Here is a 57671-nt window from a genome sequence, read left to right on the forward strand (position 1 = left end):
GCAATAGCATCACGAATTTGGGCGGGGGAAAGAGAAGATAACATGGTTCGGGCGGTACTCGATCCAATACCGGAAACAGAGAGCAACAGCCTAAAAATTTCACGTTCCGACTTTTCGGAAAAACCAAAAAGCGTGTGGGAATCTTCCTTGACCTGCAAATGTGTGAACAGCTGGATATTTTCACTATCCGACAGTTTCGAAAATGTATGTAAGCTTATGTTCACGAAATACCCGACGCCTGCGCATTCGACAACCACATAAGTAGGGTTCTTTTCAACCAATTTGCCTTTTAAATGATGGATCATATTCTAAAGTTCAAAAATCAAATTCAAGGCTATGCCCCAATTTAAATAGTACAGCCGCCTATCGCACCTAAGCAATTACCGACTGCACCCTGTTTTCTACAAATCTACTTTCCGGTTTTGGCTTTCTTTCTTTTCTCCCTTTCCTGTGCATCGATGGCAGCGACGGCGGTCATATTCACCATCTCATCTACACTTGCACCTAATTGAATGACGTGCACGGCTTTTCGCAAGCCGACCATTATGGGTCCTATGGAGTCGGCCCCGTTCAACTCTTTCAATAATTTGTACGTAATGTTCGCCGATTCCAAATTCGGAAAAATAAGCGTATTTACCTTTTTACCGGCCAATTTAGAAAAAGGAAATTGGCTCTGCATTAACTCTTTGTTCAAGGCAAAGTCGGTCTGGATCTCACCATCGACCACCAAGTCAGGATTCTTTTCATGTAATATACGTACCGCCTCTTTTACCTTTTGGGCATTGGGATGTGTCGACGACCCATAGTTCGCATATGACAACAATGCCATTACCGGATTGAAACCAAAGGTAGATGCTACATTAGCCGTATTTTGGGCAATCTCGGCCAATTCTTCAGCGGTGGGGTCAATGTTTATAGAAGTATCCGCCAAAAACAGCGGCCCACTCTTGGTAATCATAATATGTACCGAACCTACACGAGTGACGTTCGTTGCTCTGCCGATTACCTCAAAAACGGGTTTCACTACTCTGGGAAAAGCTCTTGAATGCCCAGAAATCATGCCATCGGCATCCCCTTCCAGCACCATCATCGATCCAAAATAATTACGCTCTCGCATTTTTGATTTCGCATTGTACAAGGTCGATCCACTGCGTCTTCGGTTCTCCCAGTATCGGGTAGCGTACTGTACTCTTTTTTCGAGTGACTTGGAGGAAATGGGATCGATAATCAAAATTTCGGCATCAAATTCCAACTCCTGCTTCAATTCGGTGATAATCTCCGTATTGCCTAAAAGAATCGGAATGGCAATACCCTCTTCGTGTACGATTTGAGCGGCCTTGAGTACATCGATATCATCAGCTTCCGCAAACACGATTCTCTTCAAATCCATTTTAGCACGATTATGTAGCAAACGCACCACTTTATTGTCGTCACCTGAACGCTGCAATAATTCTTCACGATACCTGTCCCAGTCGTCAATCGGTTCTTTTGCGATACCACTTTCCATCGCCGCTTTGGCAACAGCCGGCGGAATTTCGGCAATCAGCCTTGGGTCAAAAGGTTTGGGAATGATGTAGTCTTTCCCAAACGTCAGTCGGGTTTCCCCGTAGGCGATATTTACCTGTTCCGGTACTGGTTCCCGTGTTAGTTTGGCAAGGGCTTCAACCGCAGCCATTTTCATCGCTTCATTGATACCGGTGGCCCGTACATCAAGCGCGCCTCTAAAAATAAAGGGGAAACCTAAAACATTATTCACTTGATTCGGATGGTCTGATCGGCCAGTCGCCATGATAATGTCCTCTCTTGTTTTGCAGGCCACATCATAGGCAATTTCCGGATTCGGATTGGCCATAGCGAATACAATTGGATCTTTGGCCATTGAACGCAACATCTCCGGTGACACGATATCGGCTATGGAAAGTCCGATAAAGACATCGGCATCTTTCATCGCCTCGTCGAGTGTATCTATTTTTCTGTCGGATGCAAATTCAAGTTTTTCCTTGGATAACTGTTCCCTATCCTTACGAATTACCCCTTTGCTATCGAGCATTACAATATTCTCATCCTTCGCACCAAAGGCTTTGTACAAGCGTGTACAAGAAACGGCTGCCGCACCCGCACCGCTGACCACGATACGAACATCCTCGATTTTCTTGTGGGTAAGTTCGAGCGCATTGAGTAGCGCCGCGGCAGAAATAATCGCGGTACCATGCTGATCATCATGCATTACCGGAATATCCAATTCTTCTTTGAGCCTCCGTTCAATCTCAAAGGCCTCTGGGGCCTTGATATCTTCCAAATTTATACCTCCGAAAGTCGGGGCGATCATCTTAACGGTTTCGATGAATTTATCCACATCTTCAGTGTCGACTTCGATATCCATACCATCGATATCGGCAAAAATCTTGAAGAGCAATCCTTTCCCCTCCATAACCGGTTTCGAGGCCTCCGGACCAATATTTCCCAAACCGAGCACCGCTGTTCCGTTTGAAATCACGGCCACTAAATTCCCTTTTGAAGTGTATCGATAGACCTCATCTTTGTTCTTCGCTATTTCAAGACAGGGCTCAGCGACTCCTGGAGAATAGGCCAAGGCTAAATCGCGCTGGGTCGAATAGGGTTTGGTAGGAACAATCTTGATTTTACCCGGTTGGGGCTTGGCGTGATAGATAAGTGCCTCACGCCTTGTCTTCTTTTTGCTCATTAAGTTCTCGTTTGGAACGCAAATTTAGGGGTATTCTATGTAAAAACGAGCTTGAGCGTTCAAAGATTCGAATTAGTCGGCCTCAGTTTTGGAAACATTCAATCGCATCGCCAGCAGGGCCGAGATAATAAAAAATACTCCGGCAAATAGAATACCATTAATCGCACTTCCTCCTAAAACGTATTTATAGATGGGACCAAAAGTGAGCGTCTCGATACCCATGGGGATAACGATCATCATGTTTAGAATACCCATATACACCCCTCTGCGTTCTTGAGGAACCACTTTTGAAACCATGGTGTAAGGTATACCCATCATGGCTGCCCAACCAATACCAAAAAGTACCATCGGCGCCAATACCAAAAACGGGTCATTTATGAAGGGGATGGCAAAAAGGGCCAATCCGGTGCCGACCAAACTAAGGGCGTACACCTTTTTTCCTCCAAACTTCAACGTAAGGGGAACCAAAGCCAGGGCAACCACCATGGTAACTATATTATAGGTCAAACTCATTTGGGCCGACTGCGAAGCCGCCTCAGAAGTCGAATACCCTAGAGTTAATTTGAACAAAGGTGTGATGTATTGCCAATACACAAAAAGCGCATACCATTGAAAGAGATAGACAGCACCAAGTTTCCACATGAAGGAAGGCATATCTTTGATCGCTTCCGATATTTCAGCGAAAGGTTTTGCAATTCGTTGCCCTATCGGTAAGGTTTTGGTATGATTGATTTCTTCTAGTTCTTCATCCGAAGGTGGAATTTCCGGAGTTTTAAAAACCGACCACAATATGGTGGTAATAGATAGAATACCACCGATATAAAAAGAGTAATACAACCATTTGGGTATCTCACCGGCGACCTCTACCGAATCACCCCCGAACAAGTACTGAAAAAGTACAATGGAACCATTGGCCAAAAGTATTCCGGCCCCAACGAATAGACTTTGCATTTGATAGCCTAAACTCAATTGTTTTTCGGGAAGCTTATCACCAACAAAGGCACGATAAGGCTCCATCGCCATGTTATTCCCGACGTCAAGAATCCATAAAAGTCCAACTGCAAACCATAATACGGGACTGGTTGGAAAAGCAAATAAACAAAGACTACCAATGATTGCCCCGATTAAGAAATAGGGTTTTCTTCTACCCCATTTTGGAGACCAAGTTTTGTCGGACATTGCCCCGATTATCGGCTGAACAATTAGCCCGGTAATGGGCCCGGCGATATTCAAAATGGGCAACATCTCTTCCGGGGCGCCCAAATATAGAAAAATGGGGTTTATTGCTGTTTGTTGCAGCCCAAAGCTATACTGAATACCTAGAAATCCAACATTCATATTGAAAATCTGCCAGAACGTAAGACTCGGTTTTTTAATCTGCATCATAATGATAGTTTGGAGGTGAACATCTGCCTAACAAGATAGCATTTTATATGGTTCAGCCATGAAAACTTAAGGGGATAGTAAAACTCAAACGTTTGAGTAAAGCAAGTGCTATTGCAAAAACTTGATATTTCGCTGTAAACCGGAAAACTTTGTCCGTTTCACTGCGGATTTTTGAAATACTTTTTTGAAAACTTCCTCTGTAATCTCTTCCCAATCCTTTTTGGTCATCGAAAGCAGCTCGGGATTTGGATTGAACAAGGGTTCGTCATGCGATTTTGAGAAGCGATTCCAAGGGCAGACGTCTTGACATACATCACAACCAAAAGCCCAATCATCGAACTGTCCCTTGAATTCTGTTGGAATCTCGTTTTTGAGTTCGATGGTAAAATAAGAAATGCACTTGCTGCCATCAACCACATAAGGCTCGACGATCGCTTCAGTAGGACAAGCATCGATACATGCCGTACAGGTTCCGCAGTGGTCGGTGACCGGAGTATCATATTCCAACACGATATCTACAATCAGTTCGGCAATGAAATAGAAAGAACCTACTTGTTGGGTCAATAGGTTGGAATGTTTGCCAATCCAACCAAGCCCACTTTTTGCCGCCCATGCCTTGTCCAATACCGGTGCGGAATCTACAAAAGCGCGACCGTCGACCTCACCGATCTCTTCTGAGATAAACTCTTGTAGCGACCTTAATTTTCTTTTGATAACATGGTGGTAATCCTGCCCGTAGGCGTATTTGGAAATTTTGTAGGTGTCTTCGTTTTGGGCTTCTTCTGGAAAATAATTCAACAATAATGAAATGACCGATTTAGAACCTTCTACCAGTTTACGGGGATCCAGTCGCTTATCAAAATGGTTCTCCATATATCCCATTTCGCCGTGCATGTTATTTTGCAACCATTTTTCCAGCCTTGGAGCTTCTTCCTCTAAAAAGTCAGCCTTGGAAATACCACATGACAAAAAACCGAGGCGTTTGGCTTCGGCCTTAATCTGTTCTGTATGGTTATCTTTTGACTTCATAGACCGATCGCTTTTGCTCAATATGATACTTGTGCTTGTATAAGCCCACTAATTTAAAGCCTTTTCCACAAATGCTCTTTCATCAATAAACTCAAGGACGTACGTCGAATCTGCTGCGCTTTTCCCGAACATATTTCTAACAATAGTGTAACATTTTGAAGTTTTGGGAACTAATGGTTGTGTTCTGATCAAAATAGAAAACATGATTCAACTAACAAATCTAACCAAATCGTTCTCCTCCAAAACCGGAAAGGGCTTTAAAAAAGAAACGGTGACCGTTAATGCGGTAAACGCAGTTTCCTTTGAATGTAAACCAGGTCGTATTTTTTCACTTTTAGGGCCGAACGGGGCGGGAAAGACCACAACCTTGCGCATGATCGCTGGTATCATCAATCCGACATCGGGCAGTGCAATCGTAGATGACGTCGATATTTCCAAGGGAAACAACGAAGTTAAAAAACGTATCGGTTTTCTGACCGGGTCTACCGGGCTCTATGAACGATTGAATCCGGATGAGACGCTCGATTTTTTTGGCAACATATACCAATTAGAAAAAGACAGTTACCAACAACGTAAGGCATACCTGTTTGAAAAATTGGGGATCAACGAATTCCGTAAAAAGCGGATAGGACAAATGAGCACGGGTATGAAACAAAAAGTATCCATCGCGCGCACCTTAATTCACGATCCAGAGGTTCTCATTTTCGATGAACCCACCTCAGGGCTCGATGTCATTACTGCCGATAGCATCATCGATTTGATACGCGAATCAAAAGCGGACCATAAGACCGTTATTTTCTCGTCGCACATCATGAGTGAAGTGGACCTGCTATGCGACGACTTGGCCATCATCAACAAAGGGTCCATCATTTATAACGATTCTTTTGCAAATTTCAAAAATGATATGAAAGCGGATAACCTTACCCAAGAATTCATTAACCGAGTAAAAGAGGCCTAAGATGAGAGAACTGATGATCGTCATTAAAAAGGAATTGACCGAGCTTCTGAGAGACAGAAAAACCATTATCAATTCCATTGTACTACCAACCTTACTAATTCCGCTACTCATGTTCGGTGGAATCAAGGTGACCCAGATGATTCAAAAAAGTAATGAAGAAAAAACCATTACCATAGGTATGGTCAATGCTCCCGAAGATTTTCTGAAGATGGTCAAACACGACACCTTGAATAGGGTAATCAATTATTCGGAATCTATAGATTGTAAAGCGTTGATCGATGAGGGAACCATTCAAACGGCCTTGGTCTTTCCTTCAGATTGGACATCCCGGATGGATAGTCTGGCTCCAAATGAGATACAAGTATATCGCAACGGAACCAAAGACAATGTTAATGGCCGAGTTTCAAACATATTGGAATCCTATAACACAACCCTTAAAGAACAACGTATTGCCCGGTTACGGATTCCGATTGAAAAAATGACGCCCTTTACAGAAAACTATGTTGAAGTCGGGGAGCAAAAAGAACTCATCGGTAAACGCGTGGGTGGTTTTATACCCTATATTTTCATATTGACGATGTGGGGAGGTTGCTTATTGGCGGCCATTGACCTTGTGACCGGTGAAAAAGAACGCAAAACTATTGAGACCACCCTTTCCTTGCCTATTTCAAAATTCTCCGTATTACTAGGAAAGGCTATTGTGGCTTCTTTGTTAGGTTTTATGCCTGCACTTTTAAACCTCACCGGACTCATTGTCGGACTTCAAATCATAGCTGATATTCCAGACACTTTCAAGACCGCATTGAACGAAATGCTCAACTTTCAGTCCATATCCATGATTCTACTACTTTTGATTCCATTTTCGATGTTTTTGGCGGGATTCATTATTTCATTGGTAGCTGGAGCCACTACTTTTAAAGAAGCACAAAGCAAAGCCTCTCCTTTGATCATTGCCATCATCATTCCGCTGGTTATGGCTTTGGTACCCGGAATAGAGTTCACATGGTCTACGGTTTTTATCCCTGTATTGAACATAGGTCTAGGGGTAAAGGAAATTATGGCCGGCACCATAAACATGGGCATGTATGTGGCCATGTTACTTTCATTAATAGCTTTTGCAGTAACCGCGATCTATTTCAGCTATAAAAAGTTCTCGGATGAAAATGCGATTTTGAAGTAGGCCCAACTGCGCCTAACAAGCTTTTGGCATATCACTTGGATTATTCGCTCCGGCGCACTTGATCAGCATTCGGATTTTCACCAAATGGTCGAAGGTAATTGGCAAACACATAGTTTCCGATTTGGGCACCAAGCCGATGCCCTTCCACCGAGTCATATCTAAAGTGTATGCCCAGGTAGACACGCGATAGGGATGCTTCCATACCGGCCTGGGAAAAACTGGCAAAAGATCTTGTGGGCGGGTTCATTTTCATTTTTCCCGAAAAGAAACCTGCACTATCTACTTCAGTCTGTACCATAGTAAAGGGATACGCATCTCCCTTCCCCAAAGCGCCTGCCAGAATGGTCATTGCAGCCGTACTTGCTGTGCCATGTGCCGATGGATACGAAGGAAACGGATACGTATGACGATGCAGGTTATTCCATTCCAAATCGGCCCGGGTATCAGGATTACCATCATTTTCTGCCCAACGAATGGCCGTATAAGGCCGCCAGTGGTTGTAGTGAAACTTATTATCGAACACATTGACGTAGCCATCATATATGGCCATGTTCATCAAGGCATATGCCCTATTCGCCATCCACAGGTTCAGTCCCTCCTTAGCCACTAAATCCCGTGCCAATTTGTTGTGAGAACTTTCGACGAATTCTTTCCACCACATTGCCAGATGTGTCTGATCCTCTGTTCTCCCCTCACTCCGATAACCACCTAGGGACTTGACTTCTTCAAAAGCCTCTGTATACGCCTCGCTATTAATTTCCGGAGGTGGAGGAGCCCTGAAATAGCTATGATCTGGAAGCGCAAAGGGTTTTGCGACGGCCCAACCTGCACCGAATACGAAGCCTTCCGGGGTTCCGCTATGCTCGTTGAATTCAGCATATACACCTGGGGCCATTGGGTGCATCGTATATTCCTCAATACCGTTCCAATTATCAAGAGCGCGATGTTTTAAAACAGCTTTTGCCGAAGCTTGCCCCAAGACTTGGGCAGCTACTTTACCCGGTTCTTCACTTATATCCTGCACATATTGATCGAAAAGTTGCTTGAAGTTCTCCTCCTCATCGGGATATTGGTCCAAAACTATGGTATAGGCAGCATAGGCCGCCGCTGTCTCCGGGTCTGCACCAGGTGTCAATTCGTGATACACATAGTGCCCATATACCGGAATAATGCTATTCAAAGCATCGTGTATGGCTAAATGGGCCATGGCAGCTGTCCGAACCCCTTTTAATGTCAATAGATTATCATCGGCAATTGCGATTTCCAAAATTTTCTCATTAAATCGCGAGACCATCGTAGCCTGATACTGATCAATTGTAGCCTCTGGTGCCGTACAAGCATGAAAACACGCAAATAGTATGAAAGCCGGTATTGCAGTGCATAATTTCATCGGGAACCTATTTTTTTTCTATCCGACAAATTAGGAAACATATATCCCTTTCCATTTGCTAAAACATTCAAAAAATGTGCTAGAAATCTCAAACGGACTGAAGTGCCATTTGCTGCCTCAGCATTTTCTTAAATTGAAGCGGGGGACTTTTATAATGCGCTTTAAACGATTTGATGAAATGGGAGGTGTTTTCGAAACCAATATCCAAAGCGATCTGATTGATATTTAAATCCGTGGTCTCCAATAAGTATTTGCCATACTCAATTCTTTTTCGTTTTAACCATTTTCCCGGGGTGGTTTGGTAAAGCTTAAAAAAATCACGGTTGAAAGTGGCCAAACTTCTGCCGCTTAATTTTGCAAATTCCTTCAATTTTAGATTAAAAAGAAAGTGTTCTTCCATAATAGGCTTCAATGCTTTCTTCGCATTCGTACTGACCTCCTTGAAGTAATCGGCCAATTCTGGATTATGCCCTCCAGTAGCTATATTGACGATTAGTTCTTTAAATTTAATTTTAAGCAGACTTTTGGAAGGCGGGGCATTCAATGTAAAATAGTTCATCATCGTATCGAAATAATCCTTCAGGGTCTTGTCGAGATGTAACGGAATAACACAGTCGGTAGGGGTTATTTTGGTTGTATTCATTTCCCACGCACAGTTTTCTTTAATTACCGAAGCAATAAAATCATCGGGTACGAAAATTAGTAGCGCACAGAAATCCCCATTGAGTATTTTATAGACACGATGAGGGCCTTTTTTTAAGAAAGCCGCGTCACCTGCTTGAAACACATATTCTTCTGTTGGCGTTTTCCAACGCCCACCTCCTGCAAAAACATAACAGAAGTAGTTCTTTTTGGCATAGTAGTCAACCGGTGAGCCAAGTAACGGACAATCATAATTGGTAAACAAAACATCATCCACATTGAATTGCCTGAACATAAAATTGTGTTCAACAAATTCATAGAATTGAATCATGTCTTTTCGTTTCATAACCACATCATTACTTACTAATAGTGCACCCTATTATCACTCGGGGAAGACAAGAAGAGTCGGCAATCGAATGTTTTGCCGGGAGGAACCTTTGGACAAGTTACTAAAAAAAGTGTCTGTCGGAAAGCGAAGTTTAAAGACCTTTCTCTCTTCCAAAAATGTAGCTACCCCCGATTGGTCTGTTACGAATCGTTAAGATACACTAGGTTCCCGAAGGGCGAAATGAATGTTTACCTCAGCAGGCTTCAAGCTTATCAAAGGATTGATTTCGATGTCCTTCATGGGCGTGGAAAGACGATACTTTCGCAATACATGGGCAATGGTCAATATCATCTCATACATCGCAAAATTATTGCCGACACACATTCTGGGCCCTGCACCGAAAGGGTAATAATAGTTTGAAAAATCCTTTTTATTTTTAGGGTCAAAACGTTCGGGCCGAAACGCATCCGGACTATCCCAAAAGCTCGGATCCCGATGCAACTCATATACGGCAAGTAAAAGCATGGTATTCTCAGGTATGGTATGCTCTTCGAATTCATCCGTTTCAATAGACACCCGATCAATATAGTAGGCCGGAGGATATAAACGCATGCCTTCCTCCACACATTGTTTAATATAGGAAAGTGCCTTCAACTGTTCCAAATAATCGTCTCCCTGCAAATCAACACGGGCTATATTTTCAAAGGCCTTCTGTTGTTTATCCTCATTTTTTGCCAATAGAAATAAAGTGAAGCCGAGCGCATTGGCAGTAGTTTCGTGTCCAGCTGTGAACAGAATAAGCACCTCATCGATCAATTGATTTCGTGACATTGGCGTTCCGTCTTCATAGCGTGCCTTTAATAGAATGTCTAGCAAATCATCTTTTTCCTCATCGGAAGCGATGCGCTCTTCAATAATCGTATTCAATAGCTGACGCGCTTCCCTTGAATACCCTAAATGTCGATCAATGGCCCCACTAAGGTTGAACCACCAATTTAGATAAGGCTGCCGCATTTCACGAATGAGCATCAACTGATTGGTATCGGTGATTTTTTTCAGCTCCGCTATTTCATCCTGAATATCATCCCTACTGAAAAGGGATTGTGCCACCACTTGAAATGCCAAATCGCCCATCAGCGGATATACATCTTTTGGGACACCGGACACTATGTGTTGCAGCTCTTTGCGAATCGCTTTGCTCATGATACCCAAAAGCCCCTCAAGTTTCTTTTTATGAAACGCAGGTTGTACCATTCTTCGGTGCGTGCGCCAATGTTCCCCATTAGACGTAAGCAACCCTTTACCAATATACTTGGCCAGGTCCTTTGTTTGAAGGGTAGACTTATGATACTTCTTATGTTTTTTTTGAAGAATTTGTTTAATGAATTCAGGGCTTCTTGTAAAAACAATGGTTCCGCTAGGACCGATTTTCACCTTAAACGTATCACCGAGCTTTTCAAAATTCGTATGGTGAAAGGGAAGTGGATTCTTGAGAATCGCTTTCCTATGCTTGAGTACGCGGAATGTGGAAACTGTAGGGATCGTATTCATCAGAACAATCCAGGTTGTGTACCTCCCTTTATTCTTCCCAAATGCTTATACGCCAATTCGGTTACTTCCCTTCCTCTGGGCGTTCTCATAATAAAACCCTGCTGGATCAAAAAAGGTTCGTACACCTCTTCTATCGTTTCGGCGCTTTCGGAAACCGCAGTCGCCAAAGTCGTTATTCCCACCGGTCCGCCTTTGAATTTATCGATAATGGTCATTAGAATCTTATTATCCATTTCATCAAGACCGTGGGCATCAACGTTCAAGGCCTTTAATCCAAATTTGGATATCTCCATATCGATTGTGCCATTGCCCTTGATTTGAGCAAAGTCGCGCACCCTTCGCAACAAGGCATTGCATATTCTGGGAGTACCCCTACTTCTTCCTGCAATTTCAATGGCCGCCTCATTTGAAATAGGAACCTTGAGTATTTCTGCACTTCGTTGCACAATAGTGGAAAGCAACTCCGTATTGTAATATTGTAACCTACTCTGTATTCCGAATCTAGCCCGCATAGGAGCGGTTAATAATCCTGAGCGCGTGGTAGCACCGATCAAAGTAAATGGGCTCAAATTGATTTGCACTGATCGTGCATTTGGCCCTGTTTCGATCATGATATCAATTCGATAGTCTTCCATTGCGGAATAAAGATATTCTTCCACAATCGGACTCAATCGATGAATTTCGTCAATGAACAGCACATCGCGCTCATCGAGATTGGTCAATAGACCTGCCAAATCACCAGGTTTGTCCAATACCGGGCCGGAAGTGATTTTGATGCCCACCCCTAATTCATTGGCCAGAATATGCGCCAATGTGGTTTTACCCAAACCCGGAGGACCGTGAAATAAGGTATGATCTAGGGCCTCTCCCCGCTGATTGGCCGCCTGAACAAATACTTTTAGATTTTCCAACACCTGCTCCTGACCGGTAAAGTCATCAAAACTTATCGGACGTAAGGCTCTTTCGATATCGAGTTCCTCATTGGAAAAACCTTCAGCAGAAGGGTCTAAATAGTCGTTCATGATTTCAAAGATAGCAAAAACAGAGCCCTCCACACAGCCGAAAAAATGGAGAAACCAAAAATCGACCCTAAATGCTACCCGTATGACAATTGTCATCTTTTTTGGCTTAGGGAATAGTAATCTTTGTGGTGTTGGAATTGCAAATGATAACCCTAAAACAGAATAGTATGGCAGCATTCGACCTAAAACAATACGGAATAGAAACTGAAAAAATATATAGAAATAGTAGTGTCCCTGTTTTGTATGAACTAGGACTACGTTTGGAAAAAGGCACTGCTATTTCCGATGTCGGCGCCCTAATGACATACTCAGGTGAAAAAACAGGTAGAAGCCCGAAAGACAAACGCATCGTGCGTCACCCAAGTTCAGAAAAAAACATCGATTGGGGCGATATCAACATCGGTCTCGATGAGCATACGTTTATGGTGAACCATGAACGTGCATTGGACTACCTGAACATCTGTGACCACCTTTACGTGGTTGACGCCTATGCCGGGTGGGATCCAAAGTACCGTATCAAAACGCGAATTGTATGTACCCGGGCCTATCACGCCCTCTTTATGCAAAACATGCTCATCATGCCCACTGAAGAGGAATTGGCCGACTTTGGAGAACCCGATTACGTGGTTTTTAATGCCGGTCAGTTTCCTGCGAACCGTTACACTTCCGAGATGACGTCAAAAACCAGTGTAGATGTCAATTTAGAGCGTAAGGAAATTGTCATTCTAGGTACTGAATATGCCGGTGAAATGAAGAAAGGAATATTCGGTGTCATGAACTATTTGATGCCGCTAGAGAATGTGATGCCGATGCACTGTTCTGCCAATGTGGGAGAAAAAGGAGACGTATCTATTCTATTCGGACTTTCAGGAACAGGAAAAACAACTTTGAGTGCGGACCCTAAACGAAAACTTATCGGTGATGATGAACATTGCTGGACCGATCACGGCACTTTCAATATTGAAGGTGGCTGTTATGCCAAGGCCATTGACCTTTCAGAAGAAAATGAACCCGATATCTATAACGCGATTCGATTCGGAACGGTACTCGAAAACGTCGTTTATGACGAAAAAAGCAGGAAAGTCGATTATAGCGACACGTCGATTACTCAAAATACCCGGGCTTCGTATCCCATTGAATTTATTGAGAATGTGCAGATTCCATGTGTGGCAGGTCACCCAGAGAATATCATCTTTCTCACCTGCGATGCTTTTGGAGTACTGCCTCCAGTGAGTAAGTTGACCCCTGAGCAGGCAAGCTACCACTTCATATCGGGATATACCGCCAAAGTGGCCGGCACGGAAATGGGGGTTACCGAACCCCAAGCTACATTTAGTGCTTGTTTCGGTGCAGCTTTCATGATGTGGCACCCGAACCGATATGCCGAATTGTTAGCAGAAAAAATCAAAATGCATAAAGCCACTGCATGGCTTGTGAACACCGGATGGAACGGCACCGGAAAACGAATGAAACTAAAGTATACCAGAGCGATGATCGATGCCATACATCATCATGACTTTGACAATGCAACCTATGTTACGGATGAAGAATTTGGGTTTCAAATACCTACAAGCTGCCCCAATGTACCGGAAGAGGTACTGATTCCCAAAAATACTTGGAACGACAAGGACAAGTATATGGAGGTCAAGAGCAAATTGGTTACCCTTTTCAATGAAAACTTTGAAAAGTTCAAAGCCGATGTGAATCCTGAAATCAGGGCGGCAGGACCAAAAAACATTTCTACACACGCATAGGAGCACTTAAACTAGGTAGGTCTCCATCACGTATTGTGATGGAGACTTTTTTTATTCCCTTTACTTACGATTCTGATATAAATCGTAATTTCAAGGAATGAAAAAGAACCCATACTCCCCTGGAATTTTACAGTATATTCCTTTTTTTTATGTGATTTGGTCCGATGACCTGGTGACGACTTCCGAGCTAAACGTAGTGCAAAAAGCCATTGATCAAGACGATAAGCTGTCGAAGAACGAAAAGAGGAATTTATTGGATTGGCTACATCCTAAGAACCCTCCTTCCAATGAAGAATTGAAACAGTGGAAACAAGTTGTTTCCAATTCCGAAGTGAAGTTGGTCGAAAGTGAAACGTATCCGTTAGCTACCTTCAGCCAAAAGGTCGTATGTGCCTATCATGATACCTGCCCTTTCAATGAGAGTCTAAAGCACATTGAAATAAATTTGGGAATACAGCCCAATCACTACAACCACTTGTTCGATGTGGAAGTCATTCATGAGGTTACTTCCGATTTTTACGACCCAGAAGAAATCGATAGTCTATTAAAGGGGAAACATGCGGAGGTAGTCGATGAATTTAGGGGTGTCTTAAAAAACGACCTTTTCAATTGGGATATCCACCGCACGAAAGAAGCCTTTCGCGAAGTTGTTTTAAAGCAAGTACAGTTTTTGGCGGAACGAGGGTATGGTGCCCTAGCATATCCTAAGACTTATGGTGGTGCCGAGGACATGGAAGGATATGCGCAGGTATTCGAAAACATGATGTTCGTCGATGGCAGTTTGACCATTAAATTCGGGGTGCAGGTAGGCTTGTTTGGTGGTAGCATACAAAAGTTAGGTACTCAAAAGCATCATGACCGCTATTTGGCCGATGCCGGAAAAGCCAACTTATTAGGCTGTTTTGCTATGACCGAAACAGGTCACGGATCAAATGTTAGGGGTATTAAGACCACTGCAACCTACGATAAGGAATCAGACCGCATAATTGTTCACACCCCTGGAAAAAATGATAACAAGGAATACATCGGCAACGCTTTACATTCTAAAATGGCATCCGTGTTCGCACAGCTGATCGTGAACGGAAAGAATCAAGGTGTACATGCCGTTTTGGTACCGCTACGCGATTCAAATCATGAATTGCTTGAAGGCATCCGGGTCGAAGACAACGGGTACAAGCTTGGGTTAAATGGTGTGGACAACGGCAAAATCTGGTTCGATCAGGTATCCGTTCCGCGGGAGAATCTCCTGAACAAATACGGTTCGATCAATGACGATGGCAGTTATCATTCTGAAATCAAGAATCCGAACAAACGCTTCTTTACGATGTTGGGCACTTTGGTCGGCGGACGTATTTGTGTTGCGCGAGCAGGATTGGGCGGTGCCAAGCTAGCGCTGGCCATCGCCGTTAAACACGCCCTCAAACGCAGACAGTTCAATGACAGCATTAAGATCCAAGAAGATCTATTGATGGACTATCCCTCGCATCAGCTTCGGTTAACCCCATTAATAGCCAGTGCCTATGTCTATCACATGACCTTGGACAAGATGATGGCCGTCTATTGTGATGAAACGGTACCGGACAAACGAAAGGTGGAGACCCAAGTGGCAGGACTAAAATCGATTATTACTTGGTATGCCAATGACGCGATTCAAGAGTGTCGAGAGGCCTGTGGCGGCAAAGGCTATTTACTCGAAAATAGGATTGCCGATCTCAAGGGAGATGTCGATATCTTCACCACTTTTGAAGGAGATAACACCGTATTGTTGCAATTGGCTGCAAAAGGCGTACTCTCTGACTTTAAGGCGGAGTTCAACAGTGCCGGTTTTGCTTCGGTGTTGAAAATATTGGGGATACAAATCAGTGATACGTTGACGACAATCAATCCACTGTATTCGAACAAAGTAGACAAAGACCATTTGTACAACCCCAAGTTCCACAAGCATGCCTTTGAATACCGCAGACGTCGTCTGACCTATACTTTGGCCATGCGCATACGGAACTATATCAAAAAAGGCATCCCTTCGTATCAAGCCTTTTTGAAAGTGCAAACACATTTGCTCAGCCTGGGCAAGGCCTATAGTGTGGAGTTGGCCTATGACACCTTTACGGATTTTGTGGCTGATATGAAAGATGACAAGAACAAAGCACTATTTCAAAAACTGGGCACGCTGTATGCGTTACATCACATTCGGGAAGATGCCGCATGGTTTGTTGAGCAAGGATACATTGGAAGCACAAAATCGAAGGCCATCCGTCAACGTGTCGAACGCCTATGTACCGAATTAAGGCCCCATATCGGAGCCTTAGTCGATGGTTTTGGAATACCGGAGCACTGTATAAGTGCCCCGATAGCCCAATAACCTATACTAATCTAGTTCTTCAACTATTGTTTGACGACCTTGAAGGTCTTCGAGATTCCCGAGGACTCCACCCGCATATAATAAATTCCTGGGGCGTAACCGCTCAGATCGATTACGGGTTCCGCCTCTTTAGAAGTTGCTTCCATCAACAGTTTTCCCGAAAAGTCAATAACCGTAATCTCCTTTTCCCCATCGATTCCGTATAATTGGACTTCACTCGTTGTCGGGTTTGGAAACAACGAAGCGATTCCTAAGACGGAATCCGAATTGTCGAAATCAACTCTTGCCATAAGCGAAGAACCGGAGCTTGGCGTATAGGTAATCTCCAGTTGCGGCCCTGAAACACTAGTGTTTTCATCAGAAGCCATCCAGAAATCACTGCTCCCTACATGCTCAATGATCAAACTCAAGTCCCCACCACCGGTCAGGGTCGTGACCGATAAAGGCACTATAACCTCAGTGGTGGTCTGTCCGATGTCAGTTGTACTCCCCAAGAGCCCATTCTTGGAGGGCCTGTTCGAAGTACTCAGGTTTGTTTCCGTCCAACTACTAGCGGTCCCTTTATAAATTTCAGCAGTGCCTGTACCGGTATCCCCATTAACCCTAAATCGCAATTCGGCAGATGAGATGGTTCCGTTTACGGAACTGAGATCGAATTTCATATAGCTAACGCGGGAACCCTGTTCCACCTTTAAATGAGTATTATTGATGCGGGTAGATCCTTGAAGATAGGCATCATGAATGGGGTCGAAGGTGGTCGTTTGTGGTGCAGGGGTATTGGTCGTAGTGGTCTGTTCATCGCTATACCCTACATTACCGTTGACATCTTCCGTACGTATCCGCCAATAATGGGTCGTTGCGGACTGTAAGGGCGGGGCGTTGTTATTGCCCACCGTCTGGATATGAAAGGTCAGGAAGTTCTCTTCGGAAGTTGTTTGTTCCGTATAGTTTCCACTTGACGTGCCATATTCGATACGTCCTTTGGAACCCTCGTCAAGGTTCCAGCTCACCTTGAAGGAATCCTCCAGAATGTTGCTGACCGCAATGCTCGTGACTGTGGGGGCGCTAGAAGACACCGTGATATTTGAGGAGGCCGTAAAACTACCATCATCGGTAGTTGCGGTTATGGTCGCACTACCCGGGGCCACGGCGGTCACTATTCCGATCGTATTGACGGTTGCGACGGCCGTATCATCGCTCGACCAAGTTACTCCCTGGTCTGTTGCGTTCGAAGGTATTATTGTAGCCGTAATAGGAGAGGTGTCCCCAATATTCATTGTCAAGGTCGTAGGGGCCACGCTGACTCCTGTAACCAGTATACCTACGGTCGTGGTCATCTGCTCATCGCTATACCCTATGTTGCCTGCGTTATCCTCTGTACGTATCCGCCAATAGTAAATCGTTCCGGCCTGTAACGGTGGTGCATTGTTATTACCAACAGTTTGAATATGAAAGGTCAGGAAGTTCTCTTCGGAAGTTGTTTGTTCGGTATAGTTGCCACTTGAGGTACCATATTCGATACGTCCCTTTGAACCCTCGTTCAGGTTCCAGCTCACCTTGAAAGAATCCTGCATGATATCGCTGACCGTAATATTACTGACAATCGGGGCACTTGAGGATACCGTAACATTTGAGGAGGCTGTAAAACTACCATCGTCGGTAGTTACGGTTATAGCTGCACTACCAGTAGCCACGCCCGTCACCGTACCGTTTGCATCGACGGTAGCAATGGTCGTATCATTACTAGACCAGGTCACCCCTTGATCCGTAGCGTTCGATGGGGCTATGGTCGCGGTAACTGTCTCATCATTACCAACCGAAACGTTCAACGTACTCGGGGCCACCGTAACACCGGTCACAGGAACGTTCGAAGCCGAACCGTAGGTAAGGACTAGGCGAACCGGTGGTTTGGTCGTATTCTCCTTAGAGGCCATAGAGAAATCATTGCTGCCCACATGCTTCACAATCAGGCTCAGTTCACCTCCGCCCGTTAGATTCGTTTCAGAAAGGGGAACGAGGACGTCATTGGTCGCCTGACCCAAATCCGTTGTGCTGCCCAAAAGACCGTTCTCCAATGGTTTGTTAGCGCTACTAAGTGTTGTTTCCGTCCAACCCGTATTGGTTCCTAAGTACACCTCCATGGTACCCACTCCAACATCATCCCCGATACGGAAGAGTAGCTCCGCATCCGTTATCGTTCCAGTTACGGCACTAAGGTCGTACTTCAGATAGGTTACGCGAGAACCTTCATCGACACGGACGTTGGGCTGGTTATAGAGCGTACTACCCTGAAGATGTGCATCGTGAATAGGACTGAACGTACTGACCTGCGAGCCTGCCCCTCCAACATCCACTAAATTAACCGTAGCAATGCTATTTTGCCCCACGGTATATAAATCCGCTTTAGGTTGAATCGTCAATGTGATATTTCTAGTGCCACCTGTTCTATTGGGATTAAGGGGTATCACCGGTAAAGTCACCGAAGTCTGTCCGGTAGGAATAACCACACTCCCTCGCAATAACTTAAAATCATTCAGCATTTCGGCGTTAGCTCCTGACGTAGCAACATCATAAGCGACGGCCATAGGGAAATCCGTAGGACCCGTTCTTGTAAAGGTGAATTCCCCATTTGTGGCCGAAGATTTCACGGCTTCGGAAACACTCGCAACTACACTGACCGTATTTCCCGGAAGAGCATTCAGGGCATATTGGGTCTTTGAAATCGTATTGTTATTACTCAGGCCCCCTAAGTTCTTTACGACAATCGCATCTTGGGTATTCGGGCTGGCAACGGTAAGGTTACCTGTAACGGAACCATCTATGGCAGTGATGTTCGGGAAGTCTTTGAACATAATAAAAGGTTCATCGAATTCATGAATAACCAAAAAGTTTCCTATATCGAAGTTTTTACATATTGTATTTGGCTGTTCTAAGGAGCCTACTTCCCATTCGATGACGGCATCTCCAACGTTACGACTGTTGACACCACCTGTAGTACTAACTTTATAGCAGACCGTTTCGTCAAAACTCATGGTGTAATTATTACCATATTGACCGACCGAGGCAAAACCCTCATAATCTCCCCATACTGCCACATTACTAAAAACCATATACCCGCCCAAGGGTAAATCCCCATATACCGCACTTCCACTAGGACTGCTCGACCTTCTATTAAATCTATCCGTCCCTTGCAAAGTCATCGCTCCACCACCCGTATTATCCTCTTGCTGGGTATTATCCTCAAAATGCACGCCATTTAAAACTACAGAAATATTACTCTGTCCCTGCCGCGCTTCAGGTCGAGTTAGTTGTAATCCTATTCCAGAGTCTGCGTTTCGCACAAAGCTGAGATTATGCCCTTCAAAATGAGCGGTCTGATTGGCGAAGTTGGGTTCAATCGTTATACCTTGTAGAGTATTCGTTCCAAACTCGCCGTTCGGTCCCATACCGTTTTCCTCAAGGATACAGTCCTTAATAACGAAATCGCCTTCTCCCTTTATATGTGAAATCCCAAGACGTTTATTCCAACTTGCTTTGACATCCTCGACCAAAAAGGTCTTTCCTGCCTCAATACCTTCGCAATTCAAGGCATCACCTGCCCATTGTCGTATATACCCACCTTTCCATGTGAAATTCCCTGAGTCCTCGATTTGAACAAAGTGTCCGAATTCATAACTGTGGTCCCAGTCAAAATCCTGTGTATCCCCTGCCGGGTCAAGGCCAACATTTTTGGTTGGAAATGTACCAATGAATTCAGCCCCATATGCAGTCACGTTCGTGTTATCCGCTCGCAAAACATATATGAGTTTTGTGTTCGGAAATAAATCATAATCCCCGTTATTAGTATTTTCATTGTTCGGTCCCCGGATAATCTCCGTCCCGTTCGGATAGTTGTTCTTTAATTTTGTGAGGTTAATATACCTCCTCCTATCATCCTTATTAGCATACAATGAGCTTTCCTGTAACACAAAGCCTTCTTCAAAAACGATATCGATGTCATCCAAGTCGAATATCCTGTAACATGGCGAAACGATCCATGGGGAGCCCATATCCCTAAAAACCAAAGTATTCCCTGTACCTTTCTCACCGACGAGGGCGTCATAAAAGTTTATTGTGGCATCAGATGCATTAAATCCATATTTTATATCAGCATAAATAGTAGATTGCGCGTAAATCGATGTCATTCCAAAAAATGCAATTGCAAGTAGTAGTTTCTTCATGTTCATTTATTCATCAGGAGTTAAAAAATCCGTTTCTATTGTCCATTCTATGGCATAGTCAAGCAGGGTCAAAAAATGGAATGACCATTTATCTGACACCAGAATACCGGTTATAAAGGACGGGGAATCTATGCTGTAATACTTACCAAGAACCCATTTTCAACCCGAGAGGGATATCAATCTTGGCTTTCAAAAAAGAGATATAGTAAGATATTACATACAAACAAATATATGTGTAATCCGTATACAAACACAATTATGTCTGTAAATTTTATGTTAATTTACTTTAATATTGTCGTAACGTATTTTAGTTTTCTGAGAAGTAGTCGCATGACAGGTCACCAAAAAAACCCAACATCCTCTGGAGGGCATGATTGACAGTAGTAGTAGAAGAGCGATGCGCTGGCTTAGAGACTACTTCTCTTTATGAAGCTCAGAGGTATCCAAGAAATCGAGAATCTCTATTTTGGCATCTCCACTGATATAGGTTTTAGACGAGCCGGCTGAAGAGAGTTCTAGACTTTCCGTGGCATAAATACGGGCAGTGGGCGAACCTTCTAAATTCGCATTGATCAAATTGGCCTGTAGTTTTTGGGCCTTGATATTGGCATTATCAGTCAGGTTGATCTGCATATTGATGGTCGAACCGTCCATTTTGACCGAGGCGTTGTCCTGCATGTTAATAATATTCGTCTCACTCACTGCATAGATCCCCACATCGATTCGGTCTCTTAAGGTAATATTCAGTGAATCAACTTCGAGATTAAAGTCCCCAGAGCTATTACCATCCATGATAATATCCATGACAGCGGCATTTGCGTTCAACTGAAGCTTGGCACTTCCTGTAGTATTCACCACTAGTTCATCGGTATCTATTTTGTCTTGCATTTTTATTCTACCATCATTGACCGTAATGGCGTTTAAATCGTAGTAATTAATCACAATATCCAATTTCTTTTTACTCGTAATTTTGTAAAACGAGGTAATGATCAAGGTACTATCGACCACACGAAACTTTAAAACATCGATCAGGTTATCATCTGCGGTCAGTTCATAGCCCTCTGTATTGCCTTTTTGAAGGATGATATCCAAATCATCGCTTAGCTCAATAGCATTAAAGGCAGGTAGGTTTTCAACTACCTCCACGACGTTCTTATTTCCTTTGATCTTAGGCTTCCTTTGAGCGTGTACGACACAGACGGAGCATAATACGAATAACCAGACGAATTTTTTCATTTACTAGTGTTTAGGGGAACAATTATTGCATTGTATTTCATGAGTTAATGCCCCGACATAGTTGCCTCGGCATCAAGATTTTGATGAATCTAAAACTAATATATCAAAAAAAATGCCCAACTTGATTTGTTGGGCATTTTATATCGGTCTGTTCGTTATTTTAATGATTCAATTCCTCTTCATCATCTTGCAGCGGAACGGTCTGCGGAACAAAGTCTTGCCCAGGAATGATATACTCCCCATTAGCATCGACTTTACTATAATCATACGCCCAACGATGTACTTCCGGTATCGGACCATCCCAGTTGCCGTGAATGTGCTTCATTTCGGCCGTCCACTCCAAAGTATTCGATTTCCAAGGATTCTTTGGTCCTTTTTTTCCGTAGAACATGCTGCTGACAAAGTTGTACAAGAAAACCAATTGCGCAGCACCTGCGATTAACGCAAACACGGTCATCAACACCTGCACATCGGTCAATTCATCGAACATCGGGAAATTGGTATTTTGGTAGTAGCGTCTGGGTACACCGGCCATTCCAACAAAGTGCATCGGGAAAAAGACCCCATAGGCACAGACTGCGGTCACCCAAAAGTGTACATAGCCCAAATTTTTATTCATCATGCGTCCCTCGAACATTTTCGGGAACCAATGGTACACCCCGGCGAAGAGACCATACAGGGCAGATATACCCATCACCAAGTGGAAATGCGCCACTACAAAGTAGGTATCATGCACATTGATATCCAAGGTACTATCCCCTAGAATAATCCCTGTAAGACCTCCTGTGATGAACGTGGAGACTAGTGCTATAGAAAACAGCATACCCGGATTCATCTGTAAGTTTCCTTTCCAGAGCGTGGTGATATAGTTAAAGGCCTTTACTGCGGACGGAATCGCGATCAATAAGGTTGTAAATGTAAATACAGACCCCAAGAATGGGTTCATTCCGGAGATAAACATATGGTGCCCCCATACAATTGTAGATAGGAATGCAATTGCCAATATAGAGGCAATCATGGCACGGTATCCGAAAATGGGTTTACGTGCATTTGTCGACATCACTTCAGAAGTGATTCCCAATGCCGGCAAGAGTACAATATACACTTCAGGGTGACCCAAAAACCAAAATAGGTGTTCGTATAGTACTGGAGACCCTCCTTGATAATGTAGTACTTCACCTTGAATGAAAATATCGGATAGAAAGAAAGACGTTCCGAAGCTTCTATCCATAATCAGCAATAACGCCGCTGAAAGCAATACCGGGAAGGAAATCACACCGATTACCGCGGTAACAAAGAATGCCCAAATGGTCAAAGGTAAACGTGTCATTGACATTCCCTTGGTTCTAAGATTCAATACGGTAACGATATAATTCAACGACCCCAATAGCGAGGAGGCAATGAATATCGCCATGGATACCAGCCAAAGGGTCATACCCATTCCGGATCCAGGCTGTGCCATAGGCAACGCACTCAAGGGTGGATAAATCGTCCAACCTGCGGCAGCTGGTCCAGCTTCCACAAAGAGAGAAATCACCATAATTACACTAGAGGTGAAGAACATCCAATAAGACAACATATTCAAAAAGCCCGAGGCCATATCCCTTGCCCCGATTTGGAGTGGAATTAGAAGGTTACTGAACGTACCACTAAGACCTGCTGTCAATACAAAGAACACCATGATGGTACCATGAATGGTTACCAAAGCCAAGTACATATCGGCGTCCATCACACCGTCAGGAGCCCATTTTCCAAGAAGTGCCTCAAAAATAGGAAAGGATTCGCCTGGCCATGCCAATTGCATACGGAACAGTAATGACATAGCGATACCTATGGTTCCCATAATCAGGCCCGTAATCAAATACTGCTTCGCGATCATTTTATGATCTTGGCTGAAGATATATTTTGTTACGAATGTCTCTTTGTGATGATGATGTCCATGATCGTCGTGAGCGTGATCATCTACATGTGCTACTGCTGTTGCTGACATAATCGAAATTCTTTATTATATTAATTTTCTTTTAATAGCCTAATTTATTGCATGGACGCTATGGTCTGACTAAAAGTCTGTTGCGATTTCATCCACTCCTCGTACTCCTCCTGCGTCTCGACAATGATTTTCATTTGCATATTATAATGTGATGTCCCACATATTTTGTTGCAAATGAGCACATAGTCATACTCCCATGGATCAGAATTATCCTCGCCATTAGCAGCTCTCTCAGCCCTTATCTTATTGGTACGTTCTACTTTTGCAATGACATCGGGATCCTGTCTAATTTCTGCTGTTGTTTTGATAGGCGTAAAAGAAAACTCCGTTGTCATACCGGGCACACAGTTCATTTGCGCTCGAAAGTGAGGCATGTATGCCGAATGCAATACATCTTGTGAGCGCATTTTGAAATTGACCTTTCTACCTACCGGTAGGTGCAATTCCTTTACGATGACATCATCGGAAGCATAGGAGTCCGATTCGTCCAAACCTAGTACATTGGCGCGATCGATATCGATCATTCTCACGTTCGCCCCACCGAGTACATTATCCGCCCCGCCATAGCGTGCCGTCCAGTTAAACTGTTGGGCATAAAGCTCAACTATTAATGGATCATCCTCGTCGTTTACGTCCATTATATTCGTCCATGTGTATAGTCCCCAGAGGATAAGACCTGCTAAAACGATTACGGGTATGATGGTCCAAATAAATTCTAGACGATCGTTATCGGCATAAAAAAGAGCCTTATTGCCTTCCTTACCCCTGTACTTATACCCAAAATAGTGTAATAGCGCCTGTGTGATGGTCTGAACTATGAAGATGATCACAAAGGATACCAGCATCAAGAAATCATACTCTTCACCATGAGCCGATGAGGATTCAGGAAGAAGAAACTTCGCATATTTCCAAAAACTAAATATGGTGATCCCATAGATAAAAATCAGAAAGGCGAACATGAGGTACCCCTGGTTCTTATTATCGGAATCATTCGCGATTTGTGCGTTCTGAGTCTTAAGCTGAGACAGCTCAAAAATCTTGGTCATTTGCCAAATCGCAATTCCAACTAATACTAAAACAATTAATGTTAATGCTGTAGTCATCGTATACTGTTATACTTATACTTCGTTAATAATGAAAATGCTTGCTTTCTTCTATAAATGGATTTCTCGTAGGCTGCAAGGGTGCTGAAGCCAATGCCCTGAAAATCCAAAAAACGAACAAGCCCGCAAAAAATAGAACTGCTCCTATTTCGGGAATACCTATATGCCATTGTTTTCCTACGGTCGATGGCATAATCATATTAAATATATCCATATAATGCCCGGCTAGAATAACAATACCGGCCATAATCACGAACCAGTTAATCCGTTTGTAATCACTGTTCATCAACAGCAATACGGGAAATAGAAAGTTCATCGCTACCATCGCAAAAAACGGAAGGTTGTAGTCTTCTATTCGTGTTACATAATAGGTCACTTCCTCAGGGATATTGGCATACCAGATCAACATGAACTGAGAGAACCAGAGGTATGTCCAGAAAATACTGATTCCGAACATGAATTTTGCCAAATCATGGATGTGGCTATCATTCACTTGCTCCAAATGCCCCTTAGACTTCAGGTAAATCGTTACCATCGCAATTACGGTGATTCCGGATACGAACATACTCGCAAATACATACCATCCGAAGAGAGTGCTGAACCAGTGTGGGTCCACGCTCATAATCCAATCCCAAGACATAATAGACTCGGAAATTAAATAAAACACCAAGAAAGCCGCTGATATTCTGAAATTCATTTTGAAATTAGAATCATCATTGGAATCGTCTTGCGCTAGCGAAAGCTTTCTTGAATACTCACGATATCCGATCCAACCAGCCAAGAAAATAGCGGCACGAATCAAAAAGAAGGTAGGGTTCAAATATCCTGCCTTGCCTTGCAATAGTGCGTCATGTGCAACTACATCGGCATCCATCCAAACGAACAAGTGATTCATGTGCATTACGGAAAGTACCAAGATTACGAATACGATGATTCCCCCGGGAACAATATAAGAGGTAATACCTTCCATCACCCGGAATAAAAGCGGAGACCAACCTGCCTGCGCAGCACGCTGAATGGCATAAAAGGCTAGAGCACCCAAGGCAATCATAAAAAAGAAAAACGCACCAACGTATAAAGCGGCCCAAGGTTTGTTCTGTAGTTGATGAAACACGTGTTCATCATGTTCGGCTTCAGTCATTGCATGACCTCCTTCTTCCGTATAAGAACCATGGCCTTCGTCAACCACGGTCTCCCCATGACCGTCTCCATGGCCATCACCATGACTAGCTACCATTTCTTTTGCCTCAGCTACCGTAGATGGAGCTGATAGAAATCCGGAAACAATTCCCAAAGCACCCACTACCATCAAAATGATAGCTCCAATTTTTAATCTGTTCGAAACCGTATACATATTCTAGTAGCTAATATATTATTTAGTTAAGTCTTGTTTCAATTGCATCACATACTCGGATACTTGCCACATTTCCTTAGTGTTCATTTGCGACGCATACGAACCCATAGAGTTCAAGCCGTACTGTATGGTATGATAGGTCGTACCCAAAGTGATGTTTCTGGCCGCATCGGCATAACTCGGCACACCCAATATCTTTTCTCTTTTTACCAAGGTACCCTGTCCTTTACCCGCATTTCCATGGCAAATAGCACAATAGATTGTATACAATTCTTTTCCAACTGTAAGATTGTCTTCCGAGTTCAATGAATCCAACGGACTCATCATAACCCTCGCGAGCTCTTTCCCTTCAGGGGTATTCTCATATTCATAAGGCATCCATCCACGATTGATGGTACCTGGTACGGGTGTCATCGCTTCCGACGCATTTGGGAGAAAATCGACCTCTCCATAGGTTTCATACCCTACTGGTTCGTACATATTCGGCATGTACTGATAGTTGGGCTTTCTCTTATCTTGGCATGCGACAACAAAAAAGACCAAAGCCAATACCACTCCTATTTTTCTAAAACTGTTCATACTTAATGAAGGTTTTTTTCTGCAATATTTATTTCCACTGCGCCGGTATCGGAAAGCAAATTCTTCAACTCACTTTCATTATCGTGTATTTCGATTTCCATTACAAAATGGTCATCCGTGGTGCGCACATCAGGATTTTCCGCCTTCTTGAAGGGCCATAACCTACTTCTCAGGTAAAAGGTGATGACCATCAAGTGAGCCGCAAAAAATACGGTCAATTCGAACATGATGGGCACAAAGGCCGGCATGTTCTCGATATAACTGAAGCTTGGTTTTCCCCCGATATCCTGAGGCCAGTCTTCAATCATAATATAATTCATCATCACGATAGCGACGGTCAAGCCGACACAACCGTAAAGAAAAGAGGTAATCGCGATCCGCGTTGGGGCTAATCCCATGGCCTTGTCCAAACCGTGTACGGGAAAAGGACAATAAACCTCTTCAATATGATGCTTTGCGGCCTTCACCTTTTTTACGGCATGCATCAAGATGTCGTCATCGTTATAATATGCCTGTATCACTTTAGATGCCATAGTGCTATTTGTTGTTTAATTTTTGTGCCTGACCTGCCCAATCATCACGTTGTGCCCTTCCCGGGAAGGCACCCGTCAGGGCGTCGAGCATATCATATTCCTTTCCGGTCATTTTGCTCACCTGAGCAAAAGTGAAAATTCCGATTTGGTTCAGGGTCTCTTCCATTTTTGGACCGATTCCCTTGACCAATTTTAAATCATCCGCTGTGTCTTTTGAGGCGTCAAAAGTACCTATCGAAGCTAATAGTTCCGACGCGTCTTTTTTCACTTCCTCTTTAGGGGCTTCCGCCTCCTCTGCAGTTTCCACAACCGCTTCCTTCACCGCTGGTTTGTCTGACTTGTCAATTTGATAGAGCGGCTGACCGGCATCCCTTAATTTTTTGTATCGCTCTCCGGAGGATTTCAAAATCGATTTTACCTCTGCCTGTGCGATAACCGGGAAGGTTCTAGCATACAAAAGGAACAAGACAAAGAAGAACCCTATCGTACCGATGAAAATACCGATATCCACATATGTGGGAGAGAACATCGTCCATGAAGATGGAAGGTAATCCCTATGCAAGGAGGTCACGATAATCACGAATCGCTCAAACCACATTCCGATGTTTACGACGATGGAAATAAAGAATGAGAACATGATACTGGTTCGCAACTTTTTGAACCACATGAACTGTGGCGAAAATACGTTACAGGTCATCATCGCCCAATAGGCCCACCAGTAAGGTCCCGTCGCCCTGTTCAAAAAGGCATACTGCTCATACTCAACACCGGAATACCATGCCATAAACAATTCAGTGATGTAGGCACAACCCACGATCGAACCTGTAATCATGATGACGATATTCATCAATTCGATATGCTGAACGGTAATATAGTCTTCCAAATGACATACTTTCCGCATAATGATCAAGAGTGTATTCACCATGGCAAAACCGGAGAAAATCGCTCCAGCCACGAAATACGGTGGAAAAATAGTCGTATGCCATCCGGGGATAACCGAGGTAGCAAAGTCAAAGGATACAATGGTATGCACTGAAAGCACAAGGGGTGTTGCCAAACCTGCCAAGACCAATGATACTTCCTCAAAACGTTGCCAATCTTTTGCACGACCACTCCATCCGAAACTTAACAGACCATAAATTTTCTTCTGGAAAGGCAATACCGCACGATCGCGAATCATTGCAAAATCAGGCAGTAGACCTGTCCACCAGAAGACCAACGAAACGGATAGGTATGTCGATATCGCGAATACATCCCAAAGCAGGGGCGAATTGAAGTTTACCCACAACGAGCCAAACTGATTGGGAATCGGCAATACCCAATAAGCCAACCAAGGACGCCCCATGTGTATAATAGGGAACAGGCCCGCTTGAATTACTGAAAAAATGGTCATGGCCTCCGCAGAACGGTTAATGGCCATTCTCCATTTCTGACGGAATAAGAGCAATACTGCGGAAATCAAGGTACCCGCGTGTCCGATACCTACCCACCAAACGAAGTTGGTAATATCCCAAGCCCAGTTGACGGTCTTGTTCAAACCCCAAGTACCGATACCTGTTGATATGGTATAGATAATACAACCTACCCCCCACAGAAACGCTGCCAAGGCAATGGAAAATACTATCCACCACTGTTTATCAGCTCTTCCCTCTACAGGAGCAGCAATATCAACAGTTACATCATGGTAGCCTTTGTCACCCGTTACTAAGGGTTTTCTTATAGGTGCTTCGTAATGCGACGCCATAAATTTATATTATAGTTACTTACTGTATTGGTTGTTATGCTTCGGTTGTATTTCTCACTTTCACCTGATAGAATACATTTGGCTTAGTTCCTACATGCTCCAACAAGTGATACATGCGGTCATCTTCTTTCAGTTCGGCAACTTTACTTTCCGTATCGTTGATATCACCGAAAACAATGGCCCCATTATTACAAGCTGATGAACAAGCCGTCTGGAACTCACCATCCGCTATCACTCGGCCATCTCTTTTGGCATCCAAAATGGTTTTTTGTGTTTTTTGAATACACATCGAACATTTTTCGATTACCCCTCTTGAACGAACGTTGACATCTGGATTCACCACCATCTTGCCTAAATCATTATTCATATGGAAATCAAACTCATCATTGTTGTTATACAAGAACCAGTTGAAACGACGTACTTTATACGGGCAGTTGTTTGCACAATATCTTGTACCCACACAACGGTTATAAGCCATTTGGTTTTGACCTTGGCGCCCATGTGATGTTGCCGCTACAGGACACACCGTTTCACAAGGAGCATGATTACAATGCTGGCACATTACGGGCTGAAAAGCCACTTGCGGATTTACTGAGGGATCTTCCAACTCACCAAAACCGCCCAAGGAACCTTTATCTCCTGAAAGGCCATCAAATTCGACCTTTTTGGTATTATCCGCCTCAAAAGAATCTTCAGAAGAGTAATACCTATCGATACGCAACCAGTGCATATCCCTTGAACGCCTTACTTCGGCCTTACCGACCACAGGAACATTGTTTTCCGCATGACAAGCGATAACACAAGCACCACAACCGGTACATGCATTTAAATCGATCGACATATTGAAATGATGACCGATTGAACGGTCAAAATCATCCCATAAGCTTACGGATGTCGCAGGAACTTCTTGGTGATCCAGCGATACCTGAGGCACGTGGTTCCATTCCGCGTGGTCTTTCGTATTGAATATCTCAAGGGTAGTCTCTTTGATAATATCACCTCTACCCATCATGGTTTTATGCAATTGCACACAGGCAAACTCATGCTCGCCATCGGCTTTCTCTATCGTAACGGACTGTACATTCGAAAAGTCTTGGTACAGCGGATACGCATTCACACCGGTCTGCATTTCCGACTTCATCCCCACCGTTTTACCGTAACCAAGGGACAACCCTACAGAACCTTTGGCTTGACCTGGCTGAACCACTACAGGCACCTTGTCAATGGAAACTCCATTAACGGTCAGTTTCGAGTAACTTCCGTTCATACCGCCATTAGCCACGTTCCAGTTCGTTAAGCCCAAGCTTTCCGCATCCATTTTGGAGACCGTCACATAGTTATCCCAAGACACTCGTGTGATAGGGTCCGGAAACTCCTGTAACCAAGGATTACTTGCCTGCTGCCCGTCTCCCATACTCACTTTGGAATAGAGCACCAGCTCCATTCCTTCTGAACTTGATGTTCCGGCCAAACTACGCACTGCTGCGTCAATGGAAGCACCTGCCGTCATAGCTTCCTCTACCATAGTATCCGAGGCTTCTTCCTTATCCTCTGATGGTGCAGTCATGATTTGTGGATCGGCATCCTCGGATGCACTCATCATCGCCGCCGTTTCCGAATCGAAAACACCATCTTGCAGCGCCTTGTTCCAGCTACCGCCATTTAACACGAAAGTGCTCCAAGTCTCCTTGATATAATCGTAGTAGTTCTTGTCACTGCCCATCCAATTCAAAAGGGCCGATTGAAACTGTCTTGTATCAAAAAGCTCTTTAATGGTAGGCTGCATCAAGCTATATTGTCCTTTTTTAAGCTGTAAATCGCCCCAAGATTCCAAATAATGGTTAGCAGCTGCCGTGTAGTCGACTACTTCCGTGGTTTCATTCCAATTGGTTGAAAAAGCAACTGAAGTATCCACTTTCTCCAACCCGGCTTTAAACGCTTCGGCATTTGGTAATGTGAACATTGGGTTTACCCCATCCATTATCAGCACACCCACTTTGCCCGAATTCATATCAGCGATTAGCGTGTTGACCGCCTGGGTGCTTCCCTGTCTTGTGTATCTTGGTGTTTTGGGATTAAATGCATCGCTGCCCAGCATCTCATTAATCGCCAAAACCACTGCTTGCACATTCACATCCGCTATGCCCGAAACCACAACAGCTTTGCCCTTGCTCTTTCTGATCTGCGCCACTACACTATCTAAAGCACGTTGTGCATCGCCCAATTCGCCTCCGACGGAAGACCCGTTCAATGCCGCATACAATTTGGCAATGGCTATTTTTTGGAACATTGGCGTCAAGGGAACCCGCTTGTCAGCATTGGCGCCCGTCAAAGACATATTTGCCTCGAACTGAACGTGTCGCGACATTTTGCCATTACTTGGAATGCGCCCTTTGGAATAGCCACTATCATACCCTCCTCCTTGCCAATCAGCAAGAAAATCGGCTCCAAAAGAAATGATCAAATCCGCTTTTTCGAAATCATAATCGGCCAACGCACGTTCGCCATACTTATTTTCAAAGGCCGTCAAGGCCGCATCTTCGGAGATGGCATCGTAGGTCACATGATTTACAGCACCACCTAACGCCTTGAACTCTTCAACCAATCGAGAGGTTGAAGGACTCGCATAGGTCTGGGTCAACAAAGCGATCTGTTTACCTGAGGTCCGTGCAGCACCAATAGCCGCTTTTACTCTAGCATCCAACGTATCCCAATCCACTTCTTCACCTTCAGCTACCGGACCCTGCAGCCTCGTACTATCATACAGCGAAAGAACCGATGCCTGCACACGTGCATTGGCACCACCATTGACCTTTGCATAGGTATTGTTTTCCACCTTGATTGGCCTCCCCTCACGGGTTTTTACCAATATGCTAGCGAAATCAAATCCGTTCGCAATCGAAGTAGCATAGTAATTCGCAACCCCAGGAACAATATTCTCTGGCGCCACCACATAGGGAATGGATTTGATTACCGGTCCTTCACAAGCAGCCAATGAAGCTGCAGCTGTACTGAAACCGACATACTTGAGAAAATCCCGCCTGTTGGTACTGGTTGATTCCAAGGTGTCTTTATCACCCAAGAAGTCATCCACAGGAATCTCCTCGACAAATTCATTTTGCCGTAGCGTCTCAACAATGGAATCGTTGGGATTTAACTCCGCTTCGCTTTTCCAATATTTCTTATTCGATGCCATACGTTATTTCTGTAATTAGCTACTTTTCTCGTAAATTAATAGTGACACTTTCCACACTCCAAACCGCCCATCTGGGCCGCTGTCAACGTTTCTACGCCATACTTTTTGGAAAGCTCTGCATGTATTTTTTCGTAGTACTCATTCCCCTCTACTTTCACATTCGTTTCACGGTGACAGTTGATACACCATCCCATTGTCAAAGGAGAATATTGATACATGATTTCCATTTCTTCCACAGGTCCGTGACACGTTTGACACTCCACTCCCGCAACGGAAACATGCTGTGAATGGTTGAAATAGGCAAAATCCGGAAGGTTATGGATACGCACCCACTCCACAGGGGTACTCTCGCCTGTGTATTTTTGATTCTCCTCGTCCCATCCGACGGCGGCATATAGCTTCTTGATTTCCCCCGTATAGAACTCGTTGGTATAACCGTTGGCCAAATCTTCTCTAGATGGACCTTCAGGATTTCCTTTATACTCGTAAATGGATTTATGGCAATTCATACAAACGTTCAAGGAAGGAATGCCCGAATGCTTGGAAACCCTGGCCGAGGAATGACAATATTTACACTCAATTTTATTGTCACCAGCGTGAATCTTATGCGAGTAGTGTATAGGCTGTATAGGAGCATACCCCTGATCGACACCTACCTGCATCATCCATCCATAGGCGAAATAACCGCTAGCTAGCAACAGGAAAATAGCCGTTACCAACACCAAAAACTGATTCTTTGCAAAAGCCTTCCAAATCGGCAATCGCTTCTCCCGCTCTTCTTCAACGTTAACCCCATTGGCCTCCATCACCCTCCGCAAGGTTTTGTTCACCGACATCAACATAAACACCAATAGACCGAACACCAAGGCCAAGGCCCCTAGGATAACTTCGTTTGAAATACCGGATGATGCAGCCGCAACCGGTCCATTCGTCCCTCCCACTTGAGTCGGAGGAGGCGTAGAAGGAGGAGCCGCGGTATAGGCCAAAATATCATCGATGTCTTGATTTGACAGCGTTGGGAAAGCGGTCATCGCCGCTTGATTGTATTCGTTGTAGATTTTAACGGCATACGCATCGCCGGATTTGATCATACCTGGACTATTCTTGATCCATGCATACAACCATTCTTTATCCAAGCCCTCATCTTCCGCTAAGCGCGCCTCAACATTCGCCAACGCCGGACCGGTCATTTTGCGATTCAAAGCATGACATGCAGCACAATTTTGATTGAATAAGGATTTTCCCTTGACAGGGTCACCACCACCCGCGGCCGCTTCGGTCTCGACAGCCGCTTCAGCGACCGCCTCATCTTGTGCGATAAGCGAAACGGAAAAGAGTAGAAAAACTACGAGACTGATACCTAATACTTTAGAAATTTGATCGCGGTAAGTAACCTTTTTCATATATAAAATATTTCAATCAAGATTTGGCACGGTAATTTCATTTCAGCCTAAAAAAACCCAAAATTATCACGACCTAAATCGAGTGCAAAAATACGACATAGACTTTATTTGGAAAATCTTAACGTATTGATAATTTCTAATTTATAATTATTCTAAATAATTGGGATTCGCTCGGTTTCAACTGCAAAGAATTACCTTTGCTAATCAAGGTTTTATCTTAACGGAATAAAAGTATGAAAACAGTTTGCTACATCGCCCTCATGGCGTTTTTCGGTACTTTTGCGACTGCTCAGCAAGGGGATATCAAGATTCAACAGGATGATAAAATCGTCGAATTATTGGATATTTATGAAGAGTACAATAAAACGTCGGAATACTATAGAATTCAGGTCGGTTTTGGGTCATATTCCAAGGCCCAGGAGCTTAAATCAGACGTGGAAATCGACTTTCCGAATATGCCTTCAAAAATCGATTTTGACTCCCCTACCTACCGCGTTCGCCTCGGCCGTTTCAAGACGAAATTAGAAGCGGAGCGAAAATTTAAAGAGGTCAGGGCAAAGTATCCTGATGCCATGTTATTGAAACCGAAGAAAACTACAAAATAATCTGGATTTCTATCCCGGCATCAAGATTCCAGCGCTTCCATTTTAAATAAAGGTCAACCCGTTCAAACATTCAAATTCAGACTGCGGAATCGGTCGCCTCGACTGTTGTCTTTCAACACAAAATCGCAAGTTCATCTTTTTTGCAAAAAAAATCCCCTCCTTTTTCAAGGAAGGGAAACGATTTATTTTCCGCAGCAATGCATCGCTAGCAATTCTTATTTCAATTTCTTGGCCACCGCAACTTCTTGGAAAGATTCTACGATATCACCTTCTTTGATGTCATTGTAGTTTTTAATCTGCAATCCACAATCATAGCCTTTAGACACCTCTTTAACATCGTCTTTAAAACGCTTAAGCGAAGCCAGTTCTCCTGTAAAGACCACCACTCCATCTCTAATCAATCGGATACCCGAGTTTCTAAATATTTTTCCTGAGGTAACCATACAACCGGCAATCGTACCGATTTTCGAAATCTTGAAGGTCTCGCGAATTTCGGCATTTCCGGTAATCTCTTCCTTGATTTCAGGGGAAAGCATTCCCTCCATGGCATCTTTGAGGTCGTTGATGGCATCATAGATAATCGAGTACATTCTGATATCGATCTCCTCTTTATCCGCAATATCCCGGGCATTGCCCATTGGTCTTACGTTAAAGCCGATGACAATAGCATCTGAAGCCGAAGCCAATAACACATCTGATTCCGTAATGGCCCCAACACCTTTGTGAATGATATTGACCTGTATCTCATCGGTAGAGAGCTTTTGGAAAGAATCGGTCAATGCCTCGACAGAACCATCCACGTCACCCTTAAGAATAATATTCAACTCTTTAAAGTCACCTAAGGCAATACGTCTACCTATTTCATCAAGGGTAATGTGACGCTGTGTTCTAACAGATTGCTCACGCTGCAACTGCGAGCGCTTGGTAGCGATTTGTTTTGCCTCTCGCTCATCTTCCATGACATTGAAACGATCACCCGCCTGCGGCGCCCCATCCAAGCCCAATATTGATATCGGTGTAGAAGGACCGACCTCTTGGACTTCCTTACCACGCTCATCTTGCATTGCTTTGACTTTACCGCTATTGGTACCTGCCAAAACATAATCACCGATCCGCAACGTACCGTTCTGCACCAAAATAGTAGACACATAACCTCGCCCTTTATCCAGGAAGGCCTCTACCACGGCACCGGCCGCTCCTCTATCGGGATTAGCCTTAAGTTCTAACAATTCAGCTTCGAGCAATACTTTTTCGAGCAATTCACGTACACCGTCTCCGGTCTTAGCGGAAATATCGTGGGATTGAATTTTACCTCCCCAGTCTTCTACCAATAAATTCATGGCAGCCAACCCTTCCTTAATCTTATCTGGATTTGCCGTTGGCCTATCGATTTTGTTGATAGCGAAAACAATCGGAACGCCCGCGGCTTGCGCATGGGCTATCGCTTCTTTTGTCTGTGGCATGATATCATCATCCGCAGCAATAACAATAACCGCTATATCCGTGACTTGAGCACCTCTGGCACGCATCGCCGTAAAGGCTTCGTGACCTGGTGTATCTAAAAATGTGATTTTTTGACCATCGTCCAATTGTACCGCATAAGCACCAATGTGCTGGGTGATACCACCACTCTCTCCTGCAATGACATTAGCCTCGCGAACGTAATCGAGCAAAGAGGTCTTACCATGATCTACGTGACCCATTACCGTGACAATGGGCGCTCGAGGCTTCAAATCTTCCGGAGCATCTTCGATTTCTTCTATCGCCTCTTCAATCTCGGCCGTTACGAATTCCACTTCGTAACCGAATTCCTCAGCCACAATGGATAGTGTTTCGGCATCCAATCGTTGATTCATGGTCACCATCATCCCTAAGGACATACAGGCTGAAATAATTTCCGTTGTAGACACATTCATCATCGTTGCTACTTCATTGGCCGTTACAAACTCCGTAACCTTCAATGTTTTGCTTTCGATTTCCTGAATCTCAAGATCGGCCTCGGTTTGCATACGGTGCTGATCTCTTTTATCCCTACGGTACTTGGCGCCTTTTCCTTTTTTGGACTTCCCTTGCAGTTTTTCAAGGGTTTCTCGTACCTGCTTTTGTACATCTTCTTCAGAAGGCTCTACCTTATTTACCGTGGCAAAACGTCCTTTTCTATTGTTGCCTCCGGTATTTCTAGCTCCTCCGCGCGCACCGGCATTGTTGCTAACGATCCGTTTCCGTTTCTTCTTTCTATCGGTACTGGCACCGGCACCGGCGCCCGTTTTGGGCTCTTCCTTCTTTTTCTTGGGCCTTTGAAACTTGGAGAGATCGATTTTATCTCCTGTAATCTTAGGACCGGAAAGTTTCTGATATTGCGTCTTTAGTTTCTCATCGGTCGGTTTTTCTTCAGTTTCAACTGGCTTCTCTTCCTGAGGTTTTTCAACAACTGGCGCCTCTTCTTGCTCTATTGGTTTTTCAACCGCATCGGCAACGACCTCTACCTCTTCCTCTACCTTCTTCTCTTCCTTCTTCTTCGGATTCAGGTCGATCTTACCTACCGTCTTAGGCCCCGAAAGCTCAGCGCGTGCTTTGATCACTTCGGTTTTGCCCAAGCGTCGTTCACGTGCCAATCTTCGCTCTTCTTGCTCCTGTTCCAGTTGGATTCTTATGGCTTCTTTCTCCTTTCGCTTTTCTTCCCCGACCTCTTTAGACGCAACTTTCTTGCTCATATCGGTCTGGAACTCATCCAAAAGCACCTGGTGAACCGTCTCTGATATCTTCGTAGTAGGACGTGCGTCTATATCATGCCCCTTGGAAGCGAGAAAATCTACCGCCCTATCCAAAGAAATATTGAGTTCCCGGAGAACTTTATTAAGCCTTATTGTTGCATTTTCTGCCATAAATACTGATTCCTGTTCGTCGCAATAGCGTTAAACTACTGCTAATATATAGTTATTCTTCTAATTCTGCTTTTAGTATACGTACAACTTCCGAAATAGTTTCTTCCTCCAAATCGGTCCGCTTCACTAAATCGCTCACATCTTGCTCCAAGACGCTTCTGGCGGTATCCATTCCTATTTTCTTGAATTCCTCGATAATCCAAGCATCGATTTCATCCGAGAATTCGGTCAATTCCACATCCTCTTCAACACCCTCTCTAAACACATCTATTTCATAACCAGTAAGTTGCCCGGCCAGTCGTATGTTATGTCCTCCTCTACCGATGGCCTTGGATACCTCTTCTGGTTTCAAGTATACCTGAGCGGTCATTTTTTCATCGTTCAGTTTTACTGAGGATACCCGCGCAGGACTTAAGGCCCTGGTCACCATAAGCTGTGGGTTGGCCGTCCAGTTAATGACATCGATGTTTTCGTTCCCCAATTCACGAACTATGCCGTGAATACGAGAGCCTTTCATCCCGACACATGCCCCAACGGGATCGATACGGTCGTCATAAGAATCTACGGCGACCTTAGCCTTTTCTCCAGGAATTCGTACGGCCTTCTTGATCGTGATCAAACCATCGAATACCTCGGGAATTTCTTGAAAAAACAATTGCTCCAAAAACTTGGGCGAACTTCGCGACATGATGATCGCCGGCTTGTTGCCTTTTAATTCAACACTCTCGATGATCCCGCGAACATTGTCCCCTTTCCTGAAAAAATCAGAAGGTATCTGACGGTCTTTTGGCAAGATGATCTCGTTACCTTCATCATCCAATAGTATAATGGCCTTATGCCTAATATGATGCACCTCAGCTGTATATATCTCGCCTTCAAGGTCCTTGAATTGCTTGTAAATGGTGGTATTGTCATGTTCGTGAATCTTGGAGATCAGATTTTGACGCAATGCCAAAATCGCCCGTCTCCCCAAATCCATCAACTTCACCTCTTCGGACACATCTTCACCCACTTCAAAATCAGGCTCGATTTTACGCGCTTCCGAAAGCGAAATTTCTTCGTTGGGCTCCTCTACCTCACCATCTTCAACAACGATACGGTTTCTCCAAATTTCCAAATCGCCTTTATCGGGGTTGATAATGATATCAAAGTTGTCATCCGAACCGAACTTCTTCTTGAGGGCGTTTCTAAAAACATCTTCCAAAATGGCCATCAAGGTTACTCTATCAATGAATTTATCGTCTTTGAATTCCGAGAATGATTCGATCAACGCAATATTTTCCATGAGTTTACTACCGTTAAAATTTTAATATGACTTTTGCTTCTTTAATATCGGAAAAATCGATTTCCTGTTTTTTCCGAACCGTTACTTTCCCTTTTCCTATGGGTTTGGGTTCCCGTGCTTTCCATTCCAGAATAATTCCCTCTTCGGTCACTTCAGTAAGATTACCTTCAATCGTATCATCAGGAGTCCTCACTTCCATTTTCCGACCAAGATTCTTCTTGTATTGTCTTGGCAGCACCAAAGGTGCCGTAGCCCCAGCGGAAGCCACTTCCAATGCAAAATCGACCTCATCCCGATCCAGGTTATGCTCGATTGCCCTGCTGATCTTGATACAATCTTGTACCGTAACTCCCTCATCACCATCAATAACGACCTTGATTCGATTATCGGTCGAGATCGAGAAATCGATCAAAAACAACGAACCGTCTTCTTCAAGAGCGCTATTCAATAACTCGGTGACTTTGTTCTGCAACATAATTCAGCATACTGTTCAAGGCCCAATCAGCCGACCTTAACGGGGACCATCGGTTCAATGGTCTTTTCTTCGACCCGCTTGTCAAAGGGATTCGAACGAACTTCTAACAAACAAAAAAGAGGACTTAAAAGGTCCCCTCATGAATACTCGTATATCCGTTCAGTGGCGCAAATATACAATTTTTCCATTATTCCACAAGTGTTATTGACACACTATCCAACAAACAATTACGTTGTCATAACATGACCTATGGGAGCCTATTGGCCCCCGCAGGGACGTATCAAGAAACCACAGCGGTTTTAAGATTAAATAGTACTTTTAATCAAAATCAACCCCGACCATGGAAATATTCTCTTCTTACAATGTGATCATCGAAGCCTCCATTATCGTAATTCTATCGTTTTGGTTTAACGGGCTCGCGAAGAAAACCAACGTACCCTCGGTACTGATGCTCATTTTGTTGGGCATTTTGATCAAAATCGGCTTGGACATTTTCGCTCCGCGCACTCCAGATTTTGAAGGATCGCTAGAAATATTAGGTACCGTAGGCCTGATCATGATCGTTCTCGAGGCCGCCTTGGAATTGGAACTCAAGAAGGAGAAACTCATTCCTATTCTCAAATCGATGGCCATTGCCTTGATCGGACTCGTAGGTTCGGCTTGGGTGGCGGCGTTAATACTCTATCAGTTCATTGACGGCATGACCATGCAATCCGCCTGGTTGTACGCCACACCTTTGTCTATTTTATCAAGTGCGATCATCATCCCCAGCGTCGGTGGATTGGCCGATGCCAAAAAAGAATTCCACATCTATGAAAGTACCTTTTCCGATATTTTCGGGATCATGATGTTCTACTTTTTGACCGGGGGACTCAACCCCGCCGAAGATGGAGGCGTGGTGGGCTTTTCGATCAACTTGCTACTCACTATCGTTATCGCCGTTGTTGCCAGCTATGCCATCATATTGATTTTTCAACGCATTAAGAGTCAAGCCAAATTGTTTTTGTTGATTGCGGTCTTACTCCTGCTGTATGCTTTAGGAAAGAAAATGCACCTTTCTTCATTGATCATTATCTTGATTTTCGGACTCATCGTCAAGAATATCAAACTGTTCTTTCCTGGAAAGACCGCTATATTTCTGGAAGAGGAGAAGATGAAGCACATTTATCACGACCTCCATATCATCACTTTGGAAACCGCTTTTATCGTCCGAACCTTTTTCTTCGTCATATTCGGAATCACTATTGTACTCTCTTCTTTGTTGAGTCTCAAAGTGGCCTTGATCAGTATTTTGATCATTGCTTCCATTTATCTCATCCGTTGGGGAATTTTGCGTGTTTTTATCGGAAAGGACATCTTGCCGCAGCTATTTATCGCACCTCGGGGATTGATTACGGTACTCCTTTTCTATGCTATTCCGGCCCAAGCCAAAATACCGGGGTTTGAATCGGGCATTCTACTCTTCGTGATTATCGCCACCAGCTTGGTCATGACCTGGGCCATGATCAAGGACAAACGCAAAATGGGCACACTTTTAGATGAAATCGATCAGGAAATTTTGGCACGCAATGAGGCCGAGGATGCTTTGAATGAACAGTTACAAAAAGAAGAAATAGAAACAACTGAACCCAAAGGTATCGAAGAAAAAACCAATGCTGAGAAACCCATTCAAGGACCTCTTGACGCCAACGACGAAACGATACCGGAATAAGCTTGAAGACACCATTGACTTCTTCAAGTACAGGATAGGTCGTGGTTTAACTCTGTTGAATCCATTAAGAAATGAAGAAATACCCTTCGAAAATCAATTATGGACTGTTCATTTTTATACTGATCGTTTTGATCGGTAGTGCGATTCCTTTGATTGCCCAAGCCGTTTGGCCCGCTCTTTTGATCAACGGCGCGGTACTACTTTTTGTGGCCCACCTTTATAGGAACACCTATTACATACTCGACAACCGTTTTCTAAAGATCACCTCAGGGGTACTTATCACTAAAAAAATCGAAATTCAATCCATCACAGGCGTCGTGAAAACTAAAACGATCATCAGTGCCCCAGCCTTGTCATTTGACCGATTGGAGATTAGCTATGGCCAAAGCAGCAGTGTTGTCATTTCACCAAAGGACAAGGCAATATTTATCGCCCACCTATTCAAGCTAAATCCGCAAATCAACATGCCGGAACAGGACTAGTACCGTCTGAATTTTCAACCTCAGGAGTCATTTGTCTTCCAAACATTTTCAAACCTCTTTTTGAACCAATACATTTATGGGGAATCCTATTCCTAAAGCATAGCTCATGAACAGACGATTATTGTTAAGCACTATAGGTCTTAGCCCTTTGGCCCTGATTTCAGCCAAAATTCCCGTAACAGACACCCCTATTGTCGACAATCTTATCAAACGATGGAAGAATTCAAAAACGTACACAGCAAAGGTATTTGAAGCGATGCCGGCAGAACATATCGAATATAGCCCCACCGAAGAACAAATGAGCTTCGCCCAGCATTTCATGCATTTGGGGTATACGAACAACTCTTTTATCGGCGTACTGGTCGATGACAAAACCTACCCCGATTACAACGCACTTAAGGATGCCGATTTCTTCTTGGAACGTCCAGATCCTGTAAGTCCATTTTTTCCAGACCGTATGCAAAAAAGGGAGGCGGAACAGAATAAGGCCCTGGTATCGGCATACCTCACCTCGACCTTTGATTATGTCCTCTCAAGTTTGGAAAACCTAAATGATGCCCTACTGACCCGTGGGGAAGATAAAGTAAAGCCGTGGTATCTTGAAGGCCATACGAATCTTGACCTCATTCTACGCAGTGAAAGTCATACCGCACATCATCGTGCTCAGGCGATAACCTATTTGCGGATGAAGGGTATTCAGCCACCGGGGTATTCGAAGAACAATACGTTTTGAATAAATGGGGTAAACTTTTCCGCTGGAATTTGTTCCACAAAAAAATCCCGCTAGTAGCGGGATTCGTTCAATTATGTTGGCCCACAAGGACTCGAACCTTGAATGACGGTACCAAAAACCGGAGTGTTGCCAATTACACCATGGGCCAGTGCCATTTTGTACTAGAATATTCCTTGGTACAAAAGAGGATGCAAATTTAAAACAAAGTTTGGTTTGCACAAACATTTTTAAATACAATAATGGAAAAAGTCACATTCCCTATTTCCCACAACAATAGCAGCACGAAACAAGGCTTCACATGGCGGCACATGGCGCCCCTTGAAAGTACTGACAGCAAAGTGCATTCAACGCCTGTTAAACCTTTGTCAAAAATCCGTAGGCATCTAATAATGAATTCGTAAATTCGCCCCATCTGTTAAACAGCGACGTACATGTTTTCAAAGAACTTCGAAAAATGGGACACCATCTTAGGATGGGTTGTTTTTTTTATTGCCCTGATCACCTACTTTATTACCGTTGAACCGACAAGTAGTTTTTGGGATGCCGGTGAATATATCGCCACCTCCGCCAAATTACAAGTAGGCCACCCACCAGGAGCTCCTTTGTTGCAAATGATCGGTGCGTTCTTCGCCATGTTCGCCTTCGGCGATGACCAGATCGCGCGAATGGTCAACTTCGTATCAGGTGCCTCTAGCGCCTTTACGATCTTGTTCATGTTTTGGACAATCACCAATCTGACCCGAAAACTGATCGCTAAAAAAGACCAATTTACCAACAGTAAGGCCATCGCGGTCTTGGGCAGTGGTCTCGTCGGTAGCCTGGCCTTTGCCTACTCCGATAGTTTTTGGTTTAATGCCGCGGAAACGGAAGTGTATGCCATGGCCAGTTTTATTATGGCATTGTTGTTATGGCTCGGACTCAAATGGACCGATAATCTTGACCATCCACGCGGGAATCGTTGGTTGGTACTGATTTCTTTCGTAGTCGGCCTTACCTTCGGTATTCAGTTCATGGGCTTTTTGGCCATCCCTTCCATTGGTCTACTGTATTATTTCAAAACGTACAAAACTACCACGGTCAAGAATTTTCTACTGGCCAATATCATCGTAGTAGCGATATTGATGCTGGTCTATAAATTCTCATTGACCTATGTGCTGCAGTTTTTCGGCTGGGGCGAGGTCTTTTTTGTCAATACGATCGGCCTACCGTTCAATTCGGGTTCCATTATCATTGGACTCCTTTTCATTTCGGCATTTTACTTTGGGCTTAATTATACGCGAAAGAACAATTATCGTACGGCAAATACCATTGTGCTGTGTTTGATGTTCCTGTTCTTCGGTTTTTCTTCTTGGATCATGCTCCCTATTCGTGCCAACGCACAGGTCGTCATTAACGAGAACAACCCGGCGGACGCCAGAGCCCTTTTGGCCTACTACAACCGTGAGCAGTACCCTGGTGTCGACAGCCCCATTTACGGCGCTTACTATTCGGATGCCTTTGCTCCTGCGGGGAAGGAAAAGGATGAAAAGCCCAAATACGAACGTGACGAAAAGTTGGGTAAGTACGTCATCGTGAATCTTTACAAAGATGCCTTGCAAGACGCCCACGAAGACCATGTCGGTATTCTTCCGCGAATGTGGAGCACCCAACATGCTGAAAACTATATGCGCTATTTCGGTCCGCTTGACTTCAAGATGAAGCAATCGAACGAAGAGCTACGAGAAGCGGTAAAACAGGTAAAAGATGGCTTTGCGGCGGGGGAAATCGATGCGGATCAGTACATCAGTTTTCTCCGTAGGTTCAGTGACTATATCGAGGTGGAACCCCCTTCGGTCTGGGACAATGTGAAGTATATGTTCGAATTTCAATTCGGGTATATGTACTGGCGTTATTTTATGTGGAATTTCACCGGAAAACAAAATGACGTACAAGGACGATACAATCAAAACGGCAATTGGTTGAGTGGTGTTGATTTTATCGACAGCGCACGACCGGTTCTAGGAAGCCAAGATAATCTACCCAGTGATGTCGAAAACAATAAGGGTCGGAACACCTACTATTTTTTACCACTTATTCTGGGCATCATAGGCCTGGTCTTTCAAGTTTCAAAAAACCCGAAACAGTTTTGGGTACTATTCATTTTCTTCATGTTCACGGGCATCGCTATCCAATTTTATACGAACCCGTATATCTTTCAACCCCGTGAACGGGATTATTCTTTGGTGGGCTCCTTCTACATTTTCGCCTTATGGATCGGTTTAGGGGTCTACGGCCTGTTCGATGAGTTTCGAAAACTGCTTTCCCCAAAAATTCTAGCACCGACGGTGACTGTGCTTTGTTTATTGGCCGTACCCACGGTGATGGCCTATCAGAATTGGGATGACCATGACCGTTCGAATCGTTTTACAGCGAATTCTACCGCGAAAGCCTACCTTGACTCCTGTCAGAAAGATGCCGGTGCCATCTTATTTACCATTGGTGACAACGACACCTTTCCACTCTGGTACGCCCAAGAAATAGAGGGATACCGTACAGACGTTCGCGTAGTCTGTACGAGCCTTTTCGAGACGGATTGGTACATTGACCAGATGAAGCGCAAGGCGTACGAAAGTGAGGCTATACCCTCCCAGATCACCCATGAAAAGTACCGTTGGGGGTCTCGTGATGTATTATACCACCAAAATGCGGACGCGCTCTTCAACAAACAGGTATCTGAAAGTCGCTGGACGATCCAGGCCTTTATCGAATGGGTAGCAGGTGACAAACCAGAAACAAAATTGAAATACTATTTTCAAAAAGCAGGTGCCGATCCCGATGCTTATTCTGAAAATGTCCAGAACATCGTGTACTACCCCACCACTAAATTGCGAATTCCTGTCAATAAAAAGAATGTATTGGAAAGTGGTCTGGTCAAGCAAAAAGATACAGCACTCATTGTAGATTACATTGATATCGACCTTCCTTCTAGTGCCATCACCAAAAAAAGCATGATGATGTTGGATATTTTGGCCAACAATGATTGGGAACGACCGATTTACTTTTCAGGGGGAAGTTTTGACGATGCCGAATTCATTTGGATGAAAGATTATCTGCAATTGGACGGACTAGCCTATAAATTGGTACCTATAAAAACAGAGCGGGAAAACGGTTTTGAAATGGGCCGTATCGATAGCGCCCTCATGTACGATATCGTGACCAACTGGGAATGGGGCAATTCAGGCGATCCGGATATCTACCATGATACCCAAACCCGAATACAAGGGGTGACGTTCCGTAGTAATCTGGCACGGTTAACGGAAACCTTGCTCGAGGAAAATAAGATAGAAAAGGCGAAAGAGATCATCGATATCGCCATGAACAACATGCCTTTGGATCAGTTCGGCTACTACACCCTTGTTGAACCTTTTATAGACGGTTATTATAGGGTTGGGGAAACCTCTAAGGGTAGGGAACTTTTTGACCGCTTAAAAACCAAGTATCAAGAACGATTGAACTATTATTCCTTGCTGCCAATCGAGCAAAAGATAAGTCGTGGAGAAGATATTTTAGGTGACATGGAGGCGTACAACAGAATCGTGGACATTTTGGTCATCAACAAGGACCAAGAAAAAGCGGAAAAAGAGACACTTATTTTCAATGAGTTCTTCGATAAATTTTATGGTGATCAATTCGAAAACCCAAGGGCCGCGCCCCCAATCGAGGACAACCCCGATTTACCCGATTCCGTTCAACTCAACTCGGATACCATTCAAAGGGATACGTTGACTACGGCACCAGCCGATACGGCAGGAGTGGAATAAAGGAAGATTTTATTAGAGGTATTCGTTCAAGATACCGATTAGGGTGTTGGCATCTTGCTCTCCGCTTTGTCGCCAGACCATTTCCCCTTTTTTGTAGATCATCAATGTGGGCAATCCTTTTACGCGTAAGGCCTGTGAGAGTTCTTTGTTCTTATCTACATCAATTTTTATGACTTTCCCTTTATCGCCCAATGCGGCGGCCACATCGCGAAGAACAGGATGCATTGAGGTCGATTGGTCATTCCATTCCGCATAAAAATCCAATAGTACCGGAACCTTTAAATCGATAAGTTCACCAAATTTTGACATACCTAAATCATTGATTTATCGACCAAATGTAGTAAAAATTGTTAAATCTATAGCTAAACCCTAGGGTACATAGTGTTTTCAAGAGGTTAAATCTATGTTAACGATTTCTTCTTTAGCGTAATCACGGTAATCTCAGGCCATATGCCGAAACGTCCGGGATATCCAATAAACCCGAAACCCCTGTTCACATTAATGAACTGTCCCAGTTCTTCATAAATGCCTGCCCAATACTTGTAGCGTAAGCGCACCGGACTGATCTTGAACCAGCCAGGTACCTCCAGACCGAATTGCATTCCATGGGTATGGCCACTCAGTGTCAAATGATAGTGATATGAATCTTGAATCACCTCTTTTTCCCAATGAGTAGGGTCATGGCTCATGAGTATCTTGAAATCGTCCTTGGCGATTTTCGAGGCCGCCTTCTTCAAATCACCGACGGTCTTGAAACCTTCCCCCCAATTTTCGACACCCACCAAGGCAATGCGGTCACCATCCTTTTGAAGGTAGCGACTTTCATTCAACAGCAAATCGAAACCCATATCGCGCTGTAGGTTTTTTAAATCCTTCAGATTTTGGGCTTTGGCGGCTGCACTGTCCCAAGACGCATAATCGCCATAATCGTGATTGCCCAAGACAGAAAACTTACCATCTTTAGCGCTTAGCTTGGCGAACAACTCTTTCCACGGATACATTTCTTCTGCCTTGTTGTTGACCATATCACCTGTAAACAGAAGTACATCACTTTTTTGCTGGTTGATCAGGTCAATTCCATAAGACACTTTATCGGCATCGTCAAAGCTTCCGCTATGAACATCCGATATTTGGGTAATCCGATATCCATCGAAAGCAGCTGGCAGATCATCATATTCCAAGGTATACTTTAGCACCTTGTAATTGTACTTGCCTTTATACATGCCATATAGTAAGGCGCCAAAAGGCAAAGCGGAGATACCGAGGGCGATGGTGCTCAAAAACTTCCTTCTTGACGGCAACAGACCCCCTTCAACAGTAGTGGTATTCGTAAGTTTATGATAGACCATTGTTCCCAATCGAAAGACATCTTCCAGTAACAGAAACAGTCCTAAGAACAGGGCAAGCAAAAAGAAGGAAAAGAATATTCCCCCGGCCACTCCTGTAGAAGATCGCATGGCAGCACCGGGTACATAGGTCATCAATTTGAACATAAAATATCCCCAGGCCACCAAAAAAGAAGCAACATAGGCCAAATAGACCCATTGACTCTTAAATATGGTTTTGAAGGCCTGAAAGCCGTAAAACGCTAAAACAATGTAGATTAGGGAAAGAATTAATGCAAAACGAAGCATGCTTTTTTTTCAAAGGTATTTTGAATCACGCTTTCAGTCGTAGAATTTACCTTTTATTTAACGCTTCTCACTACTTCCTGTAAGATTTCAAAATTGGAAACCGGTAAAGCACTATCCGATAACAGCTTTGGCGAATTCATGGGCACTTTGGGGTCATCTGTCAGTGTGCGTTGCATTTGCAATCCAGATAGATGAATGGCCTTGAACCCTTTGGTCTTGAATAGATGTGCGTTCGATGCGTTAATCCCCGCACCGGGCATTATGGTCATATTCGCGGTATTTTGGTGCAGTGCAGTGAGCAAATCCAAACCTGAGACAGCCGTGGGTTGTTGACCGGAAGTCAATATCGTATTGACACCTAGTTTCTCCAGCGTATTTATGGCCGACATCGGGTTGAGCAACCAATCAAAAGCGCGGTGAAATGTCATTTGTAAACCTTGGTTGAGCGAAGCCAGTTCTTGCAAGCGCCCTTCATCAAGTTCAAGATCGGATTGCAATAATCCTACGACCACTCCTTCAAAGCCCATTTCCGCACAAAGCTTGATATTGCTTTTCATTATTTCGAATTCGTCAACGGTATAGGTAAAATCACCACTACGGGGACGAATGAGTACACGAACCGGAATAGAGATCTTCTCACTGACCGCTTTCAATAATCCGTAGGATGGTGTTATTCCACCCACTGCGAGTTCGGAACACAACTCGATCCGATCAGCTCCGGCCTTTTCAGCATTTTGGGCCGATTCTAGGGAATTGGCACAGACTTCCACTAGCATTTTAACTATATTTAAGGCGCTAAAGTAATCGAACTGATGTAAACTTTTCCCATTTGTCAAAAAATTGTTCTTTTTCGCCTGAAAGCAAAAAAATTAAATCAATTCATCATCAAAAACCAATGCAAAGAAGAAACTTCCTGAAAAATTCAAGCGCCGCTGCCGCGGGACTGCTATCCGCCCCTTTATTGACCTCCTGCAAAGAAGAAACCAGCACACAGATGACAGCATCCAACACCATAGTACCGATTCGCCCTATTGCGATTTGCACCTGGAACTTTGAAAACGCCACGGCCAAAGCCTGGGAAGTTTTACAAAAAGGAGGCACTTCCCTAGATGCGGTACAACAAGGCGCCATGGTCGAAGAGGCCGATACGAACAACCAGACCGTCGGGGTGGGCGGAAGACCGGATAGGGAAGGGAACGTGACCCTAGATGCATGTATCATGGACAAAGATGGCAACTGTGGGGCCGTGGTGTACCTTCAAAACATTGCCAGTCCGGTTTCAGTGGCACGAAAAGTCATGGAAGAAACCCCACATGTGATGTTGGCCGGAAAGGGAGCCGAGCAATTCGCTTATGAACAGGGGTTTCAAAAAACCGATCTATTGACAGAAAAATCTAGAAAAGAGTGGTTAGCGTGGAAAAAGACTTCCGAATACAAACCTATCATTAATATCGAAAACCATGATACCATCGGTATTTTGGCGATAGACAAGGACGGGGACATTGCCGGGGCATGCACTACGAGCGGCATGGCCTATAAGTACGCCGGGCGTGTCGGGGATTCACCGCTTATTGGCGCTGGGCTCTTCGTAGACAATGAAATTGGGGCGGCAACCGCCACTGGCGTCGGAGAAGAAGTGGTACGTACCGTGGGTAGCTTTTTGATTGTGGAATTGATGCGTCAGGGCAAATCACCCCAAGAGGCTTGTGAGGAAGGCGTTAAGCGCATTATGGCAAAGAATAAAGATCGTACCGATTTTCAAATCGGTTTTATTGCCATCAACAAAAAAGGGGAGACGGGCGGTTATTGTATTCAACCCGGGTTTACCTATCGGACCTTTACCGAAGAGGGACATACGAATACGCCTTCGTCCTCTTTCTTATAAGGATGAAACACTGTGTTTTAGCCTAGAACCCATAGTAACACAAAATGCAACGGCAGTAGAAGCCTATCGCCGTACCAAACCCTACTTTTCAACCTCTCTTTGGAGGACAATTTTAAAATTGTATTTCGTTTCAAAACAAACTTCGTACTTTTAACTTTCCACTTTTAATGTAGCGCAATGGCGGACCAAAAACGACTTTTTTTACTAGATGCATATGCCCTGATTTTCCGGGGATACTATGCCCTAATCAAAAATCCAAGAATCAATTCAAAAGGAATGGACACCTCAGCGATCATGGGGTTTATGAATTCGCTTTTCGATGTGATCAAACGCGAAAAGCCGGATCACTTAGCCGTATGTTTCGATAAAGGGGGTAGTCAGGAACGTACCGAACTATTTCCGGAGTACAAGGCCAATCGAGACGAAACACCCGATGCCATCCGTATTGCCGTACCCTATATTCATCAGATTTTAGAAGCCATGCACATTCCATCCGTGGTCTTGGAAGGATGGGAGGCCGATGATATTATCGGCACCTTGGCCAAACAGGCGGAAAAGGAAGATTACAAAGTGTTCATGGTGACCCCTGATAAAGATTTCGGACAATTGGTCTCTGAGAATATTTTTATGTATCGCCCAGCTCGTATGGGTAATGGCATCGAAATTTGGGGCATTCCCGAAATACAAAAGCGATTTGGTGTCGAGCGCCCCGAGCAGGTAATCGATTATCTAGGAATGATGGGAGATGCCAGTGATAACATTCCCGGTCTTCCCGGAGTAGGCGATAAAACGGCCAAAAAGTTTTTAGAGCAATTCGGCTCTATGGAAAACCTGTTGGCCAATACCGACCAATTAAAGGGAAAAATGAAGGAGAAGGTGGAAGCGAATGCCGAGTTGGGCCTACTTTCCAAAAAGCTAGCTACCATTTGTGTAGACTGTGACGTTACTTTCGACGCCAAGGATTATGAAATGTCGGTACCGGACAGCGAAAAGGTGCAGACCATTTTCGAAGAACTGGAATTCAGAAGGCTCAAAGATCAATTCATCAAAATATTTTCAGAAGAACCTCAGGAGACGGCGACACCAACATCAAGCCAACCTAGCGTTGCTACAAAGCCCCAAGAGGCAGGCAGCGGACAGTTTTCCTTATTTGGGGGCGACCCTAATACCGTAGCAGGTACGATTAAAGATTCGAACAGTCGAAAAACCATAGCGGATGTAGCCCATGTGTATCAAAGTATCGCTCCGGGTATGGCTATGAAGTTATTCGTTCAAAACTTGTTGAAACAAACGTCGGTCTGTTTTGATACGGAAACCACCGGGATCGATCCATTGACCGCAGAGTTGGTCGGTATCGCTTTTTCCTGGGAGGCCACGAAGGGGTTTTACATTCCTTTTCCCGAAGCTAAAGAGGAAGCTCAAGAACTCATTGAGCAATTACGTCCTTTTTTTGAATCACAATCCATTGAAAAAATCGGTCAGAACCTTAAATACGATATTAAGGTACTCGACAAATATGGTGTAAAGGTTAAAGGGAAATTTTTCGATACCATGCTGGCTCATTACCTTATCAATCCTGATATGCGCCACAATATGGATGTACTTTCCGAAACGTACCTCAACTATACCCCGGTTTCCATAACAGAGCTCATTGGGAAAAAAGGAAAAAACCAGCTATCGATGCGCGATGTTCCTTTGGAAAAACAAACGGAATACGCAGTCGAAGATGCGGATATCACTTTTCAATTGGCACAGCAGTTCAGACCGGAGTTGGCGGCCGCCAAAACGGAAGATCTTTTTAACGACATGGAAATTCCGCTCCTGCATGTTCTTGCCGACATGGAATTGGAAGGTATCAATCTCGACAAAGAGTTTCTAAATTCATTATCGGAAGAACTGACCAATGATATCGCCTCCTTGGAAAAGAAAATCTATGAGGCTGCCGGGGAAGAGTTCAATATTGGCTCACCCAAACAATTGGGGGAAATTCTATTTGACAAAATGAAATTGGTCGATAAACCCAAAAAGACCAAAACGGGTCAATATTCTACTGCAGAGGATGTGCTTTCCTATTTGGCCAAAGATCACGAAATCATCCAAAACGTACTGGATTATCGAGGGCTCGCCAAACTGAAGAGCACCTATGTTGATGCGCTTCCACTGCAAGTCGAAGAACGAACCGGAAGGGTCCATACCGACTATATGCAAACGGTTGCTGCGACCGGAAGGTTAAGTAGTAACAATCCTAATCTGCAAAATATCCCCATACGCACCGAACGGGGACGACAGGTTCGTAAAGCCTTTATTCCCAGAGATGAGAACCATACCTTGCTTGCAGCTGATTATTCCCAAATAGAACTGCGCATCATCGCTGCCTTGAGCGAGGAAACCACGATGATCGAAGCCTTCAAAAATGGGGAGGATATTCATGCGTCAACTGCGGCACGCGTTTTCAATGTGCCTCTAGAAGAGGTTACCCGCGAGCAACGGAGCAATGCCAAAACGGTCAACTTCGGCATCATCTATGGGGTCTCGGCCTTCGGTCTTAGTAACCAGACGGATTTATCGCGTTCGGAAGCCAAGGAACTGATTGAAACCTATTACAAAACCTACCCCAAACTCAGAAACTATATGGGCGAACAGATAGATTTTGCCCGTGACAATGGGTATGTGCAAACGGTTTTGGGCCGGCGGCGCTATTTGAAGAACATTAACGGCAGTAATGCCATAGTGCGCGGCGCGGCAGAACGCAATGCCGTGAACGCTCCCATTCAAGGTAGTGCGGCAGATATCATCAAATTGGCGATGATCAACATCCATAAAAGGCTATCGGAAGGCAACTATACCTCTAAGATGCTACTTCAGGTACATGATGAATTGGTCTTTGATGTATACAATCCCGAGATGGACAAGCTAAAGGCCATGGTCAAGGCGGAAATGGAAAATGCCTATACTCTGGCCGTACCCCTGGACGTTGAATTAGGTACTGGTGTCAATTGGTTGGAAGCACATTGAACCGAACTGTTAAGCTTTTCAAAAAGACATACGATTGATCGATGAAATGCGTTCTTAGAGAAGAACCTTATATGAAGCCACACCTATAAACACCTATAGTGAAAAAGCTTCTGATCATCTCCATCTTCTTACTAGGCTTGCAATCGGCCATAGCGCAATCGGCAACTGAAATCGAACCCGGGGTCGAAACACAGGTCCAAAAGGTTAAGGTATTTCCGAATCCAGCGACCAATGTGGTGAATATTTTGGGACTGTATAACAGCCAAAGGGCGGCCATTACCATTACTGACACCTATGGGAATGCGGTCTTACAGCACAATTGGGCCATTAAGAACAATGCCCTCAACATACCGGTCACTTCACTGAAATCTGGAATCTATATCGTCACCATCAGGTCGGAAGAACAGCAAGTTCAGACCAAATTCTTCAAGCAATAACGGGCGCTGTTCAATCAAATACGAAATTATAGGTCAAAGCGAACAAAGGACTGTTCATAATGGAAAGTTCGTAGGTACCCAATGGACTGCCCAAAAATACATCGGAATCGACTCCGGCTTGCCGTTGGGTATAATACAGGTTAAAGGGATTTCTTCTTCCGTAGACATTGTAAATCGTAAACGTCCAATCGCCCACCCATCTGCGATTGAGCTTTTTCCCATATTTCACCTTCCATGAAAAATCCAAGCGGTGATACGGTCGCAGTCGAGCGTTGTTCCGATCGATAAAGATCGGCACATCGATATTTTCCAATTTAAAAACGCTATTGGCGGCGGTATAAGGTCTTCCGGTTTGCCCGGTAAAATTAAAACTCCATGTATTGAACTTGTCCCCCTCAAAATTGACAGTGGCATTTACGACGTGGGGGCGATCAAAATCGGAAGGAAACCATTCGTTATTATTGATACGATCGGCCAATTTTTCACTTTCGGCACGCAACAGGCTTCGTGACCATGTATAGTTAAGCCACCCATTGACCTTTCCACTGGGTTTTCGTATACTGAATTCGACGCCATAAGCCTTCCCCTCCCCTTGAACGACATCTCTTTCCAAAAACTCTTCAAGAAAAAAATCGGCTCCGGGCTTGTAGGTCAGATTATTTTGGGTGTTTCGATAATACCCTTCCAACCCAACTTCATAGGCGTTTTCACCGAAATTCTTATATATACCAAAACCGTAAGAGTCACTTATTTGAGGTTTGATACTAGGATCTGCCGTTTTCCAACGTGAGGTGGGCAATGGGGTTGTCGAGTTATACACGTTCTGTAAATACTGGTTGAGTCGAGCATAACTGGCCTTCAGCGAAGTACTCTCATTTAGTTTGATATTGGCGCCCAATCTTGGCTCGAGTCCATTATAGGTCTTTACCCCGGCACCTTTTTCAAACACTGTGGTATTTAAAAGCGCTTCTGTTGTTTGGTCGAAAGTTGCTTGACGATACGGTCCTACCAAAACGTAATGATTATAACGCAATCCTGCTGACAGGGATACATTCTCCATAGGACTGAAGTTGACATTACCATAAGCCGACAACTCGTAGCTATTCTCCCTGGCTAGTTTGACGGGTTGAACACTGGTCGCCGTACCCGGAAGCAACTCTCCAGGACTTATTTGATATCGATTGCCCTGAACACCGACATAATAACCAAGGTCTGTATTGATTTCCTTTGAAAACTCGGATACAAAACTCAAGTAATTGATCTTCGATCGAAACTCAATCTTATTGTTATTGTCAACCTCGGGCAATAGGGTTTTCGGGGTATAGTCACTTACGACCAAAAATGTCCGAAGGTTGCTGCTCTCATTGAACGAATGACTCCAATTCAGGGTTCCGTTCAAGGTTCTAAAGTCGTACTGATTGGTTTCGGCATTGATATTCTCGATTTTGGTAATCAAATCCAACTGATAGAAATCCTTGCTATAAAAACCGGTAAAGGTAATTTGATCGTTCTCTGTGGGAAGGTAGAGCAACTTCATTGTACCATCGTAAAACTTGGCTCGGGAATTCTCCAATCGCTCAGAAACCAGGGGCAACAAAAAATCGGTAAGTCCCGCCCGACCTCCTAAGGTGACCATCAGCTTATCTTTTATAATGGGGGTCTCTATCGTTAATCTGCTTGATACGAGCCCTATTCCACCACTTAACTTAAACTTATCCACATAAGGATTTCTTACCTTCAAGTCCAAAACGGAAGTGATTCGACCCCCATATCGGGCAGGAATATTTGCTCGGTATAAATCGACACTTCCTAAAACATCAGGGGTAAAGACGGAAAATAGACCGAATAAATGGGTCGGGTTAAAGACCGGGGCATAATCCAACAAAATCAAATTTTGATCTAATGCTCCTCCCCTCACGGAAAGACCATTGCTCAATTCCCCAGCGTTGTTCACACCTGCCAGCAGGGTCATTCCGCGAAGTACGTCAACTTCACCAAGGCCTGACGGAATCTTTTTCAGCACCTGTGTCTGCAGTTGCACTGCCCCCATTTGTGGCAGTTCGAGATTGGCATTGATTTTTTTTGCCCTTACGATTACCTCTGAAAGCTGTTCTTGTTCCTCTTCCAATTCGATAACTATTTTCTGGCTACGATCCATTTTAAGGGTTCTACTGTCACTTTTATAGCCAATATAGGTAACGGTCATAGTATAGGTATCCTGGGGTAATTCGATACGAAATCGGCCTGAAGCGTTGGTGATTCCACCGCAGGCGCATGGTTGAAGAATCACCTCGGCACTTTCAAGAGGCAGCCCTGTTACTACATCCCGTATTTGAACGGCAAGGGTATATTCTTGGGCATTTCCCGATACTGTAAAAACAGCGAACAATCCTAAACATATGAGGTGTCGCAACACATTTCCGAAGGGTTTCGGTCTACTCGAACACTTTATTCCATCCATCCTTCAGGTGCTATTGCGGTTCTAAATCTGGTTTCGGTACAGGGGACGAAATTCGTCGGAGGAGGAGGGTGTGGTGAATTCAAGGTAGGTTCCAAACTCAATGGTAACCGTGGCGCTATAGCCTCTGCAGGGATGCCCATTCGATCGATAAAAATAGATACCGTAGAAGAAGCTACCGCCGTAAACCGGCCTAAGACAAAATCTTCGGAATCGTTCACATTGCTCATATTACCTACCAATGCCGCAGGTGGAGGCGCATTAAATCCCCCGTTATTATCAACAATGTCCTTCAATACCTTATAATATTGATAGGCGGCCGGTGTCAAGGAAAACTGTTGTAATTCCACGGAAATATTTTCTTTGGTATACAAGGGCAGAGAAGCTACATCGAGGTTACGGGTAGTTCCGCCATCGGAGAATTCATCACTAAAAATATTGACGTTTTCAGGAAACCGAATGCGCCAGCAATCGGTTTCACATAAATAATTGTAATACTCCGGGGTGAACCCTGTGGTAGGGATACATGCGCCATCCCTAAAAACCGATCCGCTGCAACTCTCACAAACCACCAAGTTTTCAAATGCACGATAGGTCCAGTAGTAAAAGTTTTCTTGTCCTCCGGGGTCATCAAAGGTAACGGCAATGGTATGACCCGGTTCAAAACTCCCTTCACCCTCATTGAATCGCAGTTCGGAATCGTAGTTGGCCACCGCTTCAACAATAGGTATTTCGTTTAGCACGACTTCGGGAGTTGATTGGTATTGGGTACCGTCGATAAGAGTAATTGCAAGCTCCCATCGCTCGCCTGAGGTGACCTCAAAATCATCTGGGGGCACATACGACTCACCACTTTCAAACAGGTCGACCGTCTCACCGGTATCGCTGTTCTTAAACGAAACCATGGCACCGCTTTGGAAAACGACGGCCCTTACACCAAACTGAATCTCCGATTTATTGATGATTACATAAGAAGTGCCTGGTGTTGTGGAGGCGAAACCTTCGACAAAAACAAGACCTTCACGAAATTCGAATTCCGGTTCTACCGGGTCGACACAACCTAACAGCGAAAATAATAAAAGTATGAGGGCTAGTAGGCATTGGTTTCTCGACATCAGCAGCGCGTTAGGGTCCGGCTACTAAAGATAGGGTTATTTCCTATACCTACAAGGGAGCTGTAATTAAAAAACCCATCCACAAAAACGGGATGGGCTTACCTATGGTATTAAGGTTAAGTATCATATTCTTTTGAAGATCAACTGCCCTTCATCATTGAAATTGTCTATATTCAAATCGGTGGCATCAACGGTCATGATATCACCATCGATCGTCTCATCAATGGAAAGGGTCTGACCATTCTCATCTACCGTAGTCAACACCGAACCATCATAGGTGTACGTACTTGCAGTAGTGTCGGATTCGGTAGGACAGGTAAAACCAGAGCCCGTGATGACCCCTTCTACAGGTGGCAGATAGTCTGCAGCGTCTTGTGCAGTAACCGTTAAATCAGCTTTAAAATCGAAGGTTAAAATAACGCAGTCACGCGCCGTAAGAAAGTCCAAAACCAGCTTTCCCAGTTTGGCATCATCACTTGCGGTCTGCTCATCAATTTGAAGTTCTGTAGCCTGCCACTCGCCCACAATGGAATTCTGTTCCGTTTCAATTTCGGTATTATCCTTATCATTAGAACACGACAAAATCAGCGCCGCGGCAGAAAACAATAGTAATCCATTAAGTTTCATCTCAGTCTTTTTTAGTCTTTGTAGTTAACGATGAAACGTAGATTTCATGCATATATTTTAAGAGATGCGTACTTTGGCTATAAAGCGAACCTATAAGTTGCATTGATCAAGAAGGTACGGCCAAGTTTTTAATCCCCAATTTGATTGTACGGCATAAAGAGTCAACGGCAATTATACCGCCACTTTATGATGGAATCAGGAGCTAACAAAAAATTAAAAAATAATCCGAAAATGACATTTGTATTTCAACTTAATAATTGTACATTTGCAGCCCGTTTGTAGGGATTGAAGTGTTTAATACATAAAGAACGTGTTGTGGATACATTAAGTTATAAAACGATTTCGGCCAATAGAAAAACCGTTGACAAGCAGTGGTTATTAGTGGATGCCGAAGGTCAAACATTGGGTCGTCTTTCTTCTAAAGTCGCCAAATTACTTAGAGGAAAGCATAAGCCTAATTTTACTCCTCATGTAGATTGTGGGGATAATGTGGTCATCATCAACGCCGAAAAAATAGCTCTTTCCGGAAAGAAATGGGATACTAAGATTTACCAACGGTACACAGGTTACCCAGGTGGTCAACGTGAAACATCGGTAAAGGAAGTATTGGCAAAAAATCCCGGTCGTATCGTAGAGCGAGCTATAAAAGGGATGCTACCAAAAACTAGATTGGGTGCTGACTTGTTCAGAAACCTTAAGGTATATGTTGGTACCGAGCACGGACAAGAGGCTCAAAAACCAACTCAAATCAACTTAAACGACATTAAGTAATGGAGACGATTCATAAAATAGGTAGACGAAAAACAGCTGTTGCTCGAGTATATGTTTCCGAGGGTAAGGGAAACATTACCATCAACGAC

41 protein-coding genes and 1 tRNA gene (2 of these 42 cut by a window edge) are annotated in these 57671 nt (G+C 44.1%); 14 read left to right on the forward strand and 28 right to left on the reverse strand.

Going from position 1 to position 57671, the window contains the following annotated elements; all coding sequences use genetic code 11:
- The 4 genes from ruvA to queG all read right to left on the reverse strand — a co-directional run.
- A protein-coding gene (gene ruvA / locus ACKWCA_RS00900; protein WP_413976250.1) for a Holliday junction branch migration protein RuvA crosses the window boundary here: on the reverse strand, nucleotides 1–305 show its 5' portion. It extends 277 nt beyond the left edge of the window; only the first 305 of its 582 coding nucleotides appear in the window; it begins with the start codon at nucleotides 303–305; the stop codon falls past the left edge of the window.
- A gap of 104 nt (nucleotides 306–409) precedes the next feature.
- Nucleotides 410–2704 carry an NADP-dependent malic enzyme gene (locus tag ACKWCA_RS00905; protein ID WP_413976251.1) on the reverse strand — a complete coding sequence of 765 codons (2295 nt, stop codon included), beginning with the start codon at nucleotides 2702–2704 and terminating at the stop codon, nucleotides 410–412.
- A 72-nt stretch (nucleotides 2705–2776) separates the two neighbouring features.
- Entirely contained in the window at nucleotides 2777–4087 is a 1311-nt protein-coding gene (locus ACKWCA_RS00910; RefSeq protein ID WP_413977105.1) for an MFS transporter, read from the reverse strand.
- A 111-nt stretch (nucleotides 4088–4198) separates the two neighbouring features.
- Nucleotides 4199–5119, reverse strand: coding sequence for a tRNA epoxyqueuosine(34) reductase QueG (gene queG, locus ACKWCA_RS00915; RefSeq protein WP_413976252.1), 921 nt, complete (start codon nucleotides 5117–5119; stop codon nucleotides 4199–4201).
- Nucleotides 5120–5321: 202 nt separating this feature from the next.
- Here queG and ACKWCA_RS00920 point away from each other — a divergent pair, with 202 nt between their 5' ends.
- Together ACKWCA_RS00920 and ACKWCA_RS00925 are read left to right on the forward strand one after the other, a co-directional pair.
- On the forward strand, nucleotides 5322–6077 hold the full coding sequence (locus tag ACKWCA_RS00920; protein WP_413976253.1) for an ABC transporter ATP-binding protein: 756 nt from the start codon (nucleotides 5322–5324) through the stop codon (nucleotides 6075–6077).
- A 1-nt stretch (nucleotide 6078) separates the two neighbouring features.
- Nucleotides 6079–7257, forward strand: a complete 1179-nt coding sequence (locus tag ACKWCA_RS00925) for an ABC transporter permease (RefSeq protein ID WP_413976254.1) — start codon at nucleotides 6079–6081, stop codon at nucleotides 7255–7257.
- Nucleotides 7258–7297: 40 nt separating this feature from the next.
- Here ACKWCA_RS00925 and ACKWCA_RS00930 read toward each other — a convergent pair whose 3' ends face one another.
- The 4 genes from ACKWCA_RS00930 to ruvB form a co-directional block, all read right to left on the reverse strand.
- Complete coding sequence (locus tag ACKWCA_RS00930) at nucleotides 7298–8647, reverse strand: vanadium-dependent haloperoxidase (RefSeq protein WP_413976255.1); 1350 nt, start codon at nucleotides 8645–8647, stop codon at nucleotides 7298–7300.
- 88 nt (nucleotides 8648–8735) lie between these two features.
- Complete coding sequence (locus tag ACKWCA_RS00935) at nucleotides 8736–9635, reverse strand: helix-turn-helix domain-containing protein (RefSeq protein ID WP_413976256.1); 900 nt, start codon at nucleotides 9633–9635, stop codon at nucleotides 8736–8738.
- A gap of 192 nt (nucleotides 9636–9827) precedes the next feature.
- Nucleotides 9828–11168: a cytochrome P450 gene (locus ACKWCA_RS00940; RefSeq protein WP_413976257.1), complete on the reverse strand. Its 1341-nt coding sequence runs from the start codon at nucleotides 11166–11168 to the stop codon at nucleotides 9828–9830.
- Nucleotides 11168–12190, reverse strand: a complete 1023-nt coding sequence (ruvB, locus tag ACKWCA_RS00945) for a Holliday junction branch migration DNA helicase RuvB (RefSeq protein ID WP_413977106.1) — start codon at nucleotides 12188–12190, stop codon at nucleotides 11168–11170. The genes ACKWCA_RS00940 and ruvB overlap by 1 nt, the downstream gene beginning before the upstream one ends.
- Nucleotides 12191–12357: 167 nt before the next feature.
- Here ruvB and pckA point away from each other — a divergent pair, with 167 nt between their 5' ends.
- Both pckA and ACKWCA_RS00955 read left to right on the forward strand, forming a co-directional pair.
- Nucleotides 12358–13944 carry a phosphoenolpyruvate carboxykinase (ATP) gene (pckA, locus tag ACKWCA_RS00950; protein WP_413976258.1) on the forward strand — a complete coding sequence of 529 codons (1587 nt, stop codon included), beginning with the start codon at nucleotides 12358–12360 and terminating at the stop codon, nucleotides 13942–13944.
- Between the two features lie 97 nt (nucleotides 13945–14041).
- Nucleotides 14042–16306 carry an acyl-CoA dehydrogenase family protein gene (locus ACKWCA_RS00955; protein ID WP_413976259.1) on the forward strand — a complete coding sequence of 755 codons (2265 nt, stop codon included), beginning with the start codon at nucleotides 14042–14044 and terminating at the stop codon, nucleotides 16304–16306.
- 23 nt (nucleotides 16307–16329) lie between these two features.
- Here the strand turns inward: ACKWCA_RS00955 and ACKWCA_RS00960 are convergent, their stop codons facing one another.
- From ACKWCA_RS00960 to ACKWCA_RS01005, 10 genes are all read right to left on the reverse strand, one after another.
- Nucleotides 16330–20526, reverse strand: a complete 4197-nt coding sequence (locus tag ACKWCA_RS00960; protein ID WP_413976260.1) for an Ig-like domain-containing protein — start codon at nucleotides 20524–20526, stop codon at nucleotides 16330–16332.
- Between the two features lie 414 nt (nucleotides 20527–20940).
- Complete coding sequence (locus ACKWCA_RS00965; RefSeq protein WP_413976261.1) at nucleotides 20941–21762, reverse strand: GIN domain-containing protein; 822 nt, start codon at nucleotides 21760–21762, stop codon at nucleotides 20941–20943.
- A 160-nt stretch (nucleotides 21763–21922) separates the two neighbouring features.
- Nucleotides 21923–23752 (reverse strand): cytochrome c oxidase subunit I, encoded by a 1830-nt coding sequence (locus ACKWCA_RS00970; RefSeq protein ID WP_413976262.1) that lies wholly within the window; start codon nucleotides 23750–23752, stop codon nucleotides 21923–21925.
- 44 nt (nucleotides 23753–23796) lie between these two features.
- Nucleotides 23797–24855, reverse strand: a complete 1059-nt coding sequence (locus ACKWCA_RS00975; RefSeq protein WP_413976263.1) for a cytochrome c oxidase subunit II — start codon at nucleotides 24853–24855, stop codon at nucleotides 23797–23799.
- A 25-nt stretch (nucleotides 24856–24880) separates the two neighbouring features.
- On the reverse strand, nucleotides 24881–26209 hold the full coding sequence (locus ACKWCA_RS00980) for a quinol:cytochrome C oxidoreductase (protein WP_413976264.1): 1329 nt from the start codon (nucleotides 26207–26209) through the stop codon (nucleotides 24881–24883).
- Between the two features lie 18 nt (nucleotides 26210–26227).
- Entirely contained in the window at nucleotides 26228–26788 is a 561-nt protein-coding gene (locus tag ACKWCA_RS00985; protein WP_413976265.1) for a c-type cytochrome, read from the reverse strand.
- Nucleotides 26789–26790: 2 nt separating this feature from the next.
- Nucleotides 26791–27321, reverse strand: coding sequence for a DUF3341 domain-containing protein (locus tag ACKWCA_RS00990; protein WP_413976266.1), 531 nt, complete (start codon nucleotides 27319–27321; stop codon nucleotides 26791–26793).
- 4 nt (nucleotides 27322–27325) lie between these two features.
- On the reverse strand, nucleotides 27326–29065 hold the full coding sequence (gene nrfD, locus ACKWCA_RS00995; protein ID WP_413976267.1) for an NrfD/PsrC family molybdoenzyme membrane anchor subunit: 1740 nt from the start codon (nucleotides 29063–29065) through the stop codon (nucleotides 27326–27328).
- A 34-nt stretch (nucleotides 29066–29099) separates the two neighbouring features.
- Nucleotides 29100–32261, reverse strand: a complete 3162-nt coding sequence (locus ACKWCA_RS01000) for a TAT-variant-translocated molybdopterin oxidoreductase (protein WP_413976268.1) — start codon at nucleotides 32259–32261, stop codon at nucleotides 29100–29102.
- 35 nt (nucleotides 32262–32296) lie between these two features.
- The gene (locus ACKWCA_RS01005) at nucleotides 32297–33664 is read right to left on the reverse strand and encodes a cytochrome c3 family protein (RefSeq protein ID WP_413976269.1); all 1368 of its coding nucleotides are present in this window, start codon (nucleotides 33662–33664) and stop codon (nucleotides 32297–32299) included.
- A gap of 233 nt (nucleotides 33665–33897) precedes the next feature.
- Here ACKWCA_RS01005 and ACKWCA_RS01010 point away from each other — a divergent pair, with 233 nt between their 5' ends.
- Nucleotides 33898–34269 (forward strand): SPOR domain-containing protein, encoded by a 372-nt coding sequence (locus tag ACKWCA_RS01010; protein ID WP_413976270.1) that lies wholly within the window; start codon nucleotides 33898–33900, stop codon nucleotides 34267–34269.
- A 215-nt stretch (nucleotides 34270–34484) separates the two neighbouring features.
- Here ACKWCA_RS01010 and infB read toward each other — a convergent pair whose 3' ends face one another.
- From infB to rimP, 3 genes are read right to left on the reverse strand one after another with little or no spacing between them, the layout of a single operon-like run.
- On the reverse strand, nucleotides 34485–37154 hold the full coding sequence (infB, locus tag ACKWCA_RS01015) for a translation initiation factor IF-2 (protein ID WP_413976271.1): 2670 nt from the start codon (nucleotides 37152–37154) through the stop codon (nucleotides 34485–34487).
- A 52-nt stretch (nucleotides 37155–37206) separates the two neighbouring features.
- Nucleotides 37207–38439 carry a transcription termination factor NusA gene (gene nusA, locus ACKWCA_RS01020; RefSeq protein ID WP_413976272.1) on the reverse strand — a complete coding sequence of 411 codons (1233 nt, stop codon included), beginning with the start codon at nucleotides 38437–38439 and terminating at the stop codon, nucleotides 37207–37209.
- Between the two features lie 13 nt (nucleotides 38440–38452).
- Entirely contained in the window at nucleotides 38453–38914 is a 462-nt protein-coding gene (gene rimP / locus ACKWCA_RS01025; RefSeq protein WP_413976273.1) for a ribosome assembly cofactor RimP, read from the reverse strand.
- Between the two features lie 340 nt (nucleotides 38915–39254).
- Here rimP and ACKWCA_RS01030 point away from each other — a divergent pair, with 340 nt between their 5' ends.
- The 3 genes from ACKWCA_RS01030 to ACKWCA_RS01040 all read left to right on the forward strand — a co-directional run bounded on the left by ACKWCA_RS01030 (nucleotide 39255) and on the right by ACKWCA_RS01040 (nucleotide 41840).
- Nucleotides 39255–40625 (forward strand): cation:proton antiporter domain-containing protein, encoded by a 1371-nt coding sequence (locus ACKWCA_RS01030; protein WP_413976274.1) that lies wholly within the window; start codon nucleotides 39255–39257, stop codon nucleotides 40623–40625.
- A 71-nt stretch (nucleotides 40626–40696) separates the two neighbouring features.
- A complete protein-coding gene (locus tag ACKWCA_RS01035; protein WP_413976275.1) occupies nucleotides 40697–41107 on the forward strand; it encodes a PH domain-containing protein in 411 nt (136 codons plus the stop codon).
- 106 nt (nucleotides 41108–41213) lie between these two features.
- Nucleotides 41214–41840, forward strand: a complete 627-nt coding sequence (locus ACKWCA_RS01040) for a DinB family protein (RefSeq protein ID WP_413976276.1) — start codon at nucleotides 41214–41216, stop codon at nucleotides 41838–41840.
- A gap of 76 nt (nucleotides 41841–41916) precedes the next feature.
- Here the strand turns inward: ACKWCA_RS01040 and ACKWCA_RS01045 are convergent.
- Nucleotides 41917–41988: transfer RNA gene (locus ACKWCA_RS01045), tRNA-Gln, on the reverse strand.
- Between the two features lie 283 nt (nucleotides 41989–42271).
- Between ACKWCA_RS01045 and ACKWCA_RS01050 the strand changes: the two genes are divergently transcribed.
- Nucleotides 42272–45640, forward strand: coding sequence for a glycosyltransferase family 117 protein (locus ACKWCA_RS01050; protein WP_413976277.1), 3369 nt, complete (start codon nucleotides 42272–42274; stop codon nucleotides 45638–45640).
- Between the two features lie 12 nt (nucleotides 45641–45652).
- Here the strand turns inward: ACKWCA_RS01050 and ACKWCA_RS01055 are convergent, their stop codons facing one another.
- The 3 genes from ACKWCA_RS01055 to ACKWCA_RS01065 all read right to left on the reverse strand — a co-directional run bounded on the left by ACKWCA_RS01055 (nucleotide 45653) and on the right by ACKWCA_RS01065 (nucleotide 48050).
- The gene (locus ACKWCA_RS01055) at nucleotides 45653–45949 is read right to left on the reverse strand and encodes a thioredoxin family protein (protein ID WP_413976278.1); all 297 of its coding nucleotides are present in this window, start codon (nucleotides 45947–45949) and stop codon (nucleotides 45653–45655) included.
- A 92-nt stretch (nucleotides 45950–46041) separates the two neighbouring features.
- Nucleotides 46042–47274, reverse strand: coding sequence for a metallophosphoesterase (locus ACKWCA_RS01060; RefSeq protein WP_413976279.1), 1233 nt, complete (start codon nucleotides 47272–47274; stop codon nucleotides 46042–46044).
- Nucleotides 47275–47327: 53 nt separating this feature from the next.
- Nucleotides 47328–48050, reverse strand: coding sequence for a copper homeostasis protein CutC (locus ACKWCA_RS01065; RefSeq protein ID WP_413976280.1), 723 nt, complete (start codon nucleotides 48048–48050; stop codon nucleotides 47328–47330).
- 119 nt (nucleotides 48051–48169) lie between these two features.
- Between ACKWCA_RS01065 and ACKWCA_RS01070 the strand changes: the two genes are divergently transcribed.
- From ACKWCA_RS01070 to ACKWCA_RS01080, 3 genes are all read left to right on the forward strand, one after another.
- Entirely contained in the window at nucleotides 48170–49159 is a 990-nt protein-coding gene (locus tag ACKWCA_RS01070) for an isoaspartyl peptidase/L-asparaginase family protein (protein WP_413976281.1), read from the forward strand.
- Between the two features lie 177 nt (nucleotides 49160–49336).
- Nucleotides 49337–52174, forward strand: a complete 2838-nt coding sequence (polA, locus tag ACKWCA_RS01075) for a DNA polymerase I (protein ID WP_413976282.1) — start codon at nucleotides 49337–49339, stop codon at nucleotides 52172–52174.
- Nucleotides 52175–52272: 98 nt separating this feature from the next.
- On the forward strand, nucleotides 52273–52611 hold the full coding sequence (locus ACKWCA_RS01080; RefSeq protein WP_413976283.1) for a T9SS type A sorting domain-containing protein: 339 nt from the start codon (nucleotides 52273–52275) through the stop codon (nucleotides 52609–52611).
- 10 nt (nucleotides 52612–52621) lie between these two features.
- Here ACKWCA_RS01080 and ACKWCA_RS01085 read toward each other — a convergent pair whose 3' ends face one another.
- The 3 genes from ACKWCA_RS01085 to ACKWCA_RS01095 all read right to left on the reverse strand — a co-directional run bounded on the left by ACKWCA_RS01085 (nucleotide 52622) and on the right by ACKWCA_RS01095 (nucleotide 56811).
- The gene (locus ACKWCA_RS01085) at nucleotides 52622–55072 is read right to left on the reverse strand and encodes a TonB-dependent receptor (RefSeq protein WP_413976284.1); all 2451 of its coding nucleotides are present in this window, start codon (nucleotides 55070–55072) and stop codon (nucleotides 52622–52624) included.
- Nucleotides 55060–56184 carry a DUF4249 domain-containing protein gene (locus ACKWCA_RS01090; protein ID WP_413976285.1) on the reverse strand — a complete coding sequence of 375 codons (1125 nt, stop codon included), beginning with the start codon at nucleotides 56182–56184 and terminating at the stop codon, nucleotides 55060–55062. Before ACKWCA_RS01090 ends, ACKWCA_RS01085 begins: the two co-directional genes overlap by 13 nt.
- 123 nt (nucleotides 56185–56307) lie before the next feature.
- Complete coding sequence (locus tag ACKWCA_RS01095) at nucleotides 56308–56811, reverse strand: hypothetical protein (RefSeq protein WP_413976286.1); 504 nt, start codon at nucleotides 56809–56811, stop codon at nucleotides 56308–56310.
- A gap of 315 nt (nucleotides 56812–57126) precedes the next feature.
- Here ACKWCA_RS01095 and rplM point away from each other — a divergent pair, with 315 nt between their 5' ends.
- Together rplM and rpsI are read left to right on the forward strand one after the other, a co-directional pair.
- The gene (gene rplM, locus ACKWCA_RS01100; RefSeq protein WP_413976287.1) at nucleotides 57127–57582 is read left to right on the forward strand and encodes a 50S ribosomal protein L13; all 456 of its coding nucleotides are present in this window, start codon (nucleotides 57127–57129) and stop codon (nucleotides 57580–57582) included.
- Nucleotides 57582–57671: the beginning of a 30S ribosomal protein S9 gene (gene rpsI, locus ACKWCA_RS01105; protein ID WP_413976288.1), read on the forward strand. The gene runs 297 nt beyond the window's last position; 90 of the gene's 387 nt are visible here — the first part of the coding sequence; its start codon is at nucleotides 57582–57584; its stop codon lies off the right edge, out of view. Before rplM ends, rpsI begins: the two co-directional genes overlap by 1 nt.

This window comes from Maribacter corallii, from assembly GCF_047345415.1.
In the GTDB taxonomy this organism is placed as follows: domain Bacteria; phylum Bacteroidota; class Bacteroidia; order Flavobacteriales; family Flavobacteriaceae; genus Maribacter_C.

What these genes read in the sequence shown, in the direction of transcription:
- ACKWCA_RS00980 (WP_413976264.1), bottom strand. Translation starts at nt 26,209, where the DNA reads ATGTATACGGTTTCGAACAGATTAAAAATTGGAGCTATCATTTTGATG.
- nrfD (WP_413976267.1), bottom strand. Translation starts at nt 29,065, where the DNA reads ATGGCGTCGCATTACGAAGCACCTATAAGAAAACCCTTAGTAACGGGT.
- ACKWCA_RS01000 (WP_413976268.1), bottom strand. Translation starts at nt 32,261, where the DNA reads ATGGCATCGAATAAGAAATATTGGAAAAGCGAAGCGGAGTTAAATCCC.
- ACKWCA_RS00920 (WP_413976253.1), top strand. Translation starts at nt 5,322, where the DNA reads ATGATTCAACTAACAAATCTAACCAAATCGTTCTCCTCCAAAACCGGA.
- ACKWCA_RS00965 (WP_413976261.1), bottom strand. Translation starts at nt 21,762, where the DNA reads ATGAAAAAATTCGTCTGGTTATTCGTATTATGCTCCGTCTGTGTCGTA.
- ACKWCA_RS01060 (WP_413976279.1), bottom strand. Translation starts at nt 47,274, where the DNA reads ATGCTTCGTTTTGCATTAATTCTTTCCCTAATCTACATTGTTTTAGCG.
- ACKWCA_RS01010 (WP_413976270.1), top strand. Translation starts at nt 33,898, where the DNA reads ATGAAAACAGTTTGCTACATCGCCCTCATGGCGTTTTTCGGTACTTTT.
- ACKWCA_RS00990 (WP_413976266.1), bottom strand. Translation starts at nt 27,321, where the DNA reads ATGGCATCTAAAGTGATACAGGCATATTATAACGATGACGACATCTTG.
- ACKWCA_RS00970 (WP_413976262.1), bottom strand. Translation starts at nt 23,752, where the DNA reads ATGTCAGCAACAGCAGTAGCACATGTAGATGATCACGCTCACGACGAT.
- ACKWCA_RS00905 (WP_413976251.1), bottom strand. Translation starts at nt 2,704, where the DNA reads ATGAGCAAAAAGAAGACAAGGCGTGAGGCACTTATCTATCACGCCAAG.
- ACKWCA_RS00930 (WP_413976255.1), bottom strand. Translation starts at nt 8,647, where the DNA reads ATGAAATTATGCACTGCAATACCGGCTTTCATACTATTTGCGTGTTTT.
- pckA (WP_413976258.1), top strand. Translation starts at nt 12,358, where the DNA reads ATGGCAGCATTCGACCTAAAACAATACGGAATAGAAACTGAAAAAATA.
- ACKWCA_RS00975 (WP_413976263.1), bottom strand. Translation starts at nt 24,855, where the DNA reads ATGACTACAGCATTAACATTAATTGTTTTAGTATTAGTTGGAATTGCG.
- rimP (WP_413976273.1), bottom strand. Translation starts at nt 38,914, where the DNA reads ATGTTGCAGAACAAAGTCACCGAGTTATTGAATAGCGCTCTTGAAGAA.
- ACKWCA_RS00910 (WP_413977105.1), bottom strand. Translation starts at nt 4,087, where the DNA reads ATGCAGATTAAAAAACCGAGTCTTACGTTCTGGCAGATTTTCAATATG.
- ACKWCA_RS01030 (WP_413976274.1), top strand. Translation starts at nt 39,255, where the DNA reads ATGGAAATATTCTCTTCTTACAATGTGATCATCGAAGCCTCCATTATC.
- ACKWCA_RS01090 (WP_413976285.1), bottom strand. Translation starts at nt 56,184, where the DNA reads ATGTCGAGAAACCAATGCCTACTAGCCCTCATACTTTTATTATTTTCG.
- ACKWCA_RS01070 (WP_413976281.1), top strand. Translation starts at nt 48,170, where the DNA reads ATGCAAAGAAGAAACTTCCTGAAAAATTCAAGCGCCGCTGCCGCGGGA.
- ACKWCA_RS01005 (WP_413976269.1), bottom strand. Translation starts at nt 33,664, where the DNA reads ATGAAAAAGGTTACTTACCGCGATCAAATTTCTAAAGTATTAGGTATC.
- ACKWCA_RS00940 (WP_413976257.1), bottom strand. Translation starts at nt 11,168, where the DNA reads ATGAATACGATCCCTACAGTTTCCACATTCCGCGTACTCAAGCATAGG.
- ACKWCA_RS00960 (WP_413976260.1), bottom strand. Translation starts at nt 20,526, where the DNA reads ATGAAGAAACTACTACTTGCAATTGCATTTTTTGGAATGACATCGATT.
- ACKWCA_RS01035 (WP_413976275.1), top strand. Translation starts at nt 40,697, where the DNA reads ATGAAGAAATACCCTTCGAAAATCAATTATGGACTGTTCATTTTTATA.
- ACKWCA_RS01055 (WP_413976278.1), bottom strand. Translation starts at nt 45,949, where the DNA reads ATGTCAAAATTTGGTGAACTTATCGATTTAAAGGTTCCGGTACTATTG.
- nusA (WP_413976272.1), bottom strand. Translation starts at nt 38,439, where the DNA reads ATGGAAAATATTGCGTTGATCGAATCATTCTCGGAATTCAAAGACGAT.
- polA (WP_413976282.1), top strand. Translation starts at nt 49,337, where the DNA reads ATGGCGGACCAAAAACGACTTTTTTTACTAGATGCATATGCCCTGATT.
- ACKWCA_RS01085 (WP_413976284.1), bottom strand. Translation starts at nt 55,072, where the DNA reads ATGGATGGAATAAAGTGTTCGAGTAGACCGAAACCCTTCGGAAATGTG.
- ACKWCA_RS00985 (WP_413976265.1), bottom strand. Translation starts at nt 26,788, where the DNA reads ATGAACAGTTTTAGAAAAATAGGAGTGGTATTGGCTTTGGTCTTTTTT.
- ACKWCA_RS00935 (WP_413976256.1), bottom strand. Translation starts at nt 9,635, where the DNA reads ATGAAACGAAAAGACATGATTCAATTCTATGAATTTGTTGAACACAAT.
- ACKWCA_RS01095 (WP_413976286.1), bottom strand. Translation starts at nt 56,811, where the DNA reads ATGAAACTTAATGGATTACTATTGTTTTCTGCCGCGGCGCTGATTTTG.
- infB (WP_413976271.1), bottom strand. Translation starts at nt 37,154, where the DNA reads ATGGCAGAAAATGCAACAATAAGGCTTAATAAAGTTCTCCGGGAACTC.
- ACKWCA_RS01065 (WP_413976280.1), bottom strand. Translation starts at nt 48,050, where the DNA reads ATGCTAGTGGAAGTCTGTGCCAATTCCCTAGAATCGGCCCAAAATGCT.
- ACKWCA_RS00925 (WP_413976254.1), top strand. Translation starts at nt 6,079, where the DNA reads ATGAGAGAACTGATGATCGTCATTAAAAAGGAATTGACCGAGCTTCTG.
- ACKWCA_RS01040 (WP_413976276.1), top strand. Translation starts at nt 41,214, where the DNA reads ATGAACAGACGATTATTGTTAAGCACTATAGGTCTTAGCCCTTTGGCC.
- ACKWCA_RS01050 (WP_413976277.1), top strand. Translation starts at nt 42,272, where the DNA reads ATGTTTTCAAAGAACTTCGAAAAATGGGACACCATCTTAGGATGGGTT.
- queG (WP_413976252.1), bottom strand. Translation starts at nt 5,119, where the DNA reads ATGAAGTCAAAAGATAACCATACAGAACAGATTAAGGCCGAAGCCAAA.
- ruvB (WP_413977106.1), bottom strand. Translation starts at nt 12,190, where the DNA reads ATGAACGACTATTTAGACCCTTCTGCTGAAGGTTTTTCCAATGAGGAA.
- ACKWCA_RS00955 (WP_413976259.1), top strand. Translation starts at nt 14,042, where the DNA reads ATGAAAAAGAACCCATACTCCCCTGGAATTTTACAGTATATTCCTTTT.